Genomic DNA, 57,671 nt, shown 5'->3' with positions numbered 1-57,671 from the left:
GAAGATAAAAGTCCTTACACAATTTGAAAATACACCAGGAACAGCAATAAAAGAATTCTGGGACATTGATGAAACAACTCTGATATTAGTAGCTGATCCTAGAGGTGGTAATCTGTTGAATTTTAATGTAGGAGATGCATATTTTGCACTATTACCAAGAATATTTTGGGTTGAATTACAGACTAGATATGGCAATCAATTTTATGTAAGAGATAATGGAGAAAGTGAAGCAATAATTGACTCTATCAATGCAGTAAAAACATGCCTAAATAAAGGAGGCTGTGAAGTTGTACCTGGACTTCCTAGAGAACAATGGATTTGGACTCTTGGTACATCAATTTTAGGAGGAGTAATAGCTGGGGTTGCTGCTGTACCAAGAAAACAAGAAGAATTAATTGCTTGGAAGTGGTTGTTATTGATGTCACCATTATGGATAATGCTTTTTGGTATATTTGGAATAGCTCCAATTATTACAAGGACAAATGAAATACTTCCTTTGTCAAGAAATATAGTTTCGTTTATAACATGTTTGGTCATATCTTATCTTTTAACACGGAAAGCAACTCTAGGAAGTAATCATAGTACGGAAAATTAAGATAAATATAGTTCTAAAACTATATTTCCTCAATGTAGCTAATAACAGCTTCCGCTGAAGACAAAGCACCATCTGATTTAATTATAGAATTATGTTCGTTACGTAATTCTTTATCTAATTGCCAATTTCCATTATAAAATGACTCTTCTGATAATAATCTAAAGGAACCATATTTCTTTAGACCTTCTATGAGAAATTGAGCCTCAGAAAAATATTTTCTTTCAACAACATGGATTCCTAAATTACAACTTATTGCCTCACAGAAAGTACTAAAACCTGGCTTAGTAATAACTCTATAGCAATAAGGCATAACATCAATTAAACATAAAGATCTTGGCAATAAGGAAACATTTTCAATGTCACTACAATCATTAATATCATTCTCTCTATTAATCAAAAAATGAAAGTCCCTCCACTTTGAAAAAGTTTCCTTTGAAAGCTTAAATCCCATACCCCCCAATGAAATTAAGATGAATTTCTTTTTAATAGATTCTAGATTTGCAAGGAATTTATTAGGCAATATTTTTTTTTGAGAAACAACTAAACCAACCTTATGTTCTTTTATCTTCCAATTCATGTTCATAGAGAATGGAAATCGTATTAAAATATTACCTTTAGAGTAATCATCAGAGATATTTGATATATATTCTGAAAATCTATTATCATAAGAACTATATATATTATCCCAACCGAAGTTACCCATCCATATTAAAGGTGCTGTTAGTAAAGAGGCCAATCTTGAGGCAGAAGGTGGTATATCGCCTATTATTAATGGATTATTATTCTGACTTTTAATCCAATCTGATTCTTCTATTAGAATCTCAGGTAATTTTAAATAAAAATTATTTAATTCATACAAAGTCTTTTCAATATCAACAGTTAATGCATTATCTTGGACCGTACCAATATCCCATTTTATTCTACGGTGAATAATAGGTATTCCATTAAAAGCTAGGTTTAAAAATTCATAATCAACTACTGAACTAACTACATATTGCCAATCTGGTCTCAATCTATAAAGTTCTGAAAAGATTGCCGCTTGTCTTGCAGCATGTCCATATCCATGACTACTTAAACATAAATAAATTAACATTATACCTATATTTTTCTTACAAAAAGTTCTTCTTTATAAGCCAAGGAAGCATCTGATCGAAACCATCTATGTGATGCTTCAATTAATTTATTATTTGAAAATTCAACCCAGGACAAATGGCATAAAGCAACCCCATTTTCATCATTTCCTCTTCTTGGAACACAAGCAGCATTTAGAAAACATGTGTCACGAATAGAATCGTAAAAGAAGGTTTCCCTAAAACCTTTACTCCTTTTTAAACGATGATGCATATGACCAAAAACTACTAAGTCCAATGATCTTTGCTTTTGAATTTGATTAATTGCTATTGCAAGATCCTGATCGCCCCAATCAATAGGAGGTAATTTCCAATCTCTACCACAAATACTAGAAGCTTGAGAACCTAAACCCGTAGGGCCTGAATGGGCCAAAATTATAAGTGGATTTTCTAGTGGAACTTGTTTAGCTGCAGAAACAATTCTGCAAACTGAATCATGAAGTGTAATAGGACCAAAAACAGATTTAATTTGAGGAGAAAGGTAGAAGCCACCACCTGAACTACAAGGTCTTCCTCCTACAATTGATAACTGTAGATTGTGCCAATTACAGTGACGCCAAGAACAATCAATATCACCCAATAAATCGAGTTGTTGTTTGAGATGAAATCCAGAAAGATCTTTACCACGATCATGATTTCCCAGAATTAAAGCCTTAGGGATATCTAGTCTTCTAATAGCCTTAACATTTCCAATATGCCCATCTCCGAGATCCCCAACAAATAAAATTGCATCAGGCTTTAAAGCCATTAATAGGTCATGATCCTCTTTCAACCAAGAACCATGTATATCTCCTGCTATAGCGAGTCGAATACGTGACAGAATTAACTAGATAATCAACCTCTATACTGCATCATATTGCTCAAAAGAAACTGTTTAAATCTAAAACTAGCTATCAGACGGATTTACCTGTTCCCAAAACAAGGGATGAAATAAAAAAGCAGATAAACCTGCTTTGCAATGAAAAGAATGCCATTATTCTTGCTCATTATTACCAGGATGAAGTCATTCAAGATATAGCTCATTTCATAGGAGACTCCCTTGAGTTATCTAGAAAGGCATCTCAGACAAACGCAGATGTAATAGTTTTTTGTGGTGTTCACTTTATGGCTGAAACAGCGAAGATTTTAAGCCCAAAAAAAACTGTTCTAATACCAGACATAAATGCAGGATGCTCACTAGCTGATGAATGCCCTGCAGATGAATTCAAGAAGTTTTTAAACAAATACCCAGATCATTTTGTTATTAGCTATATAAATTGTTCAGCAGCTGTTAAAGCACAAAGCGATCTTATATGTACAAGTAGTAATGCAGTTGACCTTGTTAAAAAGATACCAAAGGAGATTCCAATCATATTTGCACCTGACAAGAACTTAGGCAGGTGGGTTATAAATCAAAGTGGTCGAAAGATGAAATTGTGGGAAGGTTCATGCATCGTACACGAAACATTTAGTGAGGAAGAACTTATTAAATTAAAAGCAAAGAATCCAGATTCAGAAATAATTGCACATCCTGAATGTACACAAAGCTTATTAGAATATTCAGATTATATAGGTTCTACAAGTAAGTTATTATCATATATTCAAAAATCGGATACTTCTACTTTTATTGTTTTAACAGAGCCAGGAATAATTCATCAAATGAAAATAAAAGAACCGTTAAAGAATTTTGTTGATGTTCCAGGAATTGATGGATGCAGCTGCAATTCCTGTCCTTACATGAGGCTTAATACAGCTGAAAAAGTGATTAGATCACTTGAACAAATGAATCCAGAAATAATACTAGAAGAAAGTATAAGAAGTAAAGCCTTTAACCCAATAAAAAAAATGCTAGAAATGAGTAAATAATAAGAATTTATTTATTTAGTGCCTTCTCTAAATTAGCTGAACCAGGTACATAGCTTTTGATGTTACTTAATTGATTAATCTTTTGCACTAAAGCATTTTCGGCAACTGTATACTGATTATCTATTGATGACCCTAAATCACTAATAGAGAAATTATCACTCTTCTTCAAGATTAGATTTACTTTGATATCTGGCTTAATACCATTCTTATTAATATCAACTCCATTGGGAGTTAGATATTTGGCTACTGTAACTGTAAGTCCAGAGCCATCAATTAATGGCTTGACAGATTGAACCAACCCTTTACCAAAGGTTTTATTTCCTACAAGAATTCCTCTTTTATTATCTTGGATAGCTCCAGATAGAATTTCACTTGCACTAGCAGAACCTTCATTAACTAAAATCGCTATTGGCTTTTTAGTTAATGAAGTATTTCTAGCCCTTCTTACATTTTTTATACCATTTCTAGTTTGGGTACTTACTATAATTCCTTTATCTAAGAATTGTCTTGATATCTCTATACTTGCTTCAAGTAATCCCCCTGGATTTCCTCTTAAATCAATAATATAACCATCTGTATTATGAAGTTCTGCAGACTTAATTGCATTATTCATTTCTTTTGAAGCATTAGCACTAAATGTTTTTAATCTTATATAAGAAATTTTCATGCCATTATTTAATATTTTACGTTTTGTTGATACTGTTCTAATTTCTATTTTTTCTCTAACAAGTGATATATTAATAGATTTGTTTCCCCTTTGAAAGCCAATTAAGACCTTAGTACCTTCCTTTCCTCGTATTAATTTTACAACATTATCTATACTCATTCCTTCAGTATTTTTTCCATCTATTGAAAAGATAATATCTTTTGCTTTTACACCTGCCTTGAAAGCAGGAGTTCCTTCTATTGGTGATATTACAACTATATTTTTGGTTTTATCATCTATTGCTATTTGTATACCTACCCCAGTCAACTGTCCTGATGTATCTATTTTCATTTCATCAAATTGCTTTGGATCCAAAAATCTTGTATAAGGATCTTCTAAAGTTAACAACATGGCTTCAATTTCATCATAGACTTGAGAATAATTATGATATTTATTAGAAAGTAATTTTTTTCTAAGCCTAATCCAATTAGATGGATCATACTTACCTGTGGAGTCCATATAATCTCTGTATATTATTTGCCAAACTTGATCTAAAACTTCTTTAGGGCTATCTTCAATCAAAGAGTTGTTTAATGGAATAGCAAAAGCAACTGGGACCAAAAAAACGGAAAAAAATATAGATCTTATAAAATTATTAGCAATACGTTTTTTATAGTAAGGTTTATACATATTGATCTAATTGAAAGTTATAAAATACATTTATTCGCCAGGCTCTATCCATTTACCATCTTCTTTAATTAGATCAATTAATGCAGTAACACCATCTTCTTCTGCTACTTTTCTAATTTCTTCTCTACCTCTATAAAGTGCAATTATTCCTTTCCCTTTGCCAACGTAACCATAATCAGCATCTGCCATTTCTCCTGGGCCGTTAACAATACAACCCATTACTGCAATATCTAAACCAGTTAAATGATTAGTTGCATCTCTTACTTTTGCTACTACTTCCTCAAGGTTAAATAATGTTCTTCCACAACTTGGACAACTTATATATTCAACCATTGTTTTCCTTAAACCAACGGTTTGTAATATTGAATAAGCTACAGGAATCTCCTTTTCTGGTGCTTCAGTAAGTGAAACTCTTATAGTATCTCCAATTCCCTCAGACAAAAGTGTTCCAATTCCTACGGTGCTTTTAATTCGACCATAATCTCCATCTCCAGCCTCTGTGACGCCTAAATGAAGAGGATAATTATAACCTTCCTTATCCATAGTATCTGCCATAAGTCTATAAGCCGCAAGCATTACAGGCGGCCTAGATGCCTTCATAGAGATAATAATATTATGAAAATCTAATGAATCACATATCCTAATAAATTCCATTGCAGATTCAACCATTCCAAGAGGTGTATCCCCAAACTGGAATAACATCCTTTCTGCTAAAGATCCATGGTTTACGCCTATTCTCAATGCCTTATTCTGCTGTTTTAAAGTATTAACAATTGGTTTAAAATTATCAACAATCTTATCTTTTATTGATTCGATTTCTTCTTTTGAAAATTCAGTACGATTTGGATCTGGTTGAGAAAAAACAAAAAGGCCTGGATTTATTCTTACCTTATCTACATGTTTTGCTACTTCTAAAGCTATCTTCATACCATTGTGATGAACATCAGCAACCAATGGAACATGCATATAAGTTTTTTCAAGTCTATTTTTTATTTCGCCTACTGCTTTTGCATGAGAAAGTGAAGGGACTGTCAATCTAACGATTTCACAACCAACCTCATGTAAACGTCTTATAGCAGCTGTAGATGAATCAATATCTAAAGTATCTTCATTAATCATTGATTGGACTGAAACAGGATGCTCACTACCTATTCCAATACCTCCAACTATTACAGAACATGTTTTTCTGCGATGGATTTGAGTGCTATAACGACGAGACAACAAGTCGTTATTATCTTCGATTGTTGAAAGCATTGTCATAATCAAACTCTCTATAAAGGAAAAGATGTTGAGGAATTCAATACCGTTTTCAATTCGTTATGTTTTTTCCAAACTTCTAACAAATCTAAACGCGTCAAGTCAAATGGGCCTCCAGGAGTCTTTGAAGGATTTCTTAGTAGGTATGCAGGGTGAAAAATTGGCATTACATAGACTCCATTCCATTTGTGCCAAACACCTCTTAATTCTGTGATTTTGGTCTTAGTACTAAGTATTGTACGTAAAGCAGTAGAACCAATCAAAACAATAATCAAGGGGTCCACCAATTTTATTTGTTGAAAAAGCCAAGGTAAATGTTCGGAAATTTCTTTTTTTGTTGGTGGTCGGTTATTAGGTGGTCGTGTTTTAACCAAATTACATATGTAAACATCCTTATCATGGTTAATTCCTGAAGACTTTAAAAGATTATTTAACAATAAACCAGATCTCCCAACAAAAGGCTTACCTATTTGTTCTTCCATAGCCCCAGGGGCTTCTCCTATTAACATTAAACGAGAAAATGGATTCCCTCTCGAAATAACAAGCTTTGTGCTGTCCAACTTTGGGGAAAGGCTAGTGTAAATAACAAATTTAAATAATAATCAATAAAGTAATTTTTATCTTATTCACAACTTTTTTTATAAGGGACATATAACAAAACCTTATTTTGATCTATATCTAATACCCATGCCTCAGCGCCAAAAGACTCTAACTTTGGCTTTTCAATAAGAGTAGCTCCTAAAGAAATAACTTCTTCTAACCAATTATTCAAAACTATCAATGGCTCTTTAGATGCTGGCTTTTCAAAACAAAGCGATATAGGTGGACATCTCATATCAGAAGGAATTCTATTGCTGGAAGGTTTATAGAATGTTATTTGGAGAGATGAATGAGCATTTATCGAACAATGATTACTATCAAAGCCTTCCTCTACTTTCTTAGAAAATAGAGAAGAATAAAAAGTTGAAAGCTCTTTAGGCTTAGATGTAGAAATTAAAAAACTAGCTTGAATGCAATCCATTTAAACTTTATATAATTTAAACAGCTTATGCCAGTCACCAAAGGGAGCAGAGATGTTAAAAAGAGAATCCAAATTTAGAGGTTTCAGAAAATGAGCGCCTCTCATGTAATTTCCCAGCGAGCTCTATCTTTAGAGCCATCTTTAACATTAGAGATCAGCTCTCTTGCGCAAACTCTAAAAAAGCAAGGAAGAAACATATGCAGTTTGAGTGCAGGTGAGCCTGACTATGACACACCAGATTTCATAGTAGAAGCAGCTATAAAAGCATTAAAAGATGGTGTAACACGATATGGTCCTGCTGCTGGGGATCAAGAACTAAGAGATGCAATTGCAAATAAACTTACTAATATCAATAAAACACCTTCCAATATAGAAAATATTCTTATAACTAATGGTGGAAAACAAGCGATTTTTAATTTATGTCAAGTAATACTTAATATTGGAGATGAAGTATTATTACCATCACCTTATTGGCTTAGCTATCCTCAGATAATTAAATTAGCCGGAGGTATTCCTATAACATTACCTTCATCTGCTGAAAATAATTTTAAATTAGATATAGCTAAACTCAAAAACAACATAACAAATAAGACTAAGCTACTAATTTTAAACTCTCCTTGTAATCCTACTGGTAGAGTCATGAAGAGAAGTGAACTAGAGGAAATAATTGATATAGCTGTACAATTCCCTAATTTAAATATAATAAGCGATGAGATATATGAGTATTTAATTGATAGAAATCAAGAGCATATAAGTATTTCTTCTATTACTCCTGATCTTAAGGATAGAATATTTATAGTAAATGGATTTGCAAAAGCATGGGCAATGACAGGATGGCGGGTTGGATATTTACGAGGAGCTAAAGATATAATAAAAAAATGTATCGCCTTGCAAAGTCAAAGTACTAGCAATGTTTGTAGCTTTGCTCAAAGAGGAGCACTTGCTGCCATTACAAAGTCAATGAGAGGGATAGATTATATGATAGAAAACTATAACTCAAGAAGAGATTTATTACTTAATGGTTTAAAAGAAATAGATGGTTTACTAATTAAAAAGCCAGAAGGAGCATTTTATGCATTTCCATATTTAAATAATGATTTACCTAACTCATTAGAGTTTTGTAAAACTGCACTTGAGAACCAGGGGCTTGCAATCGTTCCAGGTGTAGCCTTTGGCGATGATCGATGCATTCGCATATCATGCGCTGTATCAGAAAATACTATAATTGATGGACTTAATCGTCTAAAGAGAGTTATAATTAATAGTAAGTTATCAAAATAAAAATTGTCCAATATTAAAATCGCATATAGATTTTTATATATAAAACTATCTTTATCAATATTATTATTGGGTAATATATTAATCACCAACATTACCTATGCGGAAGAAAAGCTAATAATCAGCGCAATTCCAGATCAATATCCAGAAAAGCTAAATAGACTATACAAAACCCTGTCAAATGAACTAAGTAGAATATTAAAAGTTCAAATAGAATATAAACCTGTAATTAATTACCAAGCTGCTGTAACATCATTTAGGACAGGTGATCTAGACCTTGTTTGGTTTGGTGGTCTAACAGGAGTTCAAGCTAGGTTGCAACGTCCAGGCGCAATAGTAATGGCACAAAGAGATATAGATAAAAACTTCCATAGTGTAATTATAGTTAATACTAAAAGTAATATTGAATCTATTAAAAAAATTGATGACTTACAAAAACTCAAAGGAAGACGTTTTACATTTGGTTCAGAAAGTTCAACATCAGGAAGGTTAATGCCAGAATATTATCTAAATAAAGCTAATGTTAGAGTTGAAGAATTTAAAGGAGGCAGGCCTGGTTTTAGTGGTAGTCATGATGCAACTATAGCAATGGTTCAAAGTAATTCTTATGAAGCAGGAGTACTTAACGAAGCAGTATGGAAAAGTTCTCTTAATAATGGTAAAGCTGATAATAAAAAAGTAAAACAAATTTGGCGCACACCTCCTTATCCAGACTACCATTGGTTAGCACAGCCAAACCTAGATAAAAGATTTGGAAAAGGCTTTACTAAAAAATTACAAAGTTCAATTTTGAGCTTAAATTCTTCCAATAAACAACAATCAATAATACTAGAAATGTTTGGAGCAAAACGTTTTATCAAAGCTAAAGAAAGTCAATATAAAATGATAGAAGAAATTGGACGGAAAATTGGCAAAATAAGGTGAGTACTATTTTAGGCCTAAACAACATAACTGTAGAAGGCCATAATAAATTACCTAGGCTGATAGATATAAATATAGAAATTTATCCAGGAGATAAGATTGCTTTAATAGGTAAAAGTGGATCAGGTAAATCTACTTTAATTAAGGTGGCAAATGGATCCTTATCTCCCTCAAAAGGTACAGTAGTATTTAAAAAAATAAATATAGAAAAACTCAAGTCAAAAGAAAAGAGATCAATAGGTACATTATGGCAAGATCTTAGGTTAATAGAAGAATTGTCTGTTGGACAAAATGTTAATTCAGGGGCATTGGGTAGGCATAGTATTTTATGGTCTATAGCAAACCTAATATTCATATTAGAAAAAGAAAAATGTACAAACTGTTTAAAAGCTGCAAACTTATCAAAAGATTTAATAAAAAAGAGTGTAAAAGAGCTTTCTAGTGGGCAAAGAAAGAGAGTTGCTATAGCTAGATTACTGAGGCAACAATCTCAACTGATTTTAGCTGATGAGCCTTTCTCAGATTTAGACCCTGTATTAGCCAAGAAAATCTTGCTAACATTATTAAATAGAAGCAAGAAAAATAATTTATTAATTCCAGACACCTCAGTTATAAGTTTACATCAAATTGATTTTATATCATGTTTTACAAGGGTAATAGGTTTAAGAATGGGCAAGTTAATCTTTGACTTGCCCATTAAAGATATTAATAAAAACCTTTTAGATGATCTTTATAAATAAATATTGAATGAGAATAATTATAGCAAAACCGATATTAGCAATACTACCAGTTTTCGTATTAATACCTATTACATTGCAAATAACTAAGGATATTCATATGGGGGGTCTATATAATATTACTAAATTTATCATTTCAGCAGTAAATCCTTCTATAAATCAATCAATTATAAGAAGTAGTTTAAATGGTATTCAAGTAACTTTGTTTATAGCAATTATTTCTTGGTCTTTAAGTGTAGTATTTGGAATTATGTTAGGTTTATTAAGTTCAGATATATTTTATAAAATAATAGACATAAATCCAAAACTATCAAAAGCAATTAAAATAATACTTTCTATACCTAGAGCTACACATGAACTCATATGGGGATTATTATTACTTCAATTTTTCGGATTAAAACCTTGGATAGCAATAGTTTCCATAGTGATACCATATTCTTGTCTCATGGCAAGAGTATTCTCTGAGCAAATTAATCAAATAGACATAACAACAATTATTGCTATAAAACACAATGGAGCAAGTAAGTTCGGAGTATTAATAACAGCATTGCTGCCAAAAATTATACCTTTAATTAGTTCATATGGCTACTATAGACTCGAGTGTGCTATAAGGGGAGCTACAGCACTTGGAATATTCGGATTAGGTGGGATCGGTACAGAATTACAACTTACTATTCAATCCTTAGAATTTAGGGATATGTGGACTTCTCTTTGGTTATTATTTATAACTATCATCATTCTCGAAAAAATAGTTCATTCCTTACAGTCACCTAATCTTTATCAGAATAACATAGGTCTCTATTCCTTACTCAATATTATTGTACTTATATCTTCACTTATTATAAGTATAATAATGCTTCAAAAGTTAGGTTTAGATATTTTTTCACCTATAAAATTTCATTCATTTAATTTTGATTATAATCAAAAGATTATAATTAAGAACATGAGCAATCTTCCTTGGATTAAACTATTTTTCGAAACAATATCAATGACAGTATTGTCAAGTTCAATTGCTATATCAGTTCCACCTCTTTTATTAATGATCTTACCATTTAGATCCTTAAGTTTCCTAATAGATATTATATTTATATTCTTTAGAGTTATACCTTCACCTTTATTATTATTATTATTATTACTTTGTACTACACCAAGCATATATGTTGCTGCATTAGCATTAGGAATTCAAAATCTAGGTGTTATGGGAAGAATATTAAAAGAGAATATTGCAAAATTAGACAATTGCAAATATAGTGCAATTAGATCAGTTGGAGCATCAAGTTCTATTGGATGGTTTTATGGAAAGTTTTGCTCCATAAGTAATAACTATCTAACCTACTCTGCATATAGATCAGATGTAATCTTAAGAGAAACAATTGTCGTGGGTGCTATTGGGGGTGTTGGATTAGGATGGCAATTAAGAGAATCATTAAGTTCGTTTGCATGGGATGAAGTTTTAATGATCACAATGGCATTTATATTAATTACATTAATTGGAGAGGCATTAAGCCGACAATTTCAAAACTATCTAAAGAAAACCAATGAACAAGGGTTAACTGTAAAAACATAATGTCTCATTATGAATAATCCACCACCGAAACAATTAATAGTTATTGGAGATAGCTCTGTATATGGATGGGGAGATAGCTTAGGTGGTGGTTGGTGCGAAAGGCTTCGCAAGAATTGGATGAGTAATCCAGGTTATCCAGTTGTATATCCTTTAGGTGTGAGAGGTGACGGATTAGAAAAAATTGCTAAAAGATGGGCAAAGGAATGGCAATGCCGTGGTGAATACAGAAGAAATTTCCCTAGTGGCATATTAATTGCCGTAGGGTTAAACGACACGGCAAGAATAGGTAGAATAGATGGTCGGCCACAGTTATCCAGTGATGCCTTTAGATTTGGATTGGAAGAACTTTTAAAAAGAATCAAAAAAACTACCTATGTAATGGTACTTGGCTTAACTCCTGTTATTGAGAAAAAAATGCCATTTGCTCAATGCCTTTGGTATTCCAATAAAGCGTGTTTCCAGTATGAAAGACTAATAGAAGAGTGTTGCCTAGTATTAGATATCCCTTTTCTGCCTACATATCAAGAAATAAGAGAACAACCTTTATGGGAAAATCTTATATGTGATGATGGAATACATCTAACTTCAAAAGGGCATATTTGCATATATGAAAAAGTGGTGAATTGGTCACCGTTAGAAAACTGGGGAAAGTCATGATGATGATTATTACTATAAAAACCAACCCAAACGATATTCCCAAACAATATTATTGAAACTTTAGTCAATCAACTAATAATGAATGCCATCATAATTGAAATTAAACATGCAAAAGTGGTTTGCAAGAAATTTACAAATTCATTAGTCATAAACTTCAACTTATTTTGAAATAATGCCCCGAAAATACTTTCAAAAATTGTAGCTAAGAACCCACTAGTCATAACAATTAGAAAAGACTCAAAAGAAGATATAAATGAAAAAACCATCATAACTGATGTCATCAATAAACTTCCTAAAAGACTAGCCAATGTACCTTCAAGGCTTATAGCTCCATCAGTTCCTGGAGGTACTGATTTAAAAGAGGTAATTAAAAAAGTTTTCTTACCCCAACGTTTACCTATTTCACTACCAAAGGTATCAGCAAGTTTAGATGCGAAGCTTGCAGCAAATCCAACAAAAATATAATATTGACCTTGACCAGAAAGAATCTTGTATAAAAGAGCCATAATTGTTCCGGTTGCCGCAGAGCCCCAGACATTCTCTGGGCCACGTCTACCCCCTCTAGATTCTGCTATGCCTTTTGATTGTTTATAGGCAAAGCCAAATTTTGTGACAGCAGAGCCAAATATTAAATAAATAAAAACAGCAATCCAGCCATTCCAACCTAAACAAGCTAATAATATTGTTCCAAGAGCACCGGCATGCACCCATCCTCTTTTAGTAAGTAATGGCTGTGTATGAACAATGCTTATAAGAATAAAGTTTATAATAAAGGCCCAAAACCATTCATTTACGACTAAAGGAAAAGTCATCTCTACTCTATAAATAGATAATTCTATTTTAAATTATAAAACAATATAATAGTGAAATTAAGTGCTTAATTTTCTCCAGGATGCCATGATTTGTGAAGCGGCAATAGCTGCTGTAGAAGTCCTTAATATTGCATCTCCCATCTTCACAAAATAAAATCTCTTTGATTTAGCATACTCAAGTTCATCTTCAGACCATCCTCCTTCAGGGCCTATTAAAGTCCAAACTTTTTTTGAATCACTAGATAGATTCTTTAACCATAATTCGATTTCCAAAGAACTATCAATTCTTGTTGTTGCTATAGCAAAAGTATTTAGAGGAGATATATTATTTGACCAATTTTTAAAGTTAAGAGGGGTTAAAATTTCCGGCTTCCAAAGCCTTTCAGATTGTTCAATAGATTCTTTAAGAATTGATTCCCAACGATTTTGCTTATTAATACTAACGTGAGTTAAAACAGACCTATCACAAATCAAGGGTTGAATTATATCAATTCCTATTTCACAAGTCATTCTAACTACATCATCAAAACCTATCTTAGGTATAGCTATTGCTAAACATAAACTTCTTTTAGACTTAGATTCGTTTTGCCAGGGATTATTTACATCGGTTGTGAATTTAATTAATTTATTACCAAATAACTTTGCTTCCCAAAGTTTACCCTCTCCATCAATAATATGAATTTTATCATTAGTCCTTAATCTAAGTACATTAAAAAGATAATGCTGCTCAGATAGATTTAATTTTAGGGAAAGGTCATCATTAATAAAATTGCATATGCGTGCATACTCTATTAAGAGACGTCTGGGCTCTGCCACGAAATTAGTCGTTATCTATAAAAAGAGCATCAGGATTCTCATCTATTTCCCAATCTTCATTTACACCACCTACAAAAATTTCTCTAAATCGAATTAAATCGCCATCTATTTGTCTCATGGTATTTATTAAAACGTCAAGAGCAATAGCATCAGATGTGCCTAAGTCTACCCAACATCTAGCCCATTCCCCTTGATATTCCAGCTGTCCTAAATTATGCATTAATGCTGGCAAATTAGATACTTCATCAGAATTATCATAATTTAGCCAACTTATATCATTTTCCGCTTGATGGGCTTGTAAATTACCAGAATTAAATCCACCTAAGTGACCTATTACATACCAACTATCCAAAATGCCATTAAGATAATTTTTTTCACCTTGACTAGGGAGATCCGAAAAATGAAACCAAATCCAACAATTAAATGGATCAATCTCACGAAAATGTACTTCCATAATATTTTTACGATATTTGTTATCTTAAATGATTAATGATAGATGATATCGAAAAATACAATGCTTGAGCAAAGTTTACCAACCTAAACCTCAGAGCTATATAATCAAAAATGCTTTATTTAAAAGGAATTCACTATTTCCCTGCAACTTCTGAAAAAGAAGTATTAGCTGGAATCTCATTTAATGCTGATAAGGGTAATCCAACTATATTCGTTGGTAAAAGTGGAAGTGGAAAAACTACTCTGATAGAAATTATTAGTGGTTTAATAGCACCTACAAATGGTTGTTGCTACTGGAATAATATTATTATTGTCGAAAAACAAAGAAGAAATTTATGTGGAGTGGTATTTCAATTCCCAGAGCGTCACTTCATAGGCTTAACTATTTTAGAAGAATTAAAAATCGGACATCGAAGAGTTTCAGAAGAGCTGCAATCAAAAGTTCTCAATCAGGTAGGCCTTAATGAGATTAATTTAAAACAATTACCAGAAAATTTAAGCGGAGGCCAACAGAGACGTTTAGCGATAGCTGTTCAATTAATTAGAAAGCCCAAGGTCCTTTTACTTGATGAGCCTACTGCTGGTCTTGATTGGTCTGTTCGTGATGAAATAGTTCTGTTAATAAATAAATTATCAAAAGAACAGACTGTTATTGTGGCAACTCATGAGCCTGATCTTTTCAAAAATCACCCTGTTGACAGTTATCAACTTTCAACAGGAAAATTATTTAAAGATATAATTTAAGATACATGAAAGATAATCTTATTAGAGCAACTGCTGCAAATGGTTCTATCAGTTTAGTTGCTGTTTTAATAACTCAGGCTTTAAATGAAGCAAAAAGAAGACATTCACTATCTTTTCTAACATCAGCACTATTGGGAAGAGCAATGAGCACAGGATTACTATTAGCTAGCTCAATGAAAGTCAAGCAAGGGAGAGTTACTATAAAAATTCAATCTGATGGTCCATTAAAAGGACTTAATGTAGATGCTGGATGTGATGGCACAGTAAGAGGTTATGTAGGCAACCCCAAGTTAGAACTAGACTTGATAAAAGATAGTGAGGGTAATCATTATTTTGATTTTAATTCTGCTACTGGTAAAGGATATCTTCATGTCACAAGAGATATTGGTCAAGGACAACCTTTCGCAAGCACTGTAGAGTTAATTCAAGGTGGAATTGGAGAGGATATAGCATCTTATTTAATGCATTCTGAGCAGATTCAATCAGCTGTATTTGTCGGAGAGAAAATCCTAAATAGTGAAATAATTTGTTCAGGAGCCCTCATAGCACAAGTATTACCTAACGCAATTACAAATAAATTATTAATAAATAAATTAGATGATGAATGTAAAAAGATAAATTTCTTTAGTGAGAAATTATTCCAATGCAGAAACAATCTTCAAGACATATTTAAAATGACTTTTCCTAGTCTTACAAAAGAAAATATATTAATCAAAGACAAACCTAAAGCTATAAGTTTCAAGTGTAGATGTTCTAGAACTCGGAGCATTTCAGCTCTTAAACTCTTAGGGAAAGAAGAAATTATAAATATATTGAATGAAGATAAAAAATCTGAGATAAGATGTAATTACTGTAATTCAATTTATTTAATAGAAGAAACAGAACTCAAAGCAATTATTGATCAATTATAATTGAAATTAATCTTTAGTTAAGAAAGAATTAGAGAGCCAATCCAAAGTAAAAAGACGGCTGGCAAGGCTTCTATTTTTGCTAATGAAACTAATAATGACTGGTCAGATATTCCACTAACAACTAAACCACCTAATATTAAACCACTTGATAAAAAGACAACACTCCATCCTAATGATTGAATAACTCTTCGACCTCTTTTGATTTGGCTAATAAAAAGTCCTATAGTGGCAATAGAAAGAATGAATTGTATATTTTGATCTGGTGCTACTAACAGTAAAACAAGAGTTAATATTCCTAATGAAATTCTTATAGTAAGCCCAGACCCATTTGGAAGGTTGATAGCATTTTCAGAAGAATTATCATTAGAATTAGGTAATGAAGAAGTGATGGATTTAAGTCTCGTTCTCAATACATTGCCAAGACCAGAGTTCATATCGACTATTACTTCTTCTTTTTGAGAAGCATTTACTGCTTCTGAACTAATTTTTCCAAGGCGTCTTGCTTTGAGACTATTCATTAGCAACAAATCGTATGAAGCCTCTATTTTTGCTTTTATGAGTGGGTCTTCTCCAGCTTGAGCAAGCTTTTCATTACGCGCATCCTGGATTTCATCAAAAGAGGCGTTAGGATCAAGTCCAAGAATTGATAGTGCTTCTTGGGTTGCTTTATTAGCTTCAGAGTCTTTTTCAGTCAAAATTCCTATTTACTTTATTTATGAGACTATATATGAATTCATAGACTGATATGGCTTTATATACTAAAGATTGATAGGATTGACTCCACTGACAACAGGCGCAACTTTACTTAAAGATAATGAGGGATTATCTTCTTCAAGTTGATTTAAATTCCATTGATTTTTAAATAAAAGAACAGGTCTTTCCCAAGAGTCTTGAACAGTTTTACAATTAAAGATTCTCCCAATTTTTTTAAGGGAAGGCCATCCACCAACAACCCATCGAGCGACTTGAAAACCTATAGGCTCTAATCGAGTTTTCACAGAGTATTCATTCTCTAATCGATGTTGGACAACCTCTAATTGTAATTGTCCAACTGCAGCTAAGATTGGATCTCTTTTACTTTGATCTATGTCATAAAGAATTTGAACTGCTCCTTCTTCTCTTAATTCATTTACACCTTTTTTAAAGTTTTTAAATGCCGAAGGATTTGGATTGCGTAACCAACAAAATATTTCTGGGCTAAAGCATGGAATACCTTCATATTCAACTCTTTTACCACTATAAAGCGTATCTCCGATAGCAAACATCCCTGGATTGTTCAATCCAATAACATCTCCTGGATAAGCATCTTCTACAACAGCTCGGTCTTGAGCAAAGATCTTTTGTGGACGAGATAAGCGTATTGTTTTTCCTGTACGGGCATGACGAACAATCATATCCTTCTGAAAGCGACCACTACAAACTCGAACAAACGCAACTCTATCTCTATGCCTAGGATCCATATTTGCTTGAAGTTTAAATACGAACCCAGTAAAAGTTTCTCGCATTGGATCAATAGGTCCTTGACTAGAAATTCGAGCTACTGGGCCTTGGGCCATCTTCAAAAAGCTATCTAAAAAAGGTCGTACTCCAAAATTAGTCATTGCAGATCCAAAAAAAACTGGTGTAAGTTCACCAGCTCTAATTAATTCGACATTCAATTCAGCTCCTGCAACCTCTAGTAGCTCAATCTCCTCTAAAGCTTTATCCAAAAGATCTTTTTCAACTAATTGATGAAGTTCAGGGTCATCTAGTTTTAATCTTCTCTCTATAGATTGCTTACCTCGTTCTGCCTTAGAGAATAAAAAAACATTCTTACTATAACGATCTATAACTCCTCGAAAAAAATCACCACTACCTATAGGCCAATTAATTGCAAATGTAGCTAAATCTAATTCTGATTCAATTTCATCTAATAAGGAAAGAGGCTCTAATCCTGGCCTATCCATTTTATTAATAAAGGTAAAAATAGGAATATTTCTAAGCCTACAAACCTCAAACAATTTCCTGGTCTGAGGTTCTAAACCTTTAGCAGCATCTTCTAACATTACTGCATTATCTGCTGCTGCAAGTGTTCTATAAGTATCTTCTGAAAAGTCCTGGTGCCCAGGTGTATCAAGTAAATTAATAGTTGTATCGTTATATTCAAATTGTAAAACGGTTGATGTTATAGAAATGCCTCTTTGTTTCTCCAACTCCATCCAATCAGAAGTAACTTTCCTTTGTTCGCCTCGAGCTTTGACAGCGCCTGCTTGTTGAATAGCTCCTCCATAAAGCAACAACTTTTCAGTAAGTGTTGTTTTGCCAGCATCAGGGTGTGAGATAATTGCAAAGTTTTTTCTTTTTTTTACAGCTTCCTCTAAATGCTTAAGAAAATTATCATCATTAAAACTTTTCTGTGCTTCCAAATCAGAGGTAGATGATGTCATATCAGTTTTTACTTTAAGAGTGGTTGAGAAGATAAATGATCTATTGATAATAGAAAGGTACCTCTTCTAAACCTGACTTCTGCCATATCCTTTGGCAATAACTTAATTATTTTGCCAGTTTCCTCTAAAGAAACTAGATCAGGAGGCCTCAGCATAGGTATAGGGTCACTTGTTTTCAAATAAGATTGAGGGATTTTTAAAGTGACTTGCTGTCCAATTTCTAGAGTCATAAATAGTACTTAATTAAAATTAAGCTATTATAATTTTATTATTTAAACTTTACTGATTAAAAAAGGAACTAGCTTATTACAAAGATACTTTTAATATTGTAATTAGATTGGCAAGAGAAATCATTGAAATCATTAATTAAATTAAGTAGTGCGCTTGCTGGTCTACTAATAATTCTTATATCTGGACTACTCCAGTCAGCGATTGTTATGCCGACAAGTCAATTAGGGTTAAAGCTCATTGACTTACCAAGTTCCTGGCAAGTGCCAGGCTTACTTTTAGTAGCAGTAGTTTGCGGACCAAAGTCAGGCCTTATTGCAACTTTTGCTTATTTAACTATAGGTTTATTTTATTTGCCTGTATTTCATGGTGGTGGGAGCATTGGATATATTGCAACTCCTGACTTTGGTTACCTTCTGGGCTTTATTCCTGCAGTTTGGGTCACAGGAAGATTAACCGAAACAAACGAAGAAAATACGTTTTTTAGTTTGTTCATATCAATTTTTATTGGTTTGTCATTGATTCATACAATAGGCTTAGTTAATATTTTTACAGGGACACTACTATCACGTTGGCCAACTTCTTTAATCGAACTCATCATTACCTATAGCCTATCAACCTTTCCAACACAACTTTTACTTTGTCCGGCAATAGTTTTTATGGCTAAAATTTTAAGAAAAATTCTATTAATAGAATGAATAAAATTTATATCAATCGAATTATATTCTTTGTTATTACAATTTCTATTGTAATAATAGATCAAGTTACTAAGAATATAGCAATAACTATAAATTATCAGGACCAAATAAGTATTATACCAAATATAATCCAGTTTAATCTAGTAAAGAATACAGGTGCTGCATTCAGTATTTTAAATGAATTTCCAATATTCTTAGCGATAATGAGTCTAATTGTAGCAATAGCTATTATAGTTTTTTTTGCTAAGAACCCTAATATTAGCACTTCAACTTGTTTAACAATATCCTTTCTTTTAGGTGGAACTATAGGGAACGGTATAGATCGTCTTAGCTTAGGATATGTTATTGATTTTATTCAACTAATACCTATCAATTTCCCCATTTTTAATATTGCCGATATATCCATTAATATTGCTTTTTTTATACTTATTACAAACAATTTATCTTCGAGTATTCATTTACAAAGACTTAAAGATGTATTCATAAAGAGTTCTAGAAACTTCTTCAATTAATTATGATAAATACCAATAATAAAATATATCTTTATTGTTTGCTATTTATCATTATATTTCTATTGGCAGGAATAATTGGTGGGATTTTAAAACTTATAAACTTGCAAACTTTATTTATTTCCTTAATCATTATATTTATTTTATCTAAAAAAAAGCGGTTAAACTTATTAAAAAAACTATCTAGTATTGATAATTTTAATTTAACAAAAAGAAGCCAATTTAATAACTTACGCAATAGCAAAAGTGAAGCAGCTAAGCAAAGTTTAAAAAGTATTGATCAACTAATTAATCTTATACAAAATCAAATTGCTGTAGAAGGATTAAAGCAAGAAAAAGAACGAGTCCAGAAAGAATTATTGCGTGGAGATTTAGTGATAGTGGTTTTCGGTACAGGGTCTAGCGGTAAGACATCTTTAATCAGGGCTCTTTTAAAAAAGATTGTTGGAGAGGTAGGACCAATCATGGGATCCACAGAACAAACAAAATCATATCGTCTAAGACTAAGAGATATAGAAAGAGGAATACAGATTATTGATACTCCAGGGATATTTGAAGGTGGAATAAAGGGTCGCTCTAGAGAGAAAAGTGCCTTTTTAAATGCTAGCCGTGCAGATTTAATTTTATTTGTTGTTGATAGTGATTTAAGAGCTGGTGAAATGGAATTAATTACAAAACTTTCAAAAATCGGAAAAAAATTATTTCTAATATTAAACAAATGTGACCTTAGAGGAGCAAGAGAAGAGGAGAAACTTATTGGATTATTAAAAGACCATTGCACTGGCTTAATGGACCCAGCTGATATTGTCCCCGTTGTTGCTTCACCTCAATCAATACCTATTGTAGGTAGTCGTCCATTGCAACCCAAACCAGAAATCAACAAATTAATTAAAAGAATGGCATTTGTCTTACATGAAGAGGGCGAAGAATTAATTGCTGACAATATATTGCTTCAATGCAGAAATTTAGGTTTGTCAGGAAGAAAGTTATTAGACAATCAAAGGCTTAGAGAATCAAAAAGGTCTATTGAGAGATACGCATGGATAAGCACTGGCGTTGTTTTTATTACACCATTACCAGGCATCGACCTATTAGGTACTGCTGTAGTGAATGGAAGGATGGTAATGGAAATATCTAAAATATATGGTGTTAATTTAAATAGAGAACGTGCTAAAGACTTAGCAATGTCAGTAGGACAAACAATTGCAGGGCTTGGTATAATAAAAGGTGGTTTATCAATAATTAGCAATTCATTAACATTAAACCTTCCTACATATTTAATAGGAAGGACAATCCAAAGTGTTACTGCAGCCTGGCTAACAAAAGTAGCCGGTGAAAGTTTTATAACATATTTCCAACAAGATCAAGATTGGGGTGACGGAGGTATTCAAGAAGTTGTGCAACGCCATTATGATTTGAACAAGCGGGAAAGTAACTTAAGGATATTTATTCATTCAGCCATGAATAGAGTAATCAGACCACTGGAAAAATCAAAAAGAAAACAGTTACCACCACACCAAGAGCTTCAAGGGGAGGAGGCATCATGGGACCACGAGAGTCAAGAATACTAATTAAAATCAAATAAATAATTCCTATAAAAATTGAGAATGCCCCTGTAATAATAGCTACAAGCTTGCTGTTTTTATTTTCTTTATTCATAATTGTCTTAGATGCATTGATTTAAAATTCCTATTAGCTCATCTATATGAGTTAATGTTGTATGAGGATTACCCATTACAGCCTTTAGATAATAACGATTTTTATAATTAGGTCGAGAAAGCATAAACTTATTCTTTAACAATTTTGATTTTGTAGTCATAGACCATTCTTTTGCATGAATATCATCTATAGAACTTGGAGTAAATGCTAATAGATGTAATGGTCCGCTAATAACTTTAAATTTTTGACGATTAATTTTCTCATAAAAATAAAGTCTACGCTTTAAGGAGCCATCAAGTAAATCATTAATGCCCTTTTGCCCAAGTTGTCTTAAACCTATCCATAGTTTTAAAACCTCAGCAGGTCTAGTACCTTGCAAACCTAATTCTCCACCTTGCGCTTCATTGTCCGATGAGGGTTCGATATAAGGAAAACCAGTAGAAAAGCAAGCATATAAATCTGCTTTGTTAGCAACTAACAAAAGAGATGAGGTCTTTGTAATACCAAGTACTTTTTGTGGATTGATAACTACTGAATCAGCCTTAGAGATATTTGAGAGAAGGTGTGAAGTAGAAGTAGATAAAGAAAAAACACCTCCAATAGCCGCATCAACATGAAGCCATATCCCTTCCTTAGCGCAAAAGTTTGAAATTTCAGCTAATGGATCGATAGCTCCTCTTACAGTAGTGCCTGCTGTAGCAACTACAGCAAAGCATTTTTTGCCTTCTGATTGAATCTTCCTAAGGTTCTCTTCTAATGAGCTAATAATTATTTTCCCTTCATTGTCAGTAGGAAGTTGACATAAAGCATGCGGAGGTAATCCCATAACCTTAATGGCTCTTGATATAGAGACATGAGCCTCAATGCTTGCCATAACTACAATCTCAGTATCATAAAGACGTTTGGCCTGAGAACGTGCAACTAAAAGCGCCATTAAATTAGCGAGACTACCCCCACTAGCTGATACACCGCCTGCAGATTTAGGGAGGCCAAGTTTTCCAGCAAACCATCTACAAAGTGAACGTTCTAGTTTTGTAAGACTTGGAGAAAGTTCTTCAGCTAATAAATTGTTATTAAGTCCAGCAGAAATCAAATCTCCAACGATCGAACCCACAAGAGGAGGAGGATCTAAATGAGCAAGAGCTCCAGGATGAGATGGTTGATAGGAGCCATTCATTATCAATTGCAAATCATCTAACAATTCATTAGGAGCAAGACCTTCATCAAAAGGATCTATTTCAGGCAATTCAGAAAAACGTGGGGAAATCTCTCTTTGATCAGTAGTCGCAAACCAATCACAAAGCCTTGTACAAGATTCCTCTAAAAAAGACTTGATTTTTTGATCAGTTAGATAAGGAGAAGCGAAAAATTCCAATGGATGTTCCTTTGCAATATCTTTTTTACTTAAAAAGATTTAAAAATAAAGGGATTAGATATGTTCAAGTCTAAAAACTTGACTTTATAAGTATGCAATTTACTAAACCGGTAAAACTTAACGATACACAAACTCTTAGATGGATGGTAATTCTTCTTGAAAGAGCAAAAAACCTGGGAAATGAAGGCGAAGTTCCAGTGGCTGCGATAATCCTTGATGAAAAAGGCCATTGCATAGGTCATGGAAGGAATACAAGAAATAAAAAAAGAGACCCTCTTGGCCATGCAGAAATAGTGGCACTTCGACAGGCAGCTCTAATTAAAAATGATTGGAGATTTAACGAATGTACAATGATAGTTACTCTTGAGCCATGTCAAATGTGCGCAGGAGCATTAATCCAAGCTCGCATGGGTAAAGTTATATATGGAGCAGAAGATCAAAAAAGAGGTGGCCTTGGAGGATCAATTGACCTATCAACTCACAAAAGTGCTCATCATAAAATGATTGTTAAAGGAGGAATAATGAATAAGCAAGTAAAAGATCTAATTGAATCTTGGTTTAAACAGCAAAGATCAAAAAACACTAGCTTTTAAATTTTGGCAACTCAGTTTCAAAGAGATTAAGTACTTTTTCTACATTTTCTGTTTTTGAATTATATCCCATTAATCCTATCCTCCAAACTTTACCAGCTAAATCACCTAAACCTCCACCAATTTCCACGCCATGTTCATTTAACAAATGAAGAGTGAAGTCCTTGCCATTAATACCTTCAGGAATTTTTACTGTTGTCAAAGTTGGGAGCCTAAGTTTTTCTTCTACATATAATTCCAGCCCTAATTTTTCTAAGCCATTCCACAACTCAAGGGCATTTCGTTTATGACGGTTCCAGGAATTCTCTATTCCTTCCTCAACAATTAATCTTAGAGCTTCTCTTATTCCAAAATTCATATTTACAGGGGCCGTATGATGATAAACACGATCACTACCCCAATATTTATTTAATAAAGAGACATCTAAATACCAGTTTGGTACCTTAGAGTTTCTATTATTTAATTTTTCTTCTGCCCGTTCATTCATCGTAAATGGGCCTAAGCCTGGAGGACAACTTAAGCCTTTTTGACTGCAGCTATAGGCAAGATCAACTTTCCAATCATCTAAATAAAGAGGAATACTTCCAAGAGAAGTGACTGTATCCAAAATTAAAAGACAGTCATACTTTCGACATAAATCACCAATCCCTTGCATTGGTTGGCATACTCCTGTTGAAGTTTCAGCATGAACAAGTGCTAAAACAGAAGGCTTGAATTTAATAATTGCTTCTTCTATTTCCTCAAGAGTAAAAGCTTCGCCCCATTTTTTTTCAATTTTATTAACATTTGCCTGATACCTTGAAGCCATATCAGCAAGACGATTTCCAAAATACCCCTTAATACCAACTAAAACAGAATCTCCTGGTTCTAAAATATTTGCAAGAGTTGCTTCCATAGCAGCACTTCCAGTCCCACTCATAGGAAGAGTCAAACGATTATTTGTTTTCCAAACTTGTCTTAATAGCCCTTGAACCTCAGCCATAAGGTTTATATAAAAAGGATCTAGATGACCTACAGGCTGAAGAGATAAAGCCTTTAAGACAGAAGGATGAGAATTAGAAGGGCCTGGTCCTAGCAAAAGCCTTTCCGGGACAGAAATAGGAAGGACTGTCTTATCAGAATTCTTTATGAAAGAGGAGTTAGCTTTTGTTGTCGCCAAGACCTGAGAATGAATATTTAATTATGAGCCTAAACACCTAACGGTATTGTCGTGAAATTTATTTTAGGTATTGCAATGGTGATAAGAAAATTTCAACCGCTTATTTTTGATGGAATCATACACACTTGAACTGCAAACATTGACAAAACTAGGGAAAGTGTCCTGAAAAGTACTAATTGATACAAAAGTAGTTTGCTGGTCAAATTAATTTTAATTTATAAATAACTAAAGAAAGTCAATGGCGAAAACAGCAAAAGATGTACTCAATCAAATAAAAGAGGAGGGCATTGAACTAATTGATCTGAAATTTACTGACATACATGGTAAATGGCAGCATTTAACAGTTACGTCAGACATGATTGAAGAAAACTCATTTCAAGAAGGACTGGCTTTTGATGGATCATCCATCAGAGGTTGGAAAGCAATCAATGAATCTGATATGTCAATGGTTCCTGATCCAAGCACATCATGGATAGACCCTTTTTATCGCCATAAAACACTTAGTTTAATTTGTTCAATACAAGAACCCAGAAGTGGTGAACCATATTCTAGATGTCCAAGATCTTTGGCTCAAAAAGCACTTTCATACCTCTCAGAAACTGGCCTAGCTGATAGTGCATTCTTTGGCCCTGAACCAGAATTCTTTATATTTGATGATGTTAGATATGACTCAAAAGAGGGGACTTCCTTTTATAGCGTTGACACTATAGAAGCTCCATGGAATACAGGAAGAAATGAAGAGGGAGGGAATTTAGCTTATAAGATCCAATATAAAGAAGGTTATTTTCCAGTTTCTCCTAATGATACTGCTCAAGATATGAGGTCAGAGATGCTTCTTCTAATGGGTCAGTTAGGTATTCCTATAGAAAAACACCATCACGAAGTTGCAGGTCCAGGTCAACATGAACTTGGTATGAAGTTTGCTTCTTTAATCAGTGCGGCAGACAATGTAATGACTTACAAATATGTAGTAAGAAATATTGCTAAAAAGTACGGTAAAACAGCGACATTTATGCCTAAACCAGTTTGGAATGACAACGGTACTGGTATGCATGTCCATCAAAGTCTATGGAAAGGAAATCAACCTTTATTTTTTGAAGAAGATACATATGCCAATCTTTCTCAAACTGCTAAATGGTATATAGGTGGAATACTTAAACATGCCCCATCATTCCTAGCTTTTACTAATCCAGCCACAAATAGCTACAAAAGACTAGTTCCTGGTTTTGAAGCACCTGTAAATTTAGTTTATTCTCAAGGCAATAGATCTGCTGCTGTAAGAATTCCTTTAACAGGTCCTAGCCCAAAAGCAAAAAGACTTGAGTTTAGGTCAGGAGATGCTTTAGCTAACCCATATTTAGCCTTTAGTGCGATGATGATGGCAGGTATTGATGGTATTCAAAATCAAATTGATCCTGGCAATGGAGTTGATGTTGATCTTTTTGAACTTCCTTCTAAGGATCTAGAAAAAATATCAACTGTCCCTTCATCTTTAAATGATGCCCTAGAAGCATTAAAAGAAGATAATGATTATCTAACTGCTGGCGGAGTATTTGACCAAGACTTTATCAATAACTTCATTGAGATGAAATATGAGGAAGTTCAACAACTAAGGCAAAGGCCTCATCCTCATGAGTTCTTTATGTACTATGACGCATAAAGTAATTACTATTACTATTTCTTTTTATAAATAGTAATTTATAATAATAATAAATATAGTATTTACGAATAAAACATTCATGCTTTATTTACTTACTTATTTATTATTATTATTATCTCAATTTGACTTGATTTTTCTTAAAGGACATACAAAACAAATCGAAGAAGATAATCAACATTTAGTTAATAAAATACTAATAAATATGGAAAGAAATATAAAAAGAAATAGAACTAAGCTCGTTTGTGAAGATGCTAAAAAACTAAATAATATAATCTCTAATAATCTATCAATATTAAGTGAGAAAGAGCCTAATTATAATTGGACTGAAATCAAAGAACTTATGGTCATAATCCCTTCACAACTATGTCCATAGCAATCTAAAACAAGGCCTTATATAATTCTCTTGACAACAGAACCACCTTAAAGCTCTCGGAATGGGAAAAAATCTGTTGAAATATACTTATCTTTAAAAGGTTTATGGCATCGCCTAACCTCACAAAAATTGCTTATCAAACCCTTCAACAAGGGAAAGGTCTTGTTGGCTTGGCTCATAAAGGAATCAGCACAAAACTAATGGAACTAATAGTTCCTGACGCCCTCCCTGAAACATCACCTATAAACTCAGATTTACTAGTAGAACTAAGGAAATCAATAAAAGAACTAGAAGAAATTGACTGGTTAGATGCTGAGAAAGGCTTATATCCAAAAAACTTACTTTTTGATGCTCCATGGATTGAATGGTTCTTAAAATACCCATTAGTTTGGCTGGATATGCCTTCTACCTGGAAAAGAAGAAAAGAAAAACATTACCAGGATCTACCAAAAAAAATAAACCGAGATAAATATCCTGATTATTATCTCCAAAATTTTCATCATCAAACGGATGGTTACTTAAGTGACCATTCCGCAGAAATATATGACATTCAAGTGGAAATTCTATTTAATGGAACTGCTGATGCAATGAGAAGAAGAGTAATTTCTCCATTAAAAAAAGGCTTGCAGAAAAACTATAAGCATATCAAAACTTCTGCTATAAAATTACTCGATGTAGCTACAGGTACTGGAAGGACACTTCAACAAGTCAGATCTTCTTTACCTAGTTCTGAACTTATAGGTATTGATTTGTCTGGAGCTTACCTGAAACAAGCTAGTAAATATTTAAATAATAAAGACGGTGAGATGGTTCAATTAATAAAAGGTAATGCAGAAAAGCTTCCTTTCTTAGATGAATCATTCCATGCCATTACTTGTGTCTTCCTCTTTCACGAATTACCTAGAGATGCAAGACAAAATGCAATCAATGAATTTTATAGAGTTCTAAAACCAAATGGTGTACTAATAATTGCTGACTCTATTCAATTAGATGACTCTCCTCATTTTACACAAGTAATGGAAAACTTCTATAGAGTATTTCATGAGCCATATTATAGAGACTATATTAAAGATGATATAAGAAAGAGGTTGGATAAAACTGGATTTAATTGTATTGAAGCAGAATCTTTTTTCATGACAAGAGTTTGGTCTGCTAATAAATAAATACTATTACTAAGATTTTATTCTCTATTATATAAATAATAATTAATATATAAAATTATCCCTTATTTATTAAATATCAAAATATTTTTATATAAATCTATCTACGCAATTCGTCTAATACGTTTCTATCTTCTAAAGTAGAAGTATCACCTTTTATTTCTTCACCTGAAGCAAGTGATCTAAGGATTCTCCTCATTATTTTTCCACTACGTGTCTTAGGTAATGAATTTGTAAATCTAATTTCCTCTGGCTTTGCTATAGCTCCAATCTCTTTCCCTACGTGATTTTTTAATTGAATAATTAATTCACTTGTGCCTTCCTTACCACTTTCTAAAGTAACAAAGGCCACAACTGATTCTCCCTTTAATTCATCTGGTCTTCCAACGACAGCCGCCTCGGATACTAATTTATGACTTACAAGTGCAGATTCTATTTCCATTGTTCCTAATCGATGTCCTGAAACATTTATCACATCATCAACACGACCCATTACCCAGAAATAACCATCATCATCTCGCCTAGCTCCATCTCCAGCAAAATAAATCAAATTGCCATTAATAGGCTTTAAATATTCCCAATAATTTTCTCTGAATCTATTTGGATTACCATGAACAGTTCTCATCATTCCAGGCCAAGGTTTTTTAATTACTAAATAGCCCCCTTGATTAGGCTCTACAGAATTACCATCTGCATCTACAACATCTGCTTCAATACCAGGCAATGGCAGTGTTGCTGAACCAGGCTTAGTTGATGTAACACCAGGTAAGGGACTAATCATTACTCCACCAGTTTCTGTCTGCCACCATGTATCTATTATGGGGCACTTATCCCCTCCTATTACCTGGCGATACCACATCCATGCCTCTGGATTAATTGGCTCTCCTACTGTTCCTAATAATCTTAAGCTGCTCAAATCATATTTATCTGGGATATTTCTTCCTGTTTTCATAAAAGCTCTTATGGCTGTAGGTGCCGTGTAAAAGATATTGACTTGATGCCGTTGAATAACATCCCAAAAAGCTCCTGGATTTGATGGACGAGGAACGCCCTCATACATAAGAGAAGTTGAACAATTTGAGAGTGGACCATAAACAATATAACTATGCCCTGTTATCCAACCAACATCTGCTGTGCACCAATAAACATCATCATCTCGAACATCAAAAATCCATTTAAAAGTCAAATGAGCCCATAAGTTATATCCAGCTGTTGTATGAACAACTCCCTTAGGCTTTCCTGTAGATCCAGATGTATATAAAACAAAAAGTCTATCTTCACTATCCATTTGTTCTGCTGGGCACTCAGTAGATTGGGCTGGAACTAATTCATGCCACCAGAAGTCTCGATCTGAGTTAAAAGAAATGTTTTCCCTAGTTCTTTGAACAACTAAAACCGAATCAACAGAAGGACAACTACCATCCAACAAAGCCTCATCAACTGCCTTTTTTAAAGGGATGATTTTATCTTTTCTAAATCCACCATCAGCTGTAATAACAGCTTTTGCATTCCCATCATTTAACCTATCTCTCAATGCTTCTGAAGAGAACCCACCAAAAACAACAGAATGTGGGGCTCCAATTCTTGCGCAAGCCAGCATTGCAATAGCAGCTTCTGGGATCATTGGCATATAAAGAGCAACTAAATCACCCTTTTGTATGCCTATTTGCTTTAAAGCATTAGCTGTTCTACATACTTCGTCGAAAAGTTCTTTATAAGTAATTTTCCTGACTTCTCCAGGCTCACCTTCCCAAATAATTGCAATTTTTCCTCCTTTACCTTGTTCAATATGACGGTCTAAGCAATTGTAAGAAACATTAGTCTTCCCTCCTTCGAACCATTTAGCAAAAGGGGCATTTGACCAGTCCAAAACACTATTAAAAGGTTTAAACCAATGCAACTCATTTAAAGCATTATCTTTCCAGAATATTTCAGGGTCAGAATTAGCCTTATCAACCATTTTCTGATATTCATCAAATCCGCTAATACTTGAATTTTTGAAATTTGATTCAGAAGGGTGAAAAATTCTTTCTTCCTGTAGTACTGTTTCAATTGTTTCTGAAGATTCGGAATTCATAAAACAATAATTTCCATTAATTGCTTTTATTCAAGCTATTTATTAGGAAATAGAGAAGTTAGTGAAACGGTTATTAAAAAGAAAAACATGATTCCAGCATGAAACAACCAAAAGCATTTCTTTTTGACCTTGATGGAGTCCTTCTTGATACAGAACCATTAAATAAACTTGCTTGGACTGAAACTTCTAGATCATTTGGAGCTGAACCTTCCAATATTCAATTAAAATCCTTATTAGGTCGAAGGAAAATCGAATGTGCTAATGATTTAATAAAATGGTCAGATAAAAAAATAACCGTTGATGAAGTACTTATTGTATATAATTCAATTCATAAAAAAATACTTAAAGATGTAAAGGCAATTCCTTGGGCCGAAGAACTTGTAAATTTTTGTGTTGGAAGTAAAATACCTATAGCTCTTGTAACAAGTAGCACAAGATCTTCTGCAACTTTTAAAAGTATTAATCACAAGTGGTTAGAACTTATTAAAATTAGAATCTATGGGGATGATCCTTCTTTAAAAAAAGGTAAACCTAATCCTGATCCCTATCTTTTAGCAGCAAATAAACTTGGAATAAATGCTAAATCTTGTTGGGCTTTAGAAGATTCTTTAGCAGGTGCACAATCAGCTTTAGATGCTAAATGTAAAGTATGGATTCTTAAAAATATAGAAATATTAGATTTTCTCGAAAATAAATCTGATTCAAACCCAATTTATGTTAATAATCTACTTGAAATAATAAAAGAATTAGAGAATTAGAAAAAACAATTTGTCTAAATCTAATACAATCTAGACAAAACATATTCAGGTAAATCAAGCAATGCTTTTTTATAATCTGATTCTGGAACCCACTCGATAGATTTATAGGCATTACTTGCATAAGTTTCAGCTAAAGATCTAGAGAGAGTAATTGCATTTGACTCTCTTACAAGATGCAATGCCTTCTCAAGATCTCCTTCTAAAGAGAATCTTCTTTGAATAAATTCAGAAAGAGTTGGATTTTCTTGGAGTGCATAAAGGGCAGGTGCGGTAAGGTAACCACTGCCTAAATCACTTGCAGAAGGTTTACCTAATTGCTTCTCACTAGCTGTGAAATCAAGTATGTCATCAACAACTTGAAAAGCAAGTCCAAGTTGCTTTCCAAAATCATATAAAGATTTTAATTTTTCCTCAGAGACTCCACTTAATACCCCTACAGCTTGGGCACTGTTTGCAATCAATGAAGCGGTTTTACAATAACTTTTTTCTAAATAGTCATCAAAAGTTTGCTTAGGATCATAACGATATAAACCTTGTTTTACTTCACCATCAGCTAAATCCATGATAACTCTACTTAAAAGTTTAACTACATCTAAATTATTTAAATTAGCAAGATGCCAACTGGCTTGAGCAAAAAGGAAATCTCCTGCTAATACTGCTACTCGGTAATTAAATCGACTATGAACTGTTTCAACTCCTCTTCGAGTAGAAGCTTCATCTACAACATCATCATGAACCAGAGAAGCTGTATGAATCATTTCAGTAATCTCAGCTAATCTTCTATGCCTAGGAGACAGTTCACCATCATTAGTTAAAGCCCTAGAAAGTAAGAGAACTATTCCAGGTCTTATACGTTTACCCCCTGCACTAAATAAATGTTCTGCTGCTGCTTGAAGAATTGGATGACCAGCACCAATTAACTCGCGAAGATCTATAAGGAGCGACTCAAGATCTAGCTCTACGGGCTGAAGCAAGTTGGTTACTGCGGCCATAAATTCTCTGGTTATTGGCCAAAAAGATCTTTCTTATAAAGATATTAGAAGACACACGACTTAGATTGAAGAGAAATAACTTGAATTTCAGGTGTAATTCCCATCCAATATTTCACTTTTGATGCGAATCCAGAGGGGTCTGAAGTGACATAAAACCTTGTGCTAGCAATGCTTTGATGCTTATGATTAGGATCATTAGCAGATCTTAATAAATCATCCAATTTCCTAGATAAGTAAAGTGATGGGTCTATTAAACGAATATTTTCAGGAAGTAATTCTTCAAAAATTGAATTAAGAAGTGGATAATGACTACAACCAAGAACAATTGATTGAACATTAGCTTCTAAAAGAGGTCTAAGATGTTTCCTTACAGTCTCTTCAAGAGATTTTTTGTTTGAAAGGCATCCCTCTATCATCGGAACAAATTCTGGACAGCCTTGTTCAATTACAAAAGCATTTGGATTAAAAGACAAAATATTTTTTGTATATGCCTTTGAGGCAGCAGTTAAAGGAGTAGACAATACTCCAATTCTTGATTCAAAGATAAATTCAGAAGAAGACTCAATAAGCTCAAAAACTGGAAGGTTTGAAAAGTTTTTAATTATATCAATAGCTAGAGAATTAGTAGTATTACATGCAACTACAACAGCGTGAATATTTTGCTGAGTTAACCATTCAATAACCTCTCTTGCAATCATTCTTATATCACTAGTTTTCTTTGAACCATAAGGAACTCTTCCTGTATCAGCCAAATACAATGTACTAACATCTGAATGACGATCTTGAATACTCTTAAGAACAGTGAAGCCTCCAACTCCACTATCAAATAATCCTATTCGAAAGTTCAATAGCCCCCCTTCAGATAGTTAAGTATTCCCTTTGAAATTGCATAAGCAAGTTTTCTTCTATGATTTTTTTGAGAAAGCCTTCTTGCATCAATTCTCCCAGTTAAAAAACCAACCTCAACAAGAGCAGCAGGCATATTTGTTTGCTTAATTACAAAAAAACGACTTTGTCTAACACCCCTATCTGGACTACCTGAAGAAACATTAAGAACTTCTCTTTGAATTTTCTTGGCTAGCTGCTTTCCCCTATAACCAGCAAAAAAATAAGTTTCTATGCCATTAACATCTCTCCGATAACCTCGTGTTGCATTTGCATGAATACTAATAAAGGCATTTGCCCTAATCCTATTAGCTATTAACACTCTTTCCGTCAATTCAAGGTCAATATTCTTATTTCTAGTGAGCACAACCTCTACTCCTTTTTCTTTTAAAAGCCTAGAAACATCTTTTGAAATTTCTAAAACAATATCATTTTCTCTAATACCATTTATTCCAATAGCTCCAGGGTCACTACCTCCATGACCAGGATCAATAACAACTCTATAAACATTTCTTTGAACACTTGGCAAAGATGAGGAACTTAAAGAATAATTAAACGAAGTATTTCTTGAACTTAAATTAGATCTATCTATAGAAGATTTAACTAGAACCCCTTCTCCTATATCGGATAGACCATTAACATTTAAGTCATGAAAATTTAATTCCCATAGATTAGGTGAAGTTCCTAAAAGTACTAATTTAGATGGATTAAGAGCTACATAAGGTTCAAATTCAACTACTAATCTAGTGTTACCTTTATAAGGCTTTCCAAGTCTTATCTCCTTAATAGGTCCATTACCCTTAATTTTCCTAGGTTGAATTAATTCTCCTGGAAAATCTATCCATACCCTATCTCCTGTATTGGCGTAACCAGATTGAAAAAAGGCATCTAAAGGAACTCCTTCTTTTGTACGTAATTTAAGAACACCATTTGTAGTAATTCTCCAAGCTGCTAATACACTGGCCGCAAACGAAGGAATAGGAAAAGAAAAAGAAAATAATGAGCTACAAAAAACAACAATCAATAATGATTTTGCCTTAATAAAGCTCATAAGTTTTAAAAAAGATCCTTTTTTCTATGCTTTAAACAAGGCATCTGACTCCTAATACTTTTAACTCTGGCTGTATCTACGGGAGCAATAGAAGCTCCAGGTTCAACTCCAGCATCAGCAAGAACAGTTCCCCAAGGATCAATAATCATTGCATGTCCATGACTTTGGCGACGACGATAATGCTCACCTGTTTGTGCAGGAGCTACTACATAAGCAGTATTTTCTATTGCTCTTGATTGAAGAAGTACTTGCCAATGATCTTTTCCTGTAAATGCAGTGAATGCTGCTGGAATCATTAATAACTCAGCTCCTTCATCAACTAAGTATCGAAACAATTCAGGAAATCTGACGTCATAGCAAATTGACAAACCTACTTTGCATAAACCTGGGATATCAATAACAGAAGGCAATTCTTTACCTGAAACAATAGTTTCTGATTCTTGATATTTATTCCCATCAGGCAAATCAACATCAAAAAGATGAATCTTGTCATAACGTCCAAGAAGCTGTCCATCACAACCAACAAGTTCTGCACGATTCAATGTGCGTTGACCATCTCCTGCAGGGACAGGGAATCCTCCTCCTAATAAAACCACTTGATATCTGCGAGCCATGGTTATAAGAAACTGACTGCACTTTTCAGCAAGTGTTGAAGAAATTTCTAATCTGTGTTGATCTTCTCCTATAAATGCAAAATTCTCAGGGAGGCCAACCAGATCAGCACCTCTTCGTGAGGCTAATTCTATTTGCTCTTCAGCAGCAGAAAAATTCCCCTCTATATTTGAGGTGCTTGTCAATTGAACTGCAGCCGCTAAAAAATCAGACAAAACCTTAAGCCAAATTTAAAAGTTGAGTATTCAAATGCAACATAGGACTCCTGGCTCTCTCTGTGTTGGCACAACATTTACTTTATCTATTTCTGAACAACAAAGGAAATCATCATCATGATTTCCAAGTCTCTGAAGTCTTTGACCATGGGTTGATTGTCTTAAACATCCTTCTAAATCATTTTCCCAATAGGACCATAAGGCTAATGCTGAACTTAATTCATCATTAATTACTTGAACTGTGCACATCCCTGATTCCAAGATATAAGAAGCCAATGCTCCAGCGGCAAGAGAATCTTCTAAAGAATAAGCACCTTCCCAACCACTACCCAGCAATAGGACATTATCTGGTCTATCTAAAAGCAATTTTTCTGCTACAAACTTTCGATTAATCAATGCCATTGTATAAAGAGCCTTTGAATCTCTTACTTTTTCTAAAGAACGTGTTCCATTTGTTGTACTCATAAATAGTCTTTTTTCTTTTACAATTTCAGGCTTTACTGCTACAGGAGAGTTACCCAAATCAAATCCTTCTATTTTCACTCCTCCTCTTTCTCCTAAAAGAATCCTTTTAGAATCTGGGCAGAATGATGATTTTCTTCTCAATTCTGATATATCTGCAAAAGTTTCCACAGATTCAGCGCCATTATTTAATGCACATGCAATTGTAGTTGTGGCTCTAAGAACATCAATAACAACAGCAACTTCAGTGTTTTTTTCAAAAGGAACATCTGCAGCAACATGAAAATAAGAAAGTTCCATGGTTTAATCTGTGACAACCTGAGTAAGCGTAACTAAATCATTTAACTAGTTGCGAGTAACATAATGATTTTCTTTCAAAGAGGTCCTTCAACAAACGACATGAGAGATTTCCTAAATCTCTTAGAGAAAAAAGGGCAATTAAAAAAAATATCAAAGCCTGTAAGCCCTGACCTTGAGCTCGCCGCAATAAGCGATCGTGTACTAGGAATGGGTGGCCCTGCTCTATTATTTGAAAACGTTATTGGATCAAAAATTCCTATTGCAATAAATCTTCTAGGAACAACCGATAGAATTGCTTGGAGTATGGGCCTTCAATCCATAGATGAACTTGAAAAACTTGGGGAAAAGTTATCATCTTTACAACAGCCTGAACCACCTAAAACTTTAAAAAAAACATTTGAATTTGGAGGTATTCTCTGGGATTTATTGAAAGCAAGGCCTGATCTAGATCTTATTCCTCCTTGCCAACAAAAAGTATTACTAAATGATGAGGTAAACCTCGATTCTCTACCATTAATTAGACCATGGCCAGGTGATGCTAGTGGAGTAATTACATTTGGACTAGTTATCACAAAGGATCCTGAAACAAAAACCCCTAATGTTGGGGTTTATAGGCTACAACGTCAATCTACACGAAGCATGACAGTCCATTGGTTGAGTGTGAGAGGTGGAGCACGTCATCTTAGGAAGGCTGCAGAAAGGGGAGAAAAACTTGAGATAGCTGTTGCCATAGGAGTTCACCCTCTTATTTTAATGGCCGCAGCTACACCTATTCCTGTTGCGCTCAGTGAATGGCTTTTCGCAGGACTATATGCTGGCGAAGGAGTTAGATTATGTAATTGCAAAACAATAGATCTACAAGTCCCAAGTCATAGCGAAATTGTTCTTGAAGGCACAATAACTCCTGGAGAGGAGAAGGAAGACGGCCCATTTGGAGATCATATGGGTTTTTATGGAAATAGCGAAAATTCCCCCTTAATCAATTTTCATTGCATAACTCATAGAGAAAATCCTATATTCTTAACAACCTTTAGTGGTAGGCCACCTAAAGAAGAAGCAATGATGGCTATTGCATTAAATAGAATATATACGCCTATTCTACGTAGACAAATAACTGAGATCGTCGACTTCTTCCTTCCTATGGATGCATTAAGCTATAAGATAGCCATCATATCCATAGACAAATCATTCCCTGGCCAAGCAAAAAGAGCAGCAATGGCCTTCTGGAGTGCATTGCCTCAATTTACATATACTAAATTTGTAGTTGTAGTAGACTCAATTATTAAAGTCAGAGATCCTCGACAAGTCATTTGGGCAATATCAAGTTTAGTAGACCCACAAAGAGATCTTTTAATAATGGAAAACACACCGTTCGACAGTCTCGATTTTGCTAGTGAGAAAATAGGATTAGGTGGAAGACTTGCAATAGATGCTACAACAAAGATAGGTCCAGAAAAAAATCATGACTGGGGTGAACCACTTTCACACTCAGAAGAACTTAAACAAAAAGTTGATTCTAGATGGGATGAGTTGGGTCTTTCAGATATCGACTCAAAAGAACCAGACCCATCTTTATTTGGATATGTAATAAATGAAATTAATAGATTAAATCAAATAACAAATTCCTAAAAGCAATGATTGCTAGAGCAACTTTTATCGGTTTAGAGAATAAAATTTAAATTAACTGTAAAATATAGCCCTTGAAGATAACAGACTGCGAAGCTTCATTACGTGAAATCAAAAGTGGTGGAAGTTTAGTGGGAACTGTTACTGTCCCAGGAGACAAGTCGATATCACACCGATCTCTTCTTTTTGGCGCAATCGCTGAGGGGGAAACTACTATAAAAGGTTTATTGCCTGCAGATGATCCTAAGAACACTGCGAATTGCTTAAAGGATATGGGTGTAAAGATCAGTCCAATTAATTCTACTGAGATTGTAAAAGTAGAGGGTGTTGGATTAGATGGATTTCAAGAGCCTGAAAAAGTTCTTGATTGTGGTAATTCAGGAACAACAATGAGATTACTACTTGGCTTACTTGTTGGAAGAAAAAACAGACATTTTATTTTAACTGGTGATAAATCATTAAGTAAAAGACCAATGAGAAGAGCAGGGCAGCCCTTAAAATTAATGGGTGCAAAGATTGATGGTAGATCAAATGGAGAATTTGCTCCATTATCCGTAAAAGGTGAACAACTTCATGGAGCAATAATTGGAACACCTGTAGCCAGTGCACAAATTAAGTCAGCGATACTACTCGCGGCTTTAACAGCTGAAGGTTCAACAACAGTAATTGAACCTGCAAATTCTAGGGATCATACGGAAAGAATGCTCAAGGCTTTTGGCGCAAATATAGAAATCAGTGGAGAAATGGGCAGGCATATAACTATAAAGCCTGGCTCCAATTTAAAAGGAACACATATTGAAGTGCCAGGTGATATTAGTTCTGCCGCATTTTGGTTAGTAGCAGGGTCAATAGTTCCTGGCTCCGACATAACCATAAAGAATGTAGGTCTTAATCCAACAAGGACTGGGATCCTTGAAATACTCCATCAAATGGGAGCAAATATTAGTTATTTAAATACAAAAGAAATAGCAGGTGAACCAGTTGGAGATATAAAAGTTGTTCATTCTCCCCAGCTTAAGCCATTTAAATTAGACGGCGAAATAATCCCTAAATTGGTAGATGAAGTACCGATACTTACGGTAGCTGCATGTTTCTGCAATGGAGTTAGTGAAATCACTGGGGCAAGTGAATTACGTATTAAAGAAACAGATAGGTTAGAAGTTATGACAAGACAGCTAAGAAATATGGGAGCAAAGATTGAAGAGCATGAAGATGGGTTAACAGTATATGGTGGGAATAAACTATTAGGAACTGAAGTTGATAGTGAAACTGATCACAGAGTAGCTATGAGTTTGGCAATTGCAGCACTTTTAGCTGATGGGAATTCCACATTATCTCGTAGTAATGCGGCCTCAGTTTCTTATCCTGAATTCTGGAATGAGCTTTCAAAACTTCAGTCATAATAAAAACTTGAAGAATACTGATCATAGATTCACAGAATTCATACCATTCACTACAAAGGATGGGACTTTAACCCTTAAAAGCAAACAATTCAAAGAATCATTTCATAGCTCTACAGGTGCACTTAAAGAGGCTAAAGAAAAATTTATACAGCCCTCTGAACTAGATAGATTTGAACATAAAAAACACCTGACAGTATTAGATGTATGTGTAGGCATGGGATATAACACAGCTTGCCTGCTTGATGAACTGCAAAAAAAAAAAACATATATCTTGACTGGTGGGGATTAGAGATAGACCGAAGGCCTCTAGAAATTGCAATTGAAGCTGAAGAATTTAAATCAATATTCACTAAAGAAGTTAAAGACGCACTTCATTCATTAACAATTATGAGCGAATGGAATATCAAAACAAGTAAAGGTAAGTTATTTTGGGGTGATGCGCGACAAAAAGTTGGCAATATCCCAGAACAGACTACTTTTGACCTAATTTTTCTAGACCCCTTCTCTCCCAAACAATGTCCTGAACTATGGAGCGAAGACTTCTTACATAAGCTAATAGGAAAATTAACACATAATGGAAGAATACTTACTTATTCAAGAGCCGCAGCAATCAGAGGTAGTTTAAGAAGAGGTGGTCTAGAGATAAAATCACTTTCTCCTAATAGCTCTACATCAAAAGAATGGAGCCTAGGCACAATAGGTATTAAAGGTTTTACAAAAAATAAGCATTCATTATGGAATTGTCTTAGCAAAATGGAAGAAGAGCATTTATTAACCCGAGCAGGAGTACCATATAGAGATCCAACAGGACAATCAATATCAACTGAAATATTAAAAAGAAGAGAAAATGAACAAAACCAATGTAATTTAAAATCTACAAATTCATGGAGAAAACGATGGATAAAGACAAATATCAGCCCAAAACGTTAGATTTCTAAAATAAGAATTTTTTTTATGCTTGCTATCGCAATATTAGCTGCTGGGAAGGGGACTCGAATGAAGAGCTCCAATCCTAAAGTCCTGCAAGAACTTGCAGGGATCTCACTAATTGAAAGAGTCTTAAATACATGTAAAGAACTTAATCCAGAAAAATTATTGATTATTATTGGGCACGAAGCATATAAAATTAAAGATAAAGTCGGACACTTTGCAAATATTGAATTTGTATATCAACAACCTCAAAATGGAACCGGGCATGCTGTTCAACAATTAATTCCTTCATTACAAGGTTTTGATGGAGACTTACTTGTACTTAACGGAGATGTTCCATTATTAAAAACAAACACCATTAGAAAGCTAATCCTAAGACATAAGCAGACTAACTCTAGTGTATCAATATTAACTGCCAAGCTTCCTAACCCAAAAGGTTATGGAAGGGTATTTACTAATTCAAAGGGTGAAGTAAATAAAATAGTCGAAGATAGTGACTGCACAGAAATAGAGCTAGAAAACAATCTGACAAATGCAGGTATATATTGTTTTAAATGGAATCAACTCAAGAATGTATTATCAAAGCTATCTGATAATAATAAGCAAAATGAAATCTATCTAACAGATACAATTAAAGAATTACCTAAATCAAGTCATATTGAAGTAGAAGATCTAGGAGAAGTTTATGGAATTAATGACAAATATCAGCTATCACAATGCGAAGAATTACTTCAAACACAATTAAAAACTTATTGGATGAAGCAAGGTGTTTATTTTATAAACCCAGCAAGCTCAACAATTAGTGAACACTGCAAGTTTGGAAATAATGTGATAATAGAACCACAAACTCATATAAGAGGCTATACAACAATTGGAAACAATTGTAGGTTAGGTCCTAATAGTTTTATTGAGAATACAAGTATTGGTAATAATGTATCTATTTTTTATTCTGTAGTAAAAGATTCAATTTTAGAACATAATGTAAACATTGGACCATACTCACATATTCGTCCAAAAACTACAATTAAAAGTCATTGTAAGATTGGAAATTTTGTTGAGATAAAAAAAAGTGACCTAGGAGAAAATACAAAAATCAATCACTTAAGTTATATAGGTGATACTGTAACAGGCAAAAAAGTAAATATTGGAGCAGGTACTATAGTCGCTAACTTTGATGGTAAAGATAAACACAAAACAGTAATTGGCAACCTAACTAAAACTGGTGCAAATTCTGTTCTTATTGCTCCAATTTCAGTCGGAAATAATGTAACTATCGCAGGTGGTTCCATACTTACTGACAACGTCCCAGATAATTCATTAGCAATAGCGAGATCAAATCAAATAATTAAAAAAGATTGGAAGTCTAAACCTAAAAACAATCAAAAATAATTCTTAAGCAAAGGAATCAACCGCTCCAACTTAACATTTCTACTAGCTTTCAACAAAAGGCAGTCGCCATCATTCAACCATTTTTTTAAAACAAGAAATGCATCTTCAGGATTAGAAACAACTGTTAAAAACTCTATTGTTCTACCTGAAATAGCCATTGCATCAGCTTCTAAACCTGAAGAACAAATGATCAACCCATCTATTCCAAGAGACGCAGCATATTCAACAATTTGTTGATGATATCTAACACTATTTTTCCCTAATTCAAGCATTGTTCCCAATACAGCAAAATGACGTCCCGGCTTTAATGCTAATAAATCAAGAGAAGCCTTAACAGATTCGGGAGAAGCATTATAGGTCTCATCAAGAACAGTTATAGAAGCAAGAGATAGTATATTATTTCGCCCAGAAGGAGTAGGGATATTTAATCTATGTAAACATTCAAGTGATATTCCAAGTTGGTCAGCTACAGCAATTGCATACATAAAGTTCTTGGCGTTATGAACACCTTCAAATGGCAATTGAAATTTATATCCTCTACATTCTAATAGCCATTTCTTAACAATTAAGATTCCAGTGTAATCAATCTTGCCACTAGTATAGTTATCTCTTATTGATGAAATTGTAGAGTCATTTGAATAATTCACGTCAAGAGATACGCGAATTATTCGTCCTTGCCAATTAAGTAAAAGAGCTTGTTCAAGAATTTTATCACCAGCAGGAATAATAACGACACCATCAGGTTTAAGACAAGCTGTTATTTCGCATTTTGCTAAGGCAATATTTTCACGACTACCTAGATGGGCCAAATGTGCTGTGCCTATATTAGTAATAACTGCAATATCTGGTTTAGAACAGCACGATAATTTCTTTATCTGTCCTAAACCACGCATTCCCATCTCTAAAACAATTGCAGCACTATTTGAATTTGCATTTAGCAAAGTTTGGGGGACTCCAATATCATTGTTATTATTGCCATAAGTAAAAGTAATCTCTCCCAAAGACATTAATGCAAAGCTAATTAATTCTTTAGTAGTAGTTTTTCCAACAGAGCCTGTAATTGCAACTACTGGAATCTCTAAATCTTCGCGATGGAGACACGCTAATTTTTGATACGCTTCAAGTGTGTCTTTAACTCTCCAATGAAGAAATTTTTGCGGAACAGATATAGAACAATCAAAAGAGATAAATGCAGCTTGAGATCCAAGCTCATAAGCATTTACTAAAAATTCATGTCCATCGTAATGCTCACCACATAATGCAATATAAAAATCTCCTTTTTGTAGTTTTCTAGTGTCAGTGCATACTTGACCAACAGGGGTATCAAAATCTACTCCCTCATCATTAAAAGGCTTTCCAAAACAATGAATTAAATCTGTTAAGCGCAGTACCATTAATTACTTATATATTTAAGTTAATGCAATAGTAATAAACAATAGCTAATCATCTATCTGTTCCTTGTTTAATTGATTTCAAAGAAGGGTCTGCATGCTGACCAACAGAAAATTTTTCCACTTCTTGAATATTTGGAGAAGGTTCTTTATAACCACTAACCTCTTTATACATAATTTCATATTCCTTAGCTGATCTATCCCAACTGTAAACTTGAGTCATGGCTCGTTTTTGAAGTTTTCTCCAACTTCTACGATGTCTAAATGCCTCCCAAGATCTAACTAAAGCTGTATAAAAATCAATTGGTTCAAATCGGTCAAAACAAAATCCTGTTCCTAAATTTTTTATTGGGTCATGAGGACTAACTGTATCAACAAGTCCTCCAACATTCCGAACTATTGGGATAGAACCATATCGCATAGCAAGTAGCTGACTAATTCCACAAGGCTCAAATCTACTAGGCATTACAAACGCATCACTTCCTGCATAAATCAATCGTGAGAGAGAATCATCATAAGTAAGAAAAACTGCAAACCGACCTGGGAATTCTATTGCTAGTTGCCATAATGCAGATTCAAAAACCTGATCTCCAGTTCCCAAAACAACTATCTGCGAATCTGTATATGCAAGCAATCTTCTAGAAACCTGAAGAAGTAAATCAACACCTTTCTGGTCAACTAATCTACCGACCATACCCAATAAATATTTATCCGAATTAACTTCCAATCCCATTTGAGATTGAAGAGCAGATTTATTTTTTGCTCGGCCTGAGATATCCTCTGAATCAAAATTTGCAGCTAATGCTTGATCAGTAGCAGGGTCCCATTCCTCTAGATCAATGCCATTAAGAATTCCTCTTAGCTTTCCGGAAATGTAATTCAATAAGCCTTCTAAGCGCTCCCCATATTCTGAGGTTCGTATTTCTTTTGCATACGTAGGAGAAACAGCATTAACTCTATCCGCATAAAGCATTGCAGCTGCCATTGTATGGTCTCCACTCATATACCAAGGGCACCAAGTCATTCGATCTAATTTCCATCGCCAGGGTCCTTGATACTTAAGATTATGAATAGTAAAAACAGTACTAATTTCAGGATCTTGGTGCATCCATACAGGGATCATTCCTGTATGCCAATCATGACAATGTAAAACTTGAGGCTTCCAAAAATTCCATGCAAATTCTGAGGTCGCACTTGCAAAAAATGTGAACCTCCAATCTTCATCATCCCCACCATAAATTCTTTCAGGATCAAAAACAGGATGCCCGACTAAATATATAGGCAATTTGCTTGACGGGTGTTTTGTCTCATAAACGGCAAACTCTGCTCCCATTGTCTGAGCTCTAAAAACAGGTTCTTTAGAAATATCTAGTAAACTCCAAAGCCTACTATAACCTGGAATTATTAGTCGCACATCATGTCCTAAATTGGCTAAAGCAGGGGGCAAAGAACCAACAACATCTCCCATTCCACCGACTTTGATCATCGGTGCGCATTCAGCAGCAGCGAAAAGAACGCGCATCTTTAAAATTAAAAGCTAGATATAAAAGTCTATAGCTTTTCAGATACTAATTGTGATGTTTATGGTAACCAATCAAATTCTGAAAAGTTAGGTTTTCTTTTTTCTAAAAATGCATTCTTCCCTTCTTGTGCCTCGGTGGTCCTATAAAAAAGATGTGTAGCTTGTCCAGCCAACTCTTGTATACCTGCTAATCCATCTGTCTCGGCATTAAAAGAAGCTTTCATACATCTAATTGCTGTAGGACTGTTTTGAAGTATTTCTTTAGCCCACTTAACACCTTCTGTTTCTAATTCTTCTACTGACGTTACTGAATTTATTAGTCCTAATTTTAATGCTTCTTTTGCTCCATATTGCCTACATAGGAACCATATCTCGCGAGCCTTTCGTTGTCCCACAACCCTGGCTAAAAAACCAGCCCCAAACCCACCATCGAAACTACCAACTTTAGGGCCTGTTTGACCAAAAATTGCATTTTCTGCAGCTATACTCAAATCACACAACAGATGTAATACTTGTCCTCCCCCTATTGCATAGCCAGCAACTAGAGCTATAACCACTTTTGGAATAGTTCTTATGATCCTTTGCAAATCAAGAACGTTTAAACGCGCCAATCCATCGTCATCCAAATATCCACCATCTCCTCTGACACTCTGATCTCCTCCTGCACAAAAAGAAAACGCACCATCCTTCGCTGGAGATACACCTGTAAATAAAACAACTCCGATTTTTGGATCATCCCTGACTCTTGTAAAAGCATGGCAAAGTTCAGAGACCGTAAGCGGTCTGAACGAATTTCTTTTCTCAGGTCGATTAATAGCTATACGGGCAATCCCTTCATCTGATCTATCTAGATAGATATCCTTATAATTCCCCCATCTCTTCCAGGAGATAGAAATTTCTCCTGGTAAAACCCTTCTTGGCGAAAAGGAAGATTCCAATTTGTTAATGAATGATTTTCTTATTATTTTAATTAAGTTTTAATCAATTAATTAATTTACAAAATTCTTCAAACCTTCAGTAATATTTCTTCTTAGAAGGATATCTTTTTCTGAATTTGTTTTTGCGTGAATTAAAACTGGACCAGATAATTTAAGAGCCCAATTAATTGATATTTGCAAATCATCAAAGTTACAGATTTCTCTATATGGAATATCGTATGAACTTGCAATAGATAGTATATCGACATTTTGAGGCATAGAAAACAACTCTTCAATATTTCCTTTATAAAATCTATCTAACTTTAAAGTCCTAAAAATCCCACCTCCTCTATTATCAATTAATAATATAATTAAAGGATAATTCTTAGGTTGAGACAAAAGCAAAGCATTACTATCATGAAGAAATGCCAAATCACCACAAATAAAAAATAATGGTCCTAAACTTATAGCAAGGCCAATAGCCAAAGAAAGATTACCGTCAATACCTGAAGCACCTCTAAAGCTAAAACATCTTCTAGAAAAAGCATCTATACCTGCAAAACTAATAAAATCTCTGATAGGTGAGCTTGCAGAAAGCATTATAGGAATATCTTTATCTAAAATTTTTGGAACAAATCTTGCCAACCCAGGTTCTGACAACTGTTCATCAAATTTCAATTTCAATTCAAGCCATTCTTCAACTCTTTGATTCTTAATCAATAATTCATTTAAAAGAGGTATAGAATGTTTATTAGATTGATTTTTTTTGATGGAATGTTTTAATTTAAATTGATTAAACCAAGAGATAAATCCACTAGAATATTGCTTAGATTGTTTAAGAGGGTCAAGACATCTTTTATCACTTTCTGTTATAAGAATATTATTCTTAGAATTTTTCCTTAAAAAAGATTCGAGTGGTCTATTTGATGTAAGAGGACCCAATCTTAGTAATTGAATTTCCTCTTTTAATGCAATTATTCCAGAAGAAATTAATAACTCCCAATATTCTATTAATCCTCTTTGATTATTTAATATTCCTGACAAAGGATCAGCAAAAATTGGCCAACCAGTTATTAATTGAAAATCTTTTATTGAATCTCGAAATTCAGGTAAAGAATTGTCATTTCCCCTCCAAGGTCCTGCAAGAATCAAACCTTTCTTAGATGGATCTATATCAATGAACTTTTCATTAAAAAGCTTTCCTTTAACATTTGTAGAAATAGGCTCAATTAGATCAAAAGAAAATGATTTTGATTCACATAATTGCCAAATCTCTTGTTGTTCATCAAAAGAAGGATATAAAGGTTCTTCAATAGCCAAATTCAAGTGGACGGGTCCATAGAAATTATTAGCTTGCTTCCAAGTTCTATCTACTAAAAGCATTAATGAATCTTCTGTTAAAAGATGTATTCCATTACAAGTTGAAAAATCAACAAATCGGCATACAGACTTAAGATAATCTTCCTGATTAACCGTTTGATTAGCCCCACAGTTTTTAAGTCTTTTTGGACGATCAGCACTAATAAAAATAATAGGTAAACATGAAAAATTAGCCTCTACAGCAGCAGGCAATAGATTGCCAACTGCTGTGCCAGATGTAGTTATTACTATTGCAGCCTTTTGAGTAGCAGCACTAATACCCAATGCCATAAAAGCAGCTGATCTTTCATCAATTGCTGTGTAGAGATTTAATTCGGAATTTTCAAAAAGGAACCCTGCCGCCATAGCAAGAGGGCCAGATCGACTCCCTGGGCAGAGAACAATATTCTCTAGGCCACGAGCCGTAAAAGCCCTTAAAAGGCTAAGGGAAATGAAAAAATTAGTCCGGGATAATGTCAGCGAAAAATCAGTAACTTATCTAATCTTCTCAAAAAGCTGATTTTTTAGCATTACTATTAGAATCTTTAATGAAATCTCCTAGCACCAAACAAGCCCCTGATAATCATTCTAGTTCCTGGAAGAACCTAATCATATGGATTGCAATTGCTTTGTTTCTAAGATGGCAAGTAATTGAACCTCGCTGGATCCCATCAGGCTCCATGTTGCCCACCTTAGAAATAAAAGAAAGAATTTTGATTGAAAAAATAACCCCAAAACTTGATCGATTTCTTAAAAAGACTCCAGAAAGGGAATCTATAGTTGTATTTACCCCCCCCCAAACGCTAATAGATGCTGGCTACGACAATAATCAAGCACTTATAAAAAGAATAGTTGGGGTTTCTGGAGACACAATTGAAATAAAAAATGGCAAATTGATTAGAAACGGTATCAAATTAATCGAACCATGGATAGATGATCCAATCAAATATGAAATGGATTTAGTTATCGTCCCTCAAAATACTGTTTGGGTCTTAGGAGATAATCGAAACAATAGTCTTGACTCACATTTTTGGGGACCATTACCTGAAAAAAACCTCATAGGCAAAGCATTCCTAAGATATTGGCCTTTACAAAGAATGTCTTTTATTCGGTTCCCCGCCTCTATAAAATTATCCTAAGTGACCGTATTACGATAAGGTCTTAGTATATAGAGCTCATTTGGATGTTTAACCCAGAGTTTCTTGCTACAGAGAATAACGATGGAAGCGAAAATAATGCGCTAATTCAATATCTTCAAGAACAATCACCAGATGTTCTTCAAAGGGTTGCCAAATCTGCCAGTCCAGAAATACAAGACATTATTCGACACAATGTCCAAGGACTACTTGGAATGCTCCCTGGAGATCAATTTGAAGTTAAAGTAACTGCCTCAAAAGATAATTTTGCAAATCTTCTTGCATCAGCAATGATGACTGGTTATTTCTTGAGACAAATGGAACAAAGGAAGGAACTTGAAGAATCATTTCTTACAGATGAAGAGATGTCTATAGATACTGATGAGCTTAATCTCTAAAATTTTTTAAAGGTTCTTTAGGTACCACAGAATTTTTCAAAAGACTTTTATCTAATTCGCCAAGAAAAGTCCAATCTCCTTCAGAACGGTTCCAATTACTAAAGTTAACTTTTCGTCTTAAAGCAATACAATCTCTATCTGTAAAAGAAACTGGAGCAGAATAATGAGCAGAGATAAGTCTTTTCATTCCTTTAAGAGTTTTTATTTCGTCCAACCATCTAAGGAATTCGTTTTTAGCCCTTGGAAAAACAAGCCTTTGTATTACAGGTGCTATTTGAACAAGAGGCTTTTTATTTCCAATAATCTCTTTAGCAGACAATTCCCATTGCTTATCCCATTTAAAAGGATAAATCCCAAAATGCGATTTACAATTTCTAAGTCCAGGTTTAAATGCATTATCAAAAACTTCTAAAAGTGAAGGTATTTTCAATTGATCAGGTTTTAAATATGAAGCAAATAAAACTAATCTTCTCCAACCCTTTTTCCTAAGTTCAGGAGAATCATCTAAAAATTCAGATCCTTTATCTCTTGCATGAAAGAGAAGTGGAGTTGGATCTAAATCAAATATGGGGGGTGGAGATGCTTCGATTCCAATCAAGGCATCAGTTACAACTAATGATTGAGATTGCTTATGATAACAAGCAATTTCTTGGAATCTTCCTAAACCTATATCAATAGGTCCTAAAGAAATCCATTGGCAACTTTCTTTATGTGGTAAGCCATCTGCAAATAAAACACGTGTACGATTAACTGGGAAACCAAGCCATGATAATGGTAATTGAAAAGGAAAACTCCACTGTCCTGGACAAATCCAAACCAAAGCTTTAGGAAATGCTCGAGCCATAGCTGGCATTGAAATCTTATGCTCTAGCCCAGAAGCCGTTGGAAGAACAATTGTGCATATTGGACCATGCTTTTGTTCAAGTCTTCTTAAATCTTTTAGCAACTCTTTTGTAGGAGGCAAAGGATTGATCAACATCAATCCCTTGGGTACTTTTATTACTGTCAACCTGATAGGAACAGCAACATAATAAAGTCCTTGTAATTGCTCAAAACTCCAAACCAAATCGGTAACTAATTCTGTAAAAATAGTATTCCGAGATCCATAAGGATAAAGAGGAAATAAAGGCCACCAAAACCAATTATTACGTTGCTTTGATTTTTTAATTTTAATCTTATTGTTCATAACAACTCATTAATGATTCTTACTATTATTTAATTTTAAGATTCCATATCTTGGAGCAAATAAAAAAGCCAATAGAAATATAAATGTTTGTACTAGTACAATAGAGCCTCCTGTTTCAATATCGGACCAATAACTTATATAAACTCCTAAAATACTCGATATAACACTACTAATTATTGCTAGATAAGTCATTCTATCAAAGCGATCAGTTAATAAATATGCTGTAGCTCCAGGTGTTATTAACATTGCAACTACTAAAATAATCCCTACAGTCTGCAAGCCAGCTACAGCTGCTAATGATAAAACTGATAATAATAAATAATGAAGTAAACCAGTATTTATTCCAATAGATCTAGCATGTGTCGGGTCAAAACAATAAAGCATCAAATCTTTTCTAAAGATTATTAATGTTAAAACTACAATCAAAGAAATTATCAAAGTCTGTCTAACATCAGAATCTGATATCCCCAATGGACTACCAAAAAGTATATGGATCAAGTCAATATTGCTTTTTATTTTTGATACTAAAACTAAACCTAATGCAAAAAAACCTGTAAATACTAATCCTATTACTGTATCTTCTTTCACTCTAGATTTCTGTTTAATAAAACCTATTAATGCTACTGAACCCACACCAAATATAAAGGCGCCTAATGAGAAAGGAAATCCTAATGCATAAGCAACTACTACTCCAGGCATAACTGCGTGTGAAACCGCGTCACCCATCAATGCCCATCCCTTGAGAGTCATATAACAGGAAAGGAATCCACAAACCCCTCCTACTATTGCGCTAATGAGCAATGCCCTTCTCATAAAATCATGAGAAAGTGGATCTATTAAAAAGGAATATGGCTCTATCGAAATGAAAGCTGCATGCATGTTTTATTCTTTGGCAGAAATTGCTCCTGATATAGGGTCAGGCTTCATACCTCCAAAAGTTAAAGAAAGATTCTCTGAGGTAAAAACATCAGAAGTATTTCCATAAGCCAATACTGTTTTATTAATAAGAACAACAACATCACAAAAATCACGAACATGACTAAGGTCATGGGTTGATATCAAGATTGATCTTCCATGTTGCCGCAATTGTAAAAACAAATCCGCCATAAGCTTTTCTGTTCGTATATCAACCCCCGAAAAAGGTTCATCTAAAAGCAATACTGAGGCTCTCTGAGCTATTGCTCGGGCAAGAAAAGCCCTTTTACGTTGGCCACCTGAAAGAGATCCTATAGGTCTATTACATAGGTCAATTAATTCAACCCTTTCCAATGCATCTATAACAGCCCTTTTATCAGATTCTCTAGGAACTCTTAAAAAACTCATTGACCCATATCTTCCCATCATAACTACATCCCAAACACTTACAGGAAATGAACAGTCAATACCTTCATTTTGGGGAACATAAGCTACTGCCTGATCTTTCTGTGCATTATGAACGGAACTTCCATTGATAAGAATTTTCCCCCTTGAAGGACGAACAAATCCCATTAAAGCCTTAAAAAAAGTAGATTTACCTGCTCCATTCATCCCAACCAATCCACAAATACAACCTGCTTGAAGCTTTAGGCTTGCATCGTAAAGAGCTACCGTACCGTTGTAATCAACACAGACTTGATCAGCCTCAATCCTAAGAGAAGCTAAATCGTCTTGATTCCTGAATGATTTCATATCTCTTTAATTGTTTACAGCAAATCCTTTAAGAATTAGTCGGACATTATGCCGCTGGAGATCAATAAAAGTTGGCGCAGGTCCATCTTTATCAGAAAGAGAGTCAACAAAAAACTTACCACCAAAAGTGGTTTGTGTAATACGTGAAACTTCTAGTTGAGGCTTTTCGCTAACTGTAGTTTCACAAAACACTACAGGTACTTGTGTCTTGGAAATAGTTGCGATTAATTTTTCCATCCTTCTAGGGGTTACTTGACTCTCTGCATTAACAGGCCACAAATAAGCTTCTTGGAAACCGTAGTCATCTGCCAAATAGGATAATGCTCCTTCACAACTAACTAATACCCTTTTTTCAAGTGGGACTTTTTCCAAAGCTGTTCTAAGTTCCTGATCAAGATCGATCAATTTCTTTTTATAAATGTCAGAATTTTTTAAATAAACTTCTTTTCCTTCATGATCAATCGAAATAAAAGCCGATGCAAGTTTATCTACATAATGAATAGCTCTTAAAGGCGACATCCAAGCATGGGGATTAGGCCTGCCTGCATAAACATCACCTTCTATGGGTAAGGGGTTTATGCCGTCAGTTAGTACAACACGTGATACATCATTCAATGAAGAAGTAAATTTCTTTGCCCACAATTCAAGTCCAAGACCATTTTCAACAATTAAATCAGCCTTAGAAGCCCTTACTAAATCACTTGGAGTAGGTTTATAACCATGTATTTCTGCACCTGGTTTAGTTATAGATTCTACAATTAATCTTTCACCCGCTATATTTTTTGCTATATCAGCAAGAACAGTAAACGTTGTTAAGACTATGAGTTTTGAGGGATTTACAATCTGATCCTTATTTGAAGAAAGTGGCTTGCAAGAAACATTAAATATAAGTAACAAAAAAATGCTAAATATATTTAGAAATAAAATCTTTTTAGTCTTTAGAAACTCTCTATCCATTAAGTTATATTATTGTCCTTATATGGCTAAATAAAAATTAGGATAATTGAGCTTGAATATTTTCTTGATTAACAACTTGACCCTTAATCCAATTTTTAGATTGAATTACAAAACTTGACCAATCTACTTTTTCTTTTTCCGCTGCTTTAGCAATTAATTCTGGTGCTTGTAATTTTAATAAATCCAAATCTGGTTTAGCAACTCCATTATTCAATGCCATCCAATCAGCCATTGACGTGCCTACTACTCTTGTTAAATATGCTGCACTAAGTGCCTGCATGGCCCCAGCAGCTAACCATGTACCTCCATGTAATTTAGCCACACCAAGTAAAGCTTGACCACTCCACTCAACAACCCCCTGAGCTAAAGCAGCCATAGCAAGTTGACGTGCTACAGCATTTAACAACTCTGGTTTAAAGCTACATGACCAAAGACTGCCCATTTCCTGAATCATCAACCCATTTACGACTGCTACTGATAACAGATCTGTAGATGGTACTGGAGAAGCAAAGACAGCTCCTGCAACAATCCATTGAGAACGGTTTTGAATAACACGAAATTTCTCCCTTCTTAATGTTTCTAGATCTGCTTGCCAAGAACTATGAAGCCTAGACAAAAGTCTCTGACAAGTTTTATCTGTATTGGTCTTTGACTGTTCTAAAGATCTTCTAACAGGAGTAAGCACTTGTTTTAAATGCTCAGGATTGTCATTCCATTTAAGAATTCTATTCACCCACCTTTCAGGCAATTGCGAATTAAGTGCTTTTAATTGACTCGGCCAATCCTCAGACTGATCAGTGGAGACCATTATCCATGAAGGTAAATCATTAGGAATAGTCTTAAGCCAAAGCAAATCTACTGCCCTCAAAGGTAAAGGAAGGTAATAAACAATTAAATCCTGTTCAAAAAAGTTATTTGGAAATTCCCATGACTGATTATTTATTGGAAGAGATGAAGAGCATGAAAGTTTTAAAGGCTTAGAACAAGTAACGGCTGATTCCAACAAATTTAATTCTGGCAAAACCTGTCCCGTTGTACTTATTACAGAAAGTGACTGTGGAGTTTCTCTTGAAATAACCTCTTTCAGAGAGTTTGATCTTTCTTCTGAATTATTAAAATGTTCAGATGGATCTTCTAATGATTCAAATTGCTTTAATACTTCATTACATCGTTTTATCCAACCTTTTACAGTAGAAGGCGCAGCAAAAGAACCAACTGAGGGCTTAGAAAGAAACCAAATACCAGCACCTGCAGCTAAAAAAGCAAGTCCCCCAGAAGGGACGTGAACTAAATCAGTGACAATCCATTGACCAGCTATTACTGAACCAAGAACAACACCAGCTTTGCCTACTGGCAATTTAGGAAGACTAAAAGATGGAATTAAGTTTTTCATAAGTTTTCTTTACCCTCTTCTTTAATTAACTCAATAAAGTAATTAAAGCAAATGAAACAGCTATAAAACCATATATAACAAAGGATTTATGATGAAAGAACACACAAAATTTAATTAATTTACTTGAAAATCCCATTTACGACCGAACATAATAAAGTGTGAATCTGCTCAACGACTTTTCTGAAACCTTTTCAAGAAGGTCAAAGATGCGCCACACTTAGTTTTTGATGTTGACTAAAATTCATGGGTGATTCCTACGGTGATCCTCAAAAGGGAAGAAATTTTAACAATGGAAGAGATGGAATAAGAGGCGGTTTTAGAAATGGTAGGAATCCTGGCGGTCGAGATAGTGGTGGGTTTAGGATTAGATTAAGTGACAATGAAATGAGAGCTTCAAGAACTATTCAAGAAGCTTTTAATTTACGCTCAACAGTTGCAGTTCTAGGATTTGCTTTAAGAACACTTGGTCAAATGATTGAAGAAGGTAAAATTGATGAGCTAATAGCAGAATATCGATCACAAAACCCACAATCCAAACAAAATAAGTTCAACTCTGAAAGAGATAGAGGGCGAACAGATAATCAATCATCACACCATTCCAAGCCCAACCCCTTTGCAAGACCTGCAAAGCCAGAACAAAAATCTAATGAGGATAATCAAGAAAAAGAATCTGAGAACAATTTAAATAATGAATCTTCTGAAAACAAATCAATAGAGCCAATCGAAACCAAAGAAGAAATAAGTAATGACGAAAAAGAATTGCTCAATAATCAATGAAAAGGCTTCAGTGAATAAAAAAAGAGTTCTATCAGGGGTTCAACCTACAGGTGCTCTGCATATAGGTAATTGGCTTGGTGCTATTCGCAACTGGGTAGAACTTCAGAATGAATATGAGACATATGTTTGTGTTGTTGACCTTCATGCATTAACTGTTCCTCATAATCCAGAAGAACTAAAAGCAAACACTTTATCTACTGCAGCTTTGTATGTTGCATGTGGGATGGATCCCAATAAATGTTCCATTTTTATTCAAAGTCATATACCAGCTCATAGTGAACTTTGTTGGCTTTTAAATTGTTTAACGCCTCTAAATTGGATGGAAAGGATGATCCAATTTAAAGAAAAAGCAGTTAAACAAGGATACAATGTATCTATAGGTTTACTTGACTACCCAGTTCTGATGGCGGCAGACATTCTTTTATATAATCCTGACTTAGTCCCTGTTGGTGAAGATCAAAAGCAGCATTTAGAATTAGCTAGAAATATTGCCCAACAAAGAATTAATTCTAAATTTGGCAAAAAAGATAATCACATACTAAAAGTCCCTGAACCTTTAATAATGAAAGAAGGTGGGAAAATAATGAGTTTATGCGATGGTAAAAGCAAAATGAGCAAAAGCGATCCAAATGAAAATAGTAGGATTTCACTTTTAGATAGTCCAGATATAATAAGAAAAAAAATCAAACGTGCCAAAACAGATCAGTATATTGGCTTAGAATTTGATAATTCAAATAGACCTGAAGCAGACAATCTTTTAGGGATTTATTCTATGGTTACTAACCAAAGTCGAGAAAAAGTTTCAAAAGAATGTGCAGAAATGGGTTGGGGAAAATTCAAACCTCTCCTAACAGAAGCAATAATTTCATGCCTTCAACCCATACAAGAAAAATATACTTCTTTATCAAAAAACCCTGAGGAACTAAATCAAATTCTTATTAATGGAACTCAGCAAGCAAAAGAATTATCTAATTCAACTTTAAAAAGAATTAGAAAAGCTATTGGATTATTAGAACAAATAGATAAATAATGCCTATAATTACTCTTCCTGACGGAAGTCAGAAAAATTTTTCCCAACCAGTAACAATAGCTCAGATTGCTTCTAATATTGGGCCTGGACTAGCTAATGCTGCTCTTGCAGGCAAAGTAAATGGAAACTTAATAGATACCTCAATTCCAATTGATTATGACAGTACAGTAAATATAATTACATCTAAAAACAAAGAAGGTATAGATATTATTCGTCACTCATTTGCACACTTATTAGGTCATGCAGTTAAACAACTATATCCCACAGCTAAAATGGCAATTGGCCCAGTAATAGAAAATGGTTTTTATTATGATATTGCATATGAAAACGCCTTTACACCAATAGATCTTGAAAATATTGAGAAAAGAATTAGAGAACTTATTAAGCAAGATTATGAAGTTATAGTTGAAGTGGTTTCAAAAGAATCAGCCCGTAAAATATTCTTAGAAAGAGGGGAACCATATAAAGTTAAAATTATCGATGAAATACCTGAAGGAGAAATTATAAAATTATATAAACATCAAGAATATATTGATATGTGCAGAGGACCTCATGTACCTAATACTAAACATCTTAGATCCTTTTCTTTAATGAAGGTTTCTGGAGCTTATTGGAAAGGAAACTCTAATAATGAAATGTTGCAACGAATATACGGAACTGCTTGGGGAACTTCCAAAGAACTTCAAAGTTACCTAACTAAATTAAGCGAAGCTGAAAAAAGAGACCACCGGAAAATAGGAAAGAAACTCAATTTATTTCATACACAAGAAGAATCTCCTGGCATGATTTTTTGGCACCCTAAAGGCTGGTCCATATATCAAGTTCTTGAAAATTATATCCGCGAAACACTGGAATTAAATGAATATCAAGAGATAAAAACGCCGCAAGCAGTCGATCGTTCTCTTTGGGAAAAGTCTGGTCATTGGGAAAAATTCAAAGATGATATGTTTACTACAACATCAGAGAATCGAGAATATGCGATAAAACCAATGAATTGTCCTTGTCATATCCAAATTTTCAATCAAGGGCTTAAAAGTTACAAAGATCTGCCTTTAAGACTAGCTGAATTTGGTTCTTGTCATAGAAATGAACCATCAGGAGCACTTCATGGATTAATGAGAGTAAGAAATTTTGTTCAAGATGATGCCCATATCTTCTGTACAGAAGAACAGATTCAAGATGAGGTAGATAAATTTATAGACCTAGTATTCGATGTATATAAAGCTTTTGGATTTGAATCAATTATTATTAAATTATCAACAAGGCCTGAAAAGAGAGTAGGTAATGATGAAATTTGGGACAAATCAGAAAAGGCTCTAGCTGATGCATTGAATTTAAAACATTTAGACTGGTCATACCTACCAGGAGAAGGAGCTTTTTATGGTCCTAAAATTGAATTCTCTTTAAAAGACTGCCTAGACAGAGTTTGGCAATGTGGAACTATTCAAGTTGACTTTTCTATGCCTGGAAGGCTAAATGCAAGTTATATTGATGAAAATAACGAGAGGCAAGTACCAGTAATGCTTCATAGAGCAATACTTGGTTCATTTGAGAGGTTTATAGGGATTTTAATAGAGGAATATGAAGGAAAATTCCCTGTGTGGTTATCTCCTATACAAGTAGTAGTTATGAACATAACTGATAGAAATACAATGGAGTCTAAGAAAGTATTCAACTCTCTAATAAAAAACAGAATAAGGACACACCTAGATATTAGAAATGAGAAGATTGGATTTAAGATACGAGAACATACACTCCAAAGAATTCCTTATCAGTTAATTATTGGTGACAAAGAGGAAGAAAATCAAACAGTTTCTGTAAGGACAAGAGAAGGAAAAGATTTAGGCTCTATGAAATTAGAAATATTTTTAACAATCCTGCAAGAAGCTATATCTTTAAAATCATTATCAAGCAAAAATAGATAGCTGTTATGAAATCTTATATTATTAATCAATACAATAACATTTAAATATATGAATCTACTTGCAGGAGATATTGGAGGTACAAAAACACTCCTTGGAATATATAAATTTGATGGAAAACTTAAATTAATAATTAAAGAAAAGTATTTATCAAGAGAATGGCAATCTTTTAATCAGATCTTAAAGGAATTTTTGTCTAAATTACCTAATACTATTTCATCTCCGAGTATTGGCTGTATTGGTGTTGCTGGCAAGGTTAATAATGGCAACGTAAAAATAACAAATCTAGACTGGGATATAAATGAAAAAATATTAAACGAATCAATAAAGACTAAAAAAATTTTATTACTAAATGATTTCTCATGTTTAGTTCATGCAATTCCTTTTCTTGAAAATGATCAGTTTACTTATATTCAATCAGTAAATAATAAAATAACTAAAAATTCTAATAAAGATATTTTTTCTATTATTGGAGCTGGAACAGGTCTTGGTATGGCAAGAGGTTTCAACTCTAATAGTGGCATTGAAGTACTAGCAAGTGAAGGGGGACATAAAGAATTTGCCTGCAGGACTCAAAGTGAATGGGAACTATGCCAATGGTTAAAGAAAGATCTAAATCTAGAAAGATTATCAATTGAAAGAGTAGTAAGCGGAACTGGTCTAGGTAATATTGCACGATGGAGATTGATGAAAGAAGATGCTAAATCTCATCCATTAAGACCAACAGCAGAAAAAATTCCAAAACAAACTGATTTAAATCATGATTTCCCAGAAATTGTTAGTAATTTTGCACATAAAGGTGATCCTATAATGAAAGAAGTTTTAGAAATTTGGCTTAGCGCTTATGGTTCAGCTGTTGGAGACCTCGCTTTACATGAACTAAGTAGTTCTGGAATATGGATTAGTGGAGGAACCGCAGCTAAACATCTAACTGGTTTTCAATCCGAAATATTCTTAAAAGCATTAAAAAACAAAGGTCGTTTTACAAATTTTCTTGAAAAAATACCAATAATGGCATTAATAGATCCTGATGCTGGTCTATTTGGTGCTGCTTGTAAAGCACATTTAACGGCCAAACGAATCAACTTATCTGAATAAATAAAAGTAATGATGCAGCCGCCCATAGGCAAAAAAGTATTAGTGGAAGTCCCATCAACCACTGCGAACCTAGGACCAGGTTTTGACTGCTTAGGCGCTGCATTAGGAATGAAAAATTATTTCACGATTACACGAATCGAAGGCGATAGTGAAAGATTCGATCTCATTATGGAAAGTACTGAAGGAAATCATTTAAGAGGTGGGCCTGAAAACCTTTTTTATCGAGCAGCTCAAAGAGTTTGGCAAACGGCAGAAGTAGAACCCTTTGCATTAGAAGCAAGAGTAAAACTTGCTGTTCCT

At 34.0% G+C, this 57,671-nt stretch carries 58 protein-coding genes (2 of these 58 running past the window's edge); 29 read left to right on the top strand and 29 right to left on the bottom strand.

Going from position 1 to position 57,671, the window contains the following annotated elements; genetic code table 11:
• Positions 1-595: the 3' portion of a TPM domain-containing protein gene (locus O5636_RS01575; protein WP_269622874.1), read on the top strand. The gene continues 212 nt to the left of window position 1, outside the view; 595 of the gene's 807 nt are visible here — the last part of the coding sequence; its start codon lies beyond the left edge, outside the window; it ends in the stop codon at positions 593-595.
• A 19-nt stretch (positions 596-614) separates the two neighbouring features.
• Here the strand turns inward: O5636_RS01575 and O5636_RS01570 are convergent, their stop codons facing one another.
• A complete protein-coding gene (locus O5636_RS01570) occupies positions 615-1,688 on the bottom strand; it encodes a hypothetical protein (protein ID WP_269622873.1) in 1,074 nt (357 codons plus the stop codon).
• Between the two features lie 5 nt (positions 1,689-1,693).
• Positions 1,694-2,524, bottom strand: coding sequence for a TIGR04168 family protein (locus O5636_RS01565; protein ID WP_332299721.1), 831 nt, complete (start codon positions 2,522-2,524; stop codon positions 1,694-1,696).
• Between the two features lie 71 nt (positions 2,525-2,595).
• On the opposite strand from O5636_RS01565, the gene nadA reads away from it, so the two are divergent.
• Complete coding sequence (nadA, locus tag O5636_RS01560; RefSeq protein WP_420063798.1) at positions 2,596-3,570, top strand: quinolinate synthase NadA; 975 nt, start codon at positions 2,596-2,598, stop codon at positions 3,568-3,570.
• A gap of 7 nt (positions 3,571-3,577) precedes the next feature.
• Here the strand turns inward: nadA and O5636_RS01555 are convergent, their stop codons facing one another.
• The 4 genes from O5636_RS01555 to O5636_RS01540 form a co-directional block, all read right to left on the bottom strand.
• Positions 3,578-4,837, bottom strand: coding sequence for a S41 family peptidase (locus O5636_RS01555; RefSeq protein WP_269622872.1), 1,260 nt, complete (start codon positions 4,835-4,837; stop codon positions 3,578-3,580).
• Between the two features lie 99 nt (positions 4,838-4,936).
• A complete protein-coding gene (ispG, locus tag O5636_RS01550; protein ID WP_420063797.1) occupies positions 4,937-6,160 on the bottom strand; it encodes a (E)-4-hydroxy-3-methylbut-2-enyl-diphosphate synthase in 1,224 nt (407 codons plus the stop codon).
• Between the two features lie 17 nt (positions 6,161-6,177).
• Entirely contained in the window at positions 6,178-6,723 is a 546-nt protein-coding gene (locus O5636_RS01545; protein ID WP_269622870.1) for a uracil-DNA glycosylase, read from the bottom strand.
• Positions 6,724-6,785: 62 nt separating this feature from the next.
• The gene (locus O5636_RS01540) at positions 6,786-7,184 is read right to left on the bottom strand and encodes a hypothetical protein (RefSeq protein ID WP_269622869.1); all 399 of its coding nucleotides are present in this window, start codon (positions 7,182-7,184) and stop codon (positions 6,786-6,788) included.
• Positions 7,185-7,274: 90 nt separating this feature from the next.
• On the opposite strand from O5636_RS01540, the gene O5636_RS01535 reads away from it, so the two are divergent.
• From O5636_RS01535 to O5636_RS01515, 5 genes are read left to right on the top strand one after another with little or no spacing between them, the layout of a single operon-like run.
• Positions 7,275-8,465, top strand: coding sequence for a pyridoxal phosphate-dependent aminotransferase (locus tag O5636_RS01535; RefSeq protein WP_269622868.1), 1,191 nt, complete (start codon positions 7,275-7,277; stop codon positions 8,463-8,465).
• Between the two features lie 3 nt (positions 8,466-8,468).
• Positions 8,469-9,386 (top strand): putative selenate ABC transporter substrate-binding protein, encoded by a 918-nt coding sequence (locus O5636_RS01530; protein WP_420063779.1) that lies wholly within the window; start codon positions 8,469-8,471, stop codon positions 9,384-9,386.
• Positions 9,383-10,123 carry an ATP-binding cassette domain-containing protein gene (locus O5636_RS01525; protein ID WP_269622867.1) on the top strand — a complete coding sequence of 247 codons (741 nt, stop codon included), beginning with the start codon at positions 9,383-9,385 and terminating at the stop codon, positions 10,121-10,123. The genes O5636_RS01530 and O5636_RS01525 overlap by 4 nt, the downstream gene beginning before the upstream one ends.
• Before the next feature lie 7 nt (positions 10,124-10,130).
• Positions 10,131-11,687, top strand: coding sequence for a PhnE/PtxC family ABC transporter permease (locus O5636_RS01520; protein WP_269622866.1), 1,557 nt, complete (start codon positions 10,131-10,133; stop codon positions 11,685-11,687).
• 9 nt (positions 11,688-11,696) lie between these two features.
• Positions 11,697-12,344, top strand: coding sequence for a GDSL-type esterase/lipase family protein (locus O5636_RS01515; RefSeq protein WP_269622865.1), 648 nt, complete (start codon positions 11,697-11,699; stop codon positions 12,342-12,344).
• Between the two features lie 68 nt (positions 12,345-12,412).
• Here O5636_RS01515 and O5636_RS01510 read toward each other — a convergent pair whose 3' ends face one another.
• Genes O5636_RS01510 through O5636_RS01500 form a run of 3 tightly spaced genes read right to left on the bottom strand, consistent with a single transcriptional unit; the run spans position 12,413 to position 14,426 of the window.
• The gene (locus O5636_RS01510) at positions 12,413-13,156 is read right to left on the bottom strand and encodes a TIGR00297 family protein (protein WP_269622864.1); all 744 of its coding nucleotides are present in this window, start codon (positions 13,154-13,156) and stop codon (positions 12,413-12,415) included.
• Positions 13,157-13,213: 57 nt separating this feature from the next.
• The gene (locus O5636_RS01505) at positions 13,214-13,972 is read right to left on the bottom strand and encodes a 16S rRNA (uracil(1498)-N(3))-methyltransferase (protein ID WP_269622863.1); all 759 of its coding nucleotides are present in this window, start codon (positions 13,970-13,972) and stop codon (positions 13,214-13,216) included.
• Between the two features lie 4 nt (positions 13,973-13,976).
• Complete coding sequence (locus tag O5636_RS01500; protein ID WP_269622862.1) at positions 13,977-14,426, bottom strand: DUF3531 family protein; 450 nt, start codon at positions 14,424-14,426, stop codon at positions 13,977-13,979.
• Positions 14,427-14,536: 110 nt separating this feature from the next.
• Between O5636_RS01500 and O5636_RS01495 the strand changes: the two genes are divergently transcribed.
• Positions 14,537-15,169: an ABC transporter ATP-binding protein gene (locus O5636_RS01495; protein ID WP_269622861.1), complete on the top strand. Its 633-nt coding sequence runs from the start codon at positions 14,537-14,539 to the stop codon at positions 15,167-15,169.
• 5 nt (positions 15,170-15,174) lie between these two features.
• Positions 15,175-16,080, top strand: coding sequence for an Hsp33 family molecular chaperone HslO (hslO, locus tag O5636_RS01490; protein WP_269622860.1), 906 nt, complete (start codon positions 15,175-15,177; stop codon positions 16,078-16,080).
• Between the two features lie 17 nt (positions 16,081-16,097).
• Here hslO and O5636_RS01485 read toward each other — a convergent pair whose 3' ends face one another.
• The 3 genes from O5636_RS01485 to O5636_RS01475 all read right to left on the bottom strand — a co-directional run bounded on the left by O5636_RS01485 (position 16,098) and on the right by O5636_RS01475 (position 18,736).
• Positions 16,098-16,775, bottom strand: a complete 678-nt coding sequence (locus tag O5636_RS01485) for a CPP1-like family protein (protein WP_269622859.1) — start codon at positions 16,773-16,775, stop codon at positions 16,098-16,100.
• A gap of 63 nt (positions 16,776-16,838) precedes the next feature.
• Positions 16,839-18,506: a peptide chain release factor 3 gene (locus O5636_RS01480; protein ID WP_269622858.1), complete on the bottom strand. Its 1,668-nt coding sequence runs from the start codon at positions 18,504-18,506 to the stop codon at positions 16,839-16,841.
• Between the two features lie 8 nt (positions 18,507-18,514).
• Positions 18,515-18,736 carry an NAD(P)H dehydrogenase assembly family protein gene (locus tag O5636_RS01475; protein WP_269622857.1) on the bottom strand — a complete coding sequence of 74 codons (222 nt, stop codon included), beginning with the start codon at positions 18,734-18,736 and terminating at the stop codon, positions 18,515-18,517.
• A gap of 123 nt (positions 18,737-18,859) precedes the next feature.
• Between O5636_RS01475 and O5636_RS01470 the strand changes: the two genes are divergently transcribed.
• From O5636_RS01470 to O5636_RS01460, 3 genes are all read left to right on the top strand, one after another.
• Entirely contained in the window at positions 18,860-19,432 is a 573-nt protein-coding gene (locus tag O5636_RS01470; RefSeq protein WP_269622856.1) for a biotin transporter BioY, read from the top strand.
• Complete coding sequence (lspA, locus tag O5636_RS01465; RefSeq protein WP_269622855.1) at positions 19,429-19,944, top strand: signal peptidase II; 516 nt, start codon at positions 19,429-19,431, stop codon at positions 19,942-19,944. Before O5636_RS01470 ends, lspA begins: the two co-directional genes overlap by 4 nt.
• Positions 19,945-20,006: 62 nt before the next feature.
• Complete coding sequence (locus O5636_RS01460) at positions 20,007-21,512, top strand: YcjF family protein (RefSeq protein WP_269622854.1); 1,506 nt, start codon at positions 20,007-20,009, stop codon at positions 21,510-21,512.
• Positions 21,513-21,607: 95 nt separating this feature from the next.
• Here O5636_RS01460 and O5636_RS01455 read toward each other — a convergent pair whose 3' ends face one another.
• Positions 21,608-22,975 (bottom strand): pyridoxal phosphate-dependent decarboxylase family protein, encoded by a 1,368-nt coding sequence (locus tag O5636_RS01455; protein ID WP_269622853.1) that lies wholly within the window; start codon positions 22,973-22,975, stop codon positions 21,608-21,610.
• 92 nt (positions 22,976-23,067) lie between these two features.
• Between O5636_RS01455 and O5636_RS01450 the strand changes: the two genes are divergently transcribed.
• Positions 23,068-23,568: a nucleoside deaminase gene (locus O5636_RS01450; protein ID WP_269622852.1), complete on the top strand. Its 501-nt coding sequence runs from the start codon at positions 23,068-23,070 to the stop codon at positions 23,566-23,568.
• Here the strand turns inward: O5636_RS01450 and O5636_RS01445 are convergent.
• Positions 23,558-24,724, bottom strand: a complete 1,167-nt coding sequence (locus O5636_RS01445) for a pyridoxal-phosphate-dependent aminotransferase family protein (RefSeq protein WP_269622851.1) — start codon at positions 24,722-24,724, stop codon at positions 23,558-23,560. The genes O5636_RS01450 and O5636_RS01445 overlap by 11 nt on opposite strands.
• Positions 24,725-24,962: 238 nt before the next feature.
• On the opposite strand from O5636_RS01445, the gene glnA reads away from it, so the two are divergent.
• From glnA to O5636_RS01430, 3 genes are all read left to right on the top strand, one after another.
• On the top strand, positions 24,963-26,384 hold the full coding sequence (gene glnA / locus O5636_RS01440) for a type I glutamate--ammonia ligase (RefSeq protein WP_269622850.1): 1,422 nt from the start codon (positions 24,963-24,965) through the stop codon (positions 26,382-26,384).
• A gap of 79 nt (positions 26,385-26,463) precedes the next feature.
• The gene (locus O5636_RS01435; protein WP_269622849.1) at positions 26,464-26,757 is read left to right on the top strand and encodes a hypothetical protein; all 294 of its coding nucleotides are present in this window, start codon (positions 26,464-26,466) and stop codon (positions 26,755-26,757) included.
• A gap of 104 nt (positions 26,758-26,861) precedes the next feature.
• The gene (locus O5636_RS01430; protein ID WP_269622848.1) at positions 26,862-27,920 is read left to right on the top strand and encodes a class I SAM-dependent methyltransferase; all 1,059 of its coding nucleotides are present in this window, start codon (positions 26,862-26,864) and stop codon (positions 27,918-27,920) included.
• 97 nt (positions 27,921-28,017) lie between these two features.
• Here the strand turns inward: O5636_RS01430 and acs are convergent, their stop codons facing one another.
• The gene (gene acs / locus O5636_RS01425) at positions 28,018-29,994 is read right to left on the bottom strand and encodes an acetate--CoA ligase (RefSeq protein WP_269622847.1); all 1,977 of its coding nucleotides are present in this window, start codon (positions 29,992-29,994) and stop codon (positions 28,018-28,020) included.
• A 98-nt stretch (positions 29,995-30,092) separates the two neighbouring features.
• On the opposite strand from acs, the gene O5636_RS01420 reads away from it, so the two are divergent.
• Entirely contained in the window at positions 30,093-30,752 is a 660-nt protein-coding gene (locus tag O5636_RS01420) for an HAD family hydrolase (protein ID WP_269622846.1), read from the top strand.
• Between the two features lie 20 nt (positions 30,753-30,772).
• Here the strand turns inward: O5636_RS01420 and sds are convergent, their stop codons facing one another.
• Genes sds through O5636_RS01395 form a run of 5 tightly spaced genes read right to left on the bottom strand, consistent with a single transcriptional unit; the run spans position 30,773 to position 35,269 of the window.
• Positions 30,773-31,744, bottom strand: a complete 972-nt coding sequence (gene sds, locus O5636_RS01415) for a solanesyl diphosphate synthase (RefSeq protein ID WP_269622845.1) — start codon at positions 31,742-31,744, stop codon at positions 30,773-30,775.
• Positions 31,745-31,788: 44 nt separating this feature from the next.
• Complete coding sequence (gene murI / locus O5636_RS01410; protein ID WP_269622844.1) at positions 31,789-32,592, bottom strand: glutamate racemase; 804 nt, start codon at positions 32,590-32,592, stop codon at positions 31,789-31,791.
• On the bottom strand, positions 32,589-33,680 hold the full coding sequence (locus O5636_RS01405) for an N-acetylmuramoyl-L-alanine amidase (RefSeq protein WP_269622843.1): 1,092 nt from the start codon (positions 33,678-33,680) through the stop codon (positions 32,589-32,591). The genes murI and O5636_RS01405 overlap by 4 nt, the downstream gene beginning before the upstream one ends.
• A 5-nt stretch (positions 33,681-33,685) precedes the next feature.
• Positions 33,686-34,507 carry a carbon-nitrogen hydrolase family protein gene (locus O5636_RS01400; protein ID WP_269622842.1) on the bottom strand — a complete coding sequence of 274 codons (822 nt, stop codon included), beginning with the start codon at positions 34,505-34,507 and terminating at the stop codon, positions 33,686-33,688.
• Between the two features lie 30 nt (positions 34,508-34,537).
• Positions 34,538-35,269 carry a 2-phosphosulfolactate phosphatase family protein gene (locus O5636_RS01395; protein WP_269622841.1) on the bottom strand — a complete coding sequence of 244 codons (732 nt, stop codon included), beginning with the start codon at positions 35,267-35,269 and terminating at the stop codon, positions 34,538-34,540.
• A 63-nt stretch (positions 35,270-35,332) separates the two neighbouring features.
• Between O5636_RS01395 and O5636_RS01390 the strand changes: the two genes are divergently transcribed.
• The 5 genes from O5636_RS01390 to glmU all read left to right on the top strand — a co-directional run bounded on the left by O5636_RS01390 (position 35,333) and on the right by glmU (position 40,617).
• Complete coding sequence (locus tag O5636_RS01390) at positions 35,333-36,898, top strand: UbiD family decarboxylase (RefSeq protein ID WP_269622840.1); 1,566 nt, start codon at positions 35,333-35,335, stop codon at positions 36,896-36,898.
• A 71-nt stretch (positions 36,899-36,969) separates the two neighbouring features.
• On the top strand, positions 36,970-38,298 hold the full coding sequence (aroA, locus tag O5636_RS01385) for a 3-phosphoshikimate 1-carboxyvinyltransferase (protein ID WP_269622839.1): 1,329 nt from the start codon (positions 36,970-36,972) through the stop codon (positions 38,296-38,298).
• A gap of 7 nt (positions 38,299-38,305) precedes the next feature.
• Positions 38,306-38,587 (top strand): hypothetical protein, encoded by a 282-nt coding sequence (locus O5636_RS01380; RefSeq protein WP_269622838.1) that lies wholly within the window; start codon positions 38,306-38,308, stop codon positions 38,585-38,587.
• 98 nt (positions 38,588-38,685) lie between these two features.
• A complete protein-coding gene (locus O5636_RS01375; RefSeq protein WP_269622837.1) occupies positions 38,686-39,228 on the top strand; it encodes an MnmC family methyltransferase in 543 nt (180 codons plus the stop codon).
• 24 nt (positions 39,229-39,252) lie between these two features.
• A complete protein-coding gene (gene glmU, locus O5636_RS01370; protein WP_269622836.1) occupies positions 39,253-40,617 on the top strand; it encodes a bifunctional UDP-N-acetylglucosamine diphosphorylase/glucosamine-1-phosphate N-acetyltransferase GlmU in 1,365 nt (454 codons plus the stop codon).
• Here the strand turns inward: glmU and O5636_RS01365 are convergent.
• Genes O5636_RS01365 through menD form a run of 4 tightly spaced genes read right to left on the bottom strand, consistent with a single transcriptional unit; the run spans position 40,608 to position 46,259 of the window.
• The gene (locus tag O5636_RS01365) at positions 40,608-42,011 is read right to left on the bottom strand and encodes a UDP-N-acetylmuramoyl-tripeptide--D-alanyl-D-alanine ligase (protein WP_269622835.1); all 1,404 of its coding nucleotides are present in this window, start codon (positions 42,009-42,011) and stop codon (positions 40,608-40,610) included. The genes glmU and O5636_RS01365 overlap by 10 nt on opposite strands.
• 49 nt (positions 42,012-42,060) lie before the next feature.
• Positions 42,061-43,530 (bottom strand): glycogen synthase GlgA, encoded by a 1,470-nt coding sequence (gene glgA, locus O5636_RS01360; protein WP_269622834.1) that lies wholly within the window; start codon positions 43,528-43,530, stop codon positions 42,061-42,063.
• Positions 43,531-43,589: 59 nt separating this feature from the next.
• The gene (gene menB / locus O5636_RS01355) at positions 43,590-44,468 is read right to left on the bottom strand and encodes a 1,4-dihydroxy-2-naphthoyl-CoA synthase (RefSeq protein ID WP_269622833.1); all 879 of its coding nucleotides are present in this window, start codon (positions 44,466-44,468) and stop codon (positions 43,590-43,592) included.
• A 51-nt stretch (positions 44,469-44,519) separates the two neighbouring features.
• Positions 44,520-46,259, bottom strand: a complete 1,740-nt coding sequence (gene menD, locus O5636_RS01350) for a 2-succinyl-5-enolpyruvyl-6-hydroxy-3-cyclohexene-1-carboxylic-acid synthase (protein WP_269623604.1) — start codon at positions 46,257-46,259, stop codon at positions 44,520-44,522.
• A gap of 95 nt (positions 46,260-46,354) precedes the next feature.
• Here menD and lepB point away from each other — a divergent pair, with 95 nt between their 5' ends.
• Both lepB and O5636_RS01340 read left to right on the top strand, forming a co-directional pair.
• The gene (lepB, locus tag O5636_RS01345; protein ID WP_269622832.1) at positions 46,355-46,945 is read left to right on the top strand and encodes a signal peptidase I; all 591 of its coding nucleotides are present in this window, start codon (positions 46,355-46,357) and stop codon (positions 46,943-46,945) included.
• A gap of 44 nt (positions 46,946-46,989) precedes the next feature.
• A complete protein-coding gene (locus O5636_RS01340; RefSeq protein WP_269622831.1) occupies positions 46,990-47,340 on the top strand; it encodes a DUF760 domain-containing protein in 351 nt (116 codons plus the stop codon).
• Here O5636_RS01340 and O5636_RS01335 read toward each other — a convergent pair.
• From O5636_RS01335 to O5636_RS01315, 5 genes are all read right to left on the bottom strand, one after another.
• The gene (locus O5636_RS01335) at positions 47,330-48,526 is read right to left on the bottom strand and encodes a DUF4336 domain-containing protein (RefSeq protein ID WP_269622830.1); all 1,197 of its coding nucleotides are present in this window, start codon (positions 48,524-48,526) and stop codon (positions 47,330-47,332) included. The genes O5636_RS01340 and O5636_RS01335 overlap by 11 nt on opposite strands.
• A 9-nt stretch (positions 48,527-48,535) precedes the next feature.
• The gene (locus O5636_RS01330) at positions 48,536-49,405 is read right to left on the bottom strand and encodes a metal ABC transporter permease (protein ID WP_269622829.1); all 870 of its coding nucleotides are present in this window, start codon (positions 49,403-49,405) and stop codon (positions 48,536-48,538) included.
• Positions 49,406-49,408: 3 nt separating this feature from the next.
• The gene (locus O5636_RS01325) at positions 49,409-50,194 is read right to left on the bottom strand and encodes a metal ABC transporter ATP-binding protein (RefSeq protein ID WP_269622828.1); all 786 of its coding nucleotides are present in this window, start codon (positions 50,192-50,194) and stop codon (positions 49,409-49,411) included.
• Positions 50,195-50,200: 6 nt separating this feature from the next.
• Positions 50,201-51,091, bottom strand: a complete 891-nt coding sequence (locus O5636_RS01320) for a metal ABC transporter substrate-binding protein (protein ID WP_332299711.1) — start codon at positions 51,089-51,091, stop codon at positions 50,201-50,203.
• 97 nt (positions 51,092-51,188) lie between these two features.
• Complete coding sequence (locus O5636_RS01315) at positions 51,189-52,544, bottom strand: YcjF family protein (protein WP_269622826.1); 1,356 nt, start codon at positions 52,542-52,544, stop codon at positions 51,189-51,191.
• A gap of 243 nt (positions 52,545-52,787) precedes the next feature.
• Here O5636_RS01315 and O5636_RS01310 point away from each other — a divergent pair, with 243 nt between their 5' ends.
• The 5 genes in view from O5636_RS01310 to thrB are tightly spaced (at most 48 nt apart) and all read left to right on the top strand, a layout consistent with a single transcriptional unit that may run on beyond the window.
• Positions 52,788-53,321 carry a hypothetical protein gene (locus O5636_RS01310; protein WP_269622825.1) on the top strand — a complete coding sequence of 178 codons (534 nt, stop codon included), beginning with the start codon at positions 52,788-52,790 and terminating at the stop codon, positions 53,319-53,321.
• A gap of 10 nt (positions 53,322-53,331) precedes the next feature.
• Positions 53,332-54,351: a tryptophan--tRNA ligase gene (gene trpS, locus O5636_RS01305; protein ID WP_269623603.1), complete on the top strand. Its 1,020-nt coding sequence runs from the start codon at positions 53,332-53,334 to the stop codon at positions 54,349-54,351.
• Positions 54,351-56,276, top strand: coding sequence for a threonine--tRNA ligase (gene thrS / locus O5636_RS01300; protein ID WP_269622824.1), 1,926 nt, complete (start codon positions 54,351-54,353; stop codon positions 56,274-56,276). Before trpS ends, thrS begins: the two co-directional genes overlap by 1 nt.
• Positions 56,277-56,324: 48 nt before the next feature.
• Positions 56,325-57,371 carry a glucokinase gene (locus tag O5636_RS01295; RefSeq protein ID WP_269622823.1) on the top strand — a complete coding sequence of 349 codons (1,047 nt, stop codon included), beginning with the start codon at positions 56,325-56,327 and terminating at the stop codon, positions 57,369-57,371.
• A 9-nt stretch (positions 57,372-57,380) separates the two neighbouring features.
• Positions 57,381-57,671: the 5' end (the start) of a homoserine kinase gene (gene thrB, locus O5636_RS01290; protein WP_269622822.1), read on the top strand. Its footprint extends 654 nt past the window's final position; only the first 291 of its 945 coding nucleotides appear in the window; its start codon is at positions 57,381-57,383; the stop codon falls past the right edge of the window.

It is taken from the genome of Prochlorococcus marinus str. MIT 0918, assembly GCF_027359415.1.
Classification (GTDB): Bacteria; Cyanobacteriota; Cyanobacteriia; order PCC-6307; family Cyanobiaceae; genus Prochlorococcus_E; species Prochlorococcus_E marinus_C.
This window is presented reverse-complemented; position numbering and strand designations above follow the sequence as displayed.

Bases quoted from the DNA above. Each gene is read 5' to 3' on its own strand.
- O5636_RS01570 (WP_269622873.1), bottom strand. From the start codon at position 1,688: ATGTTAATTTATTTATGTTTAAGTAGTCATGGATATGGACATGCTGCA.
- ispG (WP_420063797.1), bottom strand. From the start codon at position 6,160: ATGCTTTCAACAATCGAAGATAATAACGACTTGTTGTCTCGTCGTTAT.
- O5636_RS01540 (WP_269622869.1), bottom strand. From the start codon at position 7,184: ATGGATTGCATTCAAGCTAGTTTTTTAATTTCTACATCTAAGCCTAAA.
- O5636_RS01535 (WP_269622868.1), top strand. From the start codon at position 7,275: ATGAGCGCCTCTCATGTAATTTCCCAGCGAGCTCTATCTTTAGAGCCA.
- O5636_RS01520 (WP_269622866.1), top strand. From the start codon at position 10,131: ATGAGAATAATTATAGCAAAACCGATATTAGCAATACTACCAGTTTTC.
- O5636_RS01515 (WP_269622865.1), top strand. From the start codon at position 11,697: ATGAATAATCCACCACCGAAACAATTAATAGTTATTGGAGATAGCTCT.
- O5636_RS01510 (WP_269622864.1), bottom strand. From the start codon at position 13,156: ATGACTTTTCCTTTAGTCGTAAATGAATGGTTTTGGGCCTTTATTATA.
- O5636_RS01500 (WP_269622862.1), bottom strand. From the start codon at position 14,426: ATGGAAGTACATTTTCGTGAGATTGATCCATTTAATTGTTGGATTTGG.
- O5636_RS01495 (WP_269622861.1), top strand. From the start codon at position 14,537: ATGCTTTATTTAAAAGGAATTCACTATTTCCCTGCAACTTCTGAAAAA.
- hslO (WP_269622860.1), top strand. From the start codon at position 15,175: ATGAAAGATAATCTTATTAGAGCAACTGCTGCAAATGGTTCTATCAGT.
- O5636_RS01480 (WP_269622858.1), bottom strand. From the start codon at position 18,506: ATGACATCATCTACCTCTGATTTGGAAGCACAGAAAAGTTTTAATGAT.
- O5636_RS01475 (WP_269622857.1), bottom strand. From the start codon at position 18,736: ATGACTCTAGAAATTGGACAGCAAGTCACTTTAAAAATCCCTCAATCT.
- lspA (WP_269622855.1), top strand. From the start codon at position 19,429: ATGAATAAAATTTATATCAATCGAATTATATTCTTTGTTATTACAATT.
- O5636_RS01450 (WP_269622852.1), top strand. From the start codon at position 23,068: ATGCAATTTACTAAACCGGTAAAACTTAACGATACACAAACTCTTAGA.
- glnA (WP_269622850.1), top strand. From the start codon at position 24,963: ATGGCGAAAACAGCAAAAGATGTACTCAATCAAATAAAAGAGGAGGGC.
- O5636_RS01435 (WP_269622849.1), top strand. From the start codon at position 26,464: ATGCTTTATTTACTTACTTATTTATTATTATTATTATCTCAATTTGAC.
- O5636_RS01430 (WP_269622848.1), top strand. From the start codon at position 26,862: ATGGCATCGCCTAACCTCACAAAAATTGCTTATCAAACCCTTCAACAA.
- acs (WP_269622847.1), bottom strand. From the start codon at position 29,994: ATGAATTCCGAATCTTCAGAAACAATTGAAACAGTACTACAGGAAGAA.
- O5636_RS01420 (WP_269622846.1), top strand. From the start codon at position 30,093: ATGAAACAACCAAAAGCATTTCTTTTTGACCTTGATGGAGTCCTTCTT.
- sds (WP_269622845.1), bottom strand. From the start codon at position 31,744: ATGGCCGCAGTAACCAACTTGCTTCAGCCCGTAGAGCTAGATCTTGAG.
- O5636_RS01405 (WP_269622843.1), bottom strand. From the start codon at position 33,680: ATGAGCTTTATTAAGGCAAAATCATTATTGATTGTTGTTTTTTGTAGC.
- O5636_RS01395 (WP_269622841.1), bottom strand. From the start codon at position 35,269: ATGGAACTTTCTTATTTTCATGTTGCTGCAGATGTTCCTTTTGAAAAA.
- O5636_RS01390 (WP_269622840.1), top strand. From the start codon at position 35,333: ATGATTTTCTTTCAAAGAGGTCCTTCAACAAACGACATGAGAGATTTC.
- O5636_RS01375 (WP_269622837.1), top strand. From the start codon at position 38,686: ATGAGCGAATGGAATATCAAAACAAGTAAAGGTAAGTTATTTTGGGGT.
- glmU (WP_269622836.1), top strand. From the start codon at position 39,253: ATGCTTGCTATCGCAATATTAGCTGCTGGGAAGGGGACTCGAATGAAG.
- O5636_RS01365 (WP_269622835.1), bottom strand. From the start codon at position 42,011: ATGGTACTGCGCTTAACAGATTTAATTCATTGTTTTGGAAAGCCTTTT.
- glgA (WP_269622834.1), bottom strand. From the start codon at position 43,530: ATGCGCGTTCTTTTCGCTGCTGCTGAATGCGCACCGATGATCAAAGTC.
- lepB (WP_269622832.1), top strand. From the start codon at position 46,355: ATGAAATCTCCTAGCACCAAACAAGCCCCTGATAATCATTCTAGTTCC.
- O5636_RS01340 (WP_269622831.1), top strand. From the start codon at position 46,990: ATGTTTAACCCAGAGTTTCTTGCTACAGAGAATAACGATGGAAGCGAA.
- O5636_RS01335 (WP_269622830.1), bottom strand. From the start codon at position 48,526: ATGAACAATAAGATTAAAATTAAAAAATCAAAGCAACGTAATAATTGG.
- O5636_RS01330 (WP_269622829.1), bottom strand. From the start codon at position 49,405: ATGCATGCAGCTTTCATTTCGATAGAGCCATATTCCTTTTTAATAGAT.
- O5636_RS01325 (WP_269622828.1), bottom strand. From the start codon at position 50,194: ATGAAATCATTCAGGAATCAAGACGATTTAGCTTCTCTTAGGATTGAG.
- O5636_RS01315 (WP_269622826.1), bottom strand. From the start codon at position 52,544: ATGAAAAACTTAATTCCATCTTTTAGTCTTCCTAAATTGCCAGTAGGC.
- O5636_RS01310 (WP_269622825.1), top strand. From the start codon at position 52,788: ATGGGTGATTCCTACGGTGATCCTCAAAAGGGAAGAAATTTTAACAAT.
- thrS (WP_269622824.1), top strand. From the start codon at position 54,351: ATGCCTATAATTACTCTTCCTGACGGAAGTCAGAAAAATTTTTCCCAA.
- O5636_RS01295 (WP_269622823.1), top strand. From the start codon at position 56,325: ATGAATCTACTTGCAGGAGATATTGGAGGTACAAAAACACTCCTTGGA.